Below are 57,671 nucleotides of genomic sequence, written 5' to 3' on the forward strand. Positions count from 1 at the left end.
TCCTGCACACCCCCCTCTCTCCCCACTCGACTGGTCGTCGGCAGCGGCGGATGTGTATAAGGGACAGGCCGAGGGCGTGTCGGTGGCCGCGGGGGCGATCGAGACCGGCCCGCGCAGGCGGGTCGGGTCCGCGTCGCCCCGCGCGCCGGTCGTGGCCGCCGCGGCCCCGGCCGGAGAGGTCGCGGCATCCGTCGGCGCGGCCGTGTCACCGGCACGCCGACGCGTGGGTCCGGCGGCGGGAGCGGTGTGCGGCTCGATGCTCACGATGCCGCGGACGCGCGTCAGCTCGCCGTCCGCACCATCGTCGGGCACGCCCTCGGGGGCGTCGTCCAGGATGTCGATCGGCGTCACCGAGTGCGACAGCTCGATCTGGATCTTCTGCAGGGCGCGCGCGAAGGCGACCGCCGACTCGTACCGGTCGCCGGGGCGTTTGGCCATCGCACGAGCGAGCGCCGTCTCGAGCGAGGCGGGCACATCGGCGCGCGCGAGGGGCGGCACGGGCTGCGTCTCGATGCGCTGAATGAGGTCGGCGCCGCCGTTGCGTCCGCCCGGCTGCTCGAACGGCGAGCGGCCGGCGAGGAGCGTGAAGACGGTGGCGCCCAGGGCGTAGACATCGGTCGGGACGCCGGAACCGGTGCCCTCGCCGAACGCCTCGGGCGGAGACCACGGGATCGACATCCCCGCCGATGAGTCCTCGGCCTCCGCGGTCGTCGCGATGCCGAAGTCGGTCAGTGCGGGACGGTTGTACTCCGTGACGAGGATGTTGGCCGGTTTGATGTCGCGGTGCAGGATGCCGGCGCGGTGCGCGGTCTCCACCGCGGCACCCACCTGGATCCCGACGCGCAGCGCCTCCGCGACCGAGAACGCCTGGGCGCGCGAGCGCACCTGCAGGTTGGGGCGCGAGCAGTACTCCATGACGAGGTAGGGCCGTCCGTCATCGGCGACCCCGGCCTGGTAGATCGTGACGATCGCCGGGTGCGTGGACAGGAGCGCCATCACGTTCGCCTCGGCGGCGAACTGCTCGGCCGCGTCGCCGACCATTCGATCGGCGAGCATCACCTTCACCGCGACGCGGCGGCGAGGCAGGTGCTGCTCGTAGAGGTACACATCGGCGAAGCCGCCCGAGCCGAGGACGTCGACGTATGTGAACCCGGTCAGCGCGGGAGGCGGCGCCGGCGGTCGCTTCGCGCTCACGGAAGGTCCTCGAAGGTCACGGTGACGCCGTCGCCGAGGTCGAGGACATCGCCGGTGACGACCATGGTCGGCTCGCTCGGGTGCAGGCGCACGGGGTCCTGGCCGCCGCGCAGCAGCAGCGTGCCGTTGGTCGTGTCGAGGTCGGTCGCGAGCACGTGCTCGCCCTCGGCGCGGATCTCGACATGGCTGCGGGAGATGTCCTGGTCGGGGCTGTCGACCGCGACGAGGGTCGGCAGATCGGCCCCCGACGTGCGCGTCGACTTGGGCCTGCGCCCGATGACGACGGGCCGCTCGAGCTCGACGACGCGTCCGGTGGACAGGACGATGCGGCCCCGTGTCGGACGGCGCGGCGGGATGCCCTCCGTCGACTCGAACCTCTCCCGGTCCGACGCGCGGAGCGCGCGGGCCTCGGCGACCGAGATCGTCGCGCCGTCGTGATCGCCGAGCCCGGCGCGCTCACCCGTCACCGTCTCCGACACCCGGGTGGCGGGCGCCGCCTCCTCCTCCGGCTCACCCTCCACCGCCGCGGCCTCCTCCGGCCCGCCCTCGGCGCCGTCGCCCTCGGGGGCTGCCGCGGCGTCGGCGGCGGGCGCACTCGCCGCGTCCGCCTCCGGAGCGGCGGCCGACGCGGCGGCGGCGACGGGACGGGCGACCGTCTCCCCCCACAGCAGGTCGTACTCGTCGGCCGCCTCCTCGGCGGCGAGCTCGGGCGCGTAGGTGGCCGCGGGGAGCAGCGTGTCGGCGGACGCGGGCGCGGCATCCGCCGGTTCGTCGGCAGCTCCGGCGTCCTCTGTCGGCTCCTCTTCCGGTTCCGCTTGCGGTGCCGGTGCCGGTGCCGGTGTCGACGACGACGCGACCGGCACCGCATGCGGCGCGGCGGGCGGGGTCAGCTCGCGCGCGGCCGGCGGCGCCACGCGGATCTCCGGGGCGACGCGCGTCTGGGCCGCGACGCGGGCGTCGGACGCGACGGTCAGGACAACGACGTCAGCGAGCGCGACGCCCGAGCGCAGAGGCACCCCCGCCTCTTCGGCGGGGTCACCCGCGGGCGCCGCGGTCGCACGGATCGCCCCGGCGACGAAACGCTCCGACCAGGTGGACACGCCCTCACCGGTCACGGCGACGGGCCCGTCGGGGCCGTCGATGACGAGCTCGAGCGCCCCGCGGACGGCGACGCGGATGCCGCCCTCCTCCGCGATGGCGAGCGCGAACGGGGGGATCGCGGTCAGCGAGGTGCCGAAGGCACCGGTGAGTGCGTCCAGGACCGCGCCGATGCCCCCTTCGCCCACACGGCGCCAGACGGCGTCGGCGGTGCGCGCCGTCACGGCGGGGGCGAGGACGGCCAGCGCCGCCCCCTCGACGGCGACCCACCACGCACCGCTGCCGTGCGCCGGGCGGTACCGCGTCTGCGCGCGCTCGGGTGTCTGTCGCGTCTCCCGCATCGGTTCTGCCGGTCCTGCCATCAGCTGTCTCCCCTGGATCGCGCTCGCGGGCGGGTGTCTCCGTCGGGGTCGCCGCGGCGCGCCCCGGCGGGTGCGGTGTCGAAGACATCGTCGTGGTCGCCGCTCACCGTGAGCGCGTCGACGACGATCGCGGTCACGTTGTCGCGGCCCCCGTGCAGCAGCGCCTCGTGGACGAGACGGGTCGCCGCATCCTGCGGGTCGCCCTCCTCCGCGAGGATGTCGCGCAGCCGCTGGGCTCCGACTTCCCCGGACAGACCGTCGGAGCAGACGAGGATGCGGTCGCCGGGCTCGGCAGGGACCATCCAGTAGTCGGGACGGCCGTCGCTGCCCGCCCCGATCGCGCGGGTGATCTCGTTGCGGCGACTGTCGGCGCGGGCATCGCCCACGGTCAGCTCCCCCGCGTCGATGAGCTCCTGCACCACGGAGTGGTCGACGCTGATCTGCTCGAGGAAGCCGTTCGCGAACCGGTAGGTCCGCGAGTCCCCGACGTTCACCGTGAGCCAGTAGCCGACTCCCGCGACCTCGGCGACGATCACCCCCGTGAGAGTGGTCCCTGCTCCCCTCCCGTCGCTCGCGATCGCGTCGACGCGTGCGCGGGCGGATCGGAGGGCGGCACGCACCTCGTCGACGGTGAGGCTGGGGGCGCCCACCAGGCGGGCGAACTCGGCGACGACCGCGGCGCTCGCGCGCTCGCCCGCGTCGTGGCCCCCCATGCCGTCCGCGACGAGGAAGAGCGGCGCCTCCGCGAGGTAGGCGTCTTCGTTGAGCCGGCGGCGCAGACCCGTGTCGGTCGCCGCGCCCACGCGGGTGACGATGGGCGCGTCGGTCACGGCGCGACCTCGATCCGCAGTGAGCGGTCACCGAATTCGAGCACGTCACCCATCCGCACCCGGGTGCGCTCACCCGGCGTGATCTGCTGCCGCGCCGTGCCGCGCAGGATCACGACGCCGTTCGTCGAATAGCGATCCAGCACCCACAGCGTCCGGTCCTCGCCGGGCGCGAGCTCGAAATGCGTCTTGGAGAGTGACAGCGTCTCGTCGCGCACCGGGAAGACCATCGCACCCGACTCGGGCGCGGGATTGCGTCCGAAGACGGAGCGGCCGTAGAGCGCCTGGCCGGTCCCGTCATCCCACACGAGGCGGGCGAGGGCATGATCGGCATCCGGCCGTCCGCCGTGGCCCGACATCCGCGTATGGTCGGGCACCTCGTCCAGAAGGGTCGGCAGCGGGGCTGCGTCCGGAGCGCCTCCGACCTCCACGACGGGCAGGGATGCCGGCGGGGTCGCCGGCGGCGCGTCGTACAGCTCGGGATCGCTCACGCCCGGGACGAAGGAGATGACGCCCGACGACGCGGCGGGCGTCGGAACCGGGCGCCCCGCACCGGCCGGCGTCCAGCCGGCGAGCGCGGTGTCCTCGTCGACGGGGAGCACGAGCGACGCCGGCAGGGTCGTCGGCACCGACGGGGACGACGGCGCGGGCTGCGCGTCGCCCGCGGAGTCCGCGCCCGCCGCGACCACCTCGACGCCGCGACCGACGACATCGGTCATCACCGTCCCGGCGGCCTTGTCGTGCCACCCGCGCCGCCACGGCGAGGAGTCGAACAGCGGGGAGAAGTACCCCACGACGATCACCGTGCCGAGCGCCCACACCACGTTGCGGCCGAGAGCGCGGCCGAAGCCGATGCGCGCCCCGGCGACCTCTTCCTCACCGGGAGCGAGGGTGGGCAGGAGAGCGAGGCGCAGGCCGAGCGCGCGCATCCCGAGCGATCCGCCGCCTCCCTGCATCAGCGTGTACACGAGGAACCACACGAGCCCGACGGCGTAGGCGAGGAGGCCGGCGAGCCATAGCGGGAATCCGCCGGCCGTCGCGAAGGAGATGCCCGCGAACGCGCCGGCCGCGGCGATGAGGATGACGAGCGCGACGGCCCCGTCGATGAGGTACGCGCCCACGCGACGACCGAGGGTCGCCGCCGACACCGCGACGGCGCTCATGCGGCACCGCCTCGGCCACCACTGCCGCGTCGGCCACCCCGGTCATCCCAGGGCACCCGGATCCCGGCCGCGATCCGCCGCGCCCGGGCGGCGCGCTCGGCGAGGGCGGGCCGCAGCGAGCGCAGGCTCAGCCGGGCACGCAGCCGCTGCCACACCGTCGTGGAACCCTTCATCTCACCGACGATATCGTCCACCTCTCGCCAGAACGCATCGACGTCCTCCGGTGCGGGATCGCCCGGCCCGTAGACCTGGAGATCAGCGGTGTTCGCGAGCTCGCGCACGCGCGGCTGGTCGAAGGTCGACCCGACCACGGCGGCGCTCTCGGCGCGGGTCGCGCCGAGAGCGACGGGGGCACGAAGATCCACCGCGGAGTCGACGAGCTCATCCCAGCCGCCGGAGATCCGGTCGGCGGTGCGCGCGGCGCCGCGGCGCCGCGCGCGACGCATGCCCTTCACGACCCCCATGACGATGAACGGCGCCGCGAGGAGCGCGAGCACGCCCAGGCTGATCCCGCCGTAGAGGAGGACGGGTCCGAGCCAGTCGAGACCGGCCGCCTGCTCGTCGTCCTGCTCGCGGTCCTCCGCGATGGCGGGCGGCAGGTCGGCCGGCTCCTGGGCCGGCGGAGGCGGCTGCAGCACCTGCGGCTTCGGGTTCGCCTGCGGCTTGGTGGTCTGGTCGTTGGGCTTGTTGTCCTCGTCGGGCGTCGGGTCGAACGGCACCCAGCCGACGCCCTGGAACGCGATCTCGACCCAGGCGTGCAGGTTGTCCCCCGTCGCGTCGAACGACGCGGCATCCGTGTCCTCCTCGCCCGGGTACCACCCCATGACGACGCGCGCCGGCATGCCGATCTGCGTCGCCATGAGCGCCATCGCGACCGCGTACTGCTCGTCGTCGCCGATCATCTCGTCGCCCGAGAAGAGCGCGCCGATCCGATTGGCGCCGTGACCGGAGAGCGAGATGACCTCGTCGGCGAGGCCGTGGCTGAAGAAGCCCTCCGTGTGCAGCCAGCTCTCCAGGGCACGCGCACGGGCGATCGGCGTCTCCGCGTCGGCGGTGGCCGTGGAGGCGAGGTCGGCGATCTTCTCCGGGATGCCCGTCTGCTTCGGCATCTTCAGCGACGCGAACGGCACGTCCGCGAGCGCGTTGTCGCTCGGGATCGTCGGGAGGACGGTGCGGATCGAGTAGCCGTCGCCGGGCGCGAGCCCCAGGGGGACGACCGCGGTCCCGGTCGCGTCGTTGAAGTGAGCGGACCGGGCGAGCTCGCCCGACCGCGGTCCGGTGAAGTCGAACTCGCGCACCGCGCCGACATCGGGCAGCCAGACGCCGGGCAGGTCCCGGATGTCGAAGGTCACCGTCTCGGCGGTGCCCTCGGCCGTCGGCGACATGTTGGAGCGCACCGGCGTGAAGGCGCTGGAGGATCCGGCCCCGTCGTCGGCGACGTTGTAGACGATGCCGTTGTAGGCGTCCATCGTGGCCAGGCGCACGCGGGCATCCTTCGGGAGCCCCGAGACGGTGAAGAGCGTCGTGTCCGCATCGTCGCGCACGTAGCCGCGGTAGCTCTGCAACGGGCTCGGATACTGCGACACGTCGAAGGGCGGGATGATGAAGTCGCGCAGGATGTACCGGGGTACGGGCGGCGACGCGACGGCGGCGGTCCCGACGCCGATGCCCGCGGCGACCGCGAGGACCACGCCTGCCGAGACGAGGCGGCGCAGGCGCGAGGAGCGCACCGACCCGGCATCCGACGTGCCCGCCGATTCGACGCGCACGGCCGCACCATCGCCGTCCCAGGTCTGGCGCAGCGAGAGCCAGGCCACGGCGATGGCGGCGAAGACGAGGCCCTCGATGAGGGGGGCCGTCGGCTGGGACACCCCCAGGAGGATGCTCGCGACGAGCGCCGCCAGCGCGGGCAGCAGCGCCCAGGCGGGGTGGCGCACCCGGAGCGCGAGCGACCCCGTGAGCACGGCGCCGATGAGGGTGATGAGGAACGGCACGATGAGGTGCCCGTCGGATGCCGCGACCGGCGGCACCGTCGTCAGCAGCTGCTTCCACGACGTGACGGTCCCCACCGCGAGCTGGCGGAGGGTGTCGAGCGTCGGCACGACTCCGAACAGAGCGGTGTGCGGGAGAGCGAGGGCGCCGCCGAACACCACGTACGCGCCGAGGGTCGCCCCGGTCAGGCTGAGCACGCCCCATCGCCATCGGGCTCCGGCGTAGGAGATCCCGAGGCCGAGGACGATGCCGCCCACGCCGGCGACGAGGTACTGGGGGCCGTCGAAGGTCGTGGCGAACCCGATGACGGTGACGAGGAGCAGGAGCGCCGATGCGCCGAGGTCCGCCGCGAGCCGCCGCACGGGGATGCTCCGCGGCGCCGCAGGGCGGCGCCGCGTGCGCGCGTTCACGAGAGCACCTTCCGCACGGCCCGGGGCAGCTGGTCCAGCGCGCCGAGGGTGATCACATCGGCCTCGGCGATGCGCTTGAGCGCGGGGGCGTCGGCCCGGTCGTCGGCGACGACGGCGAGGGCGCGGACCCCCTCGGGCAGGCGTGAGCACGCGAGGCGCAGGTCACCGGCATCCGACCCCGATCCGGTCACGAGCACCACGACGGCGGCCTGCGGCGCATGCACGGCGAGCGCGCCCGCGAGGGCGACGATGCCGCCCTGCCGGGGGCGCGAGTGGCCGAGCTGCGAGAGCTCGTCGAGGAACCGGCGCGGGGTGGGCGAGCGGAGCGGCCCCTCCTGCGTGCGCGCGTCGAGGATGCGCGAGTCCCGCAGGGCGCGCAGGCCGACCGACCCGGCGACGGAGATCGCGAGCTCGAACTCCTCGTCGCTGCGGTACTCGTGGCGGAGGGTGGACAGGCCGACGACGAAATGCGAGCGGCGGGTCTCCTCGTACTGACGGACCATCACCTTCCCGGCACGGGCGGTCGACTTCCAGTGGACGTGGCGCAGGTCGTCTCCGGGCTGGTACTCGCGCAGCGCGTGGAAGGAGACGTCATCACGGGCGAGATGCTGCGCCGGAAGGCCCTCGAGGTCGCGGAGGTGCCCGAGGGAGAGGCCGTCCAGAGCGGTCGTGCGGGGGTGGACGTAGAGGTCGACGGCCTGGCGGCGGTCGTGGGTGCGTTCGAAGAGGCCGATCGGATCGCCGCGGCGGACGCTCACCGGTCCGACCTCGAGCACGCCGCGGGCGGTCGTCGGGATCGCGAAGACCTCTTCGTGCTCGGCGCCCGGCACGAGCCGCGGCACCTGAAACACCCCGCGCCCGTGCCCCACGGGAAGGACGACCTCCGAGGGGAGGATCGTTCGGGAGGTGCGGTTGACGAGGGCGAGGCCACCGACCGCCCGCTCTCCCACGACGACGCGCGTGCGGGTGAGGTCCAGCTCGATGTCGTAGCTCGTGCGCCCGAAGAGGAAGAACACGCTCACCGCGAGCACCGCGGTGAGCACCGCGGCCGCCACGAGCAGCTCCTTCCAGCCGAAGGCGAGGGCGAGCCACCACAGGAACACGGCGCCGGCAAGGAACACCCATCCGAGAGGCCGGATGATCTCGGCGATCGTGCGCGTCGCACGCGTCGCCGCGCGCGTCGCGGACTCGATCCGCTCGCGCCGCCGCTCAGCGGATGTCGCGGCGCGCGGGGCGACGAGGGAGGATGCGTCCTCGGCAGGGCGCTCCGCATCCGTCTCGACGGCATCCGCAGTCGCGGGCGTCGCCGCCGACGCGGCCGCCGTGCCGTCGGCACCGGCACCGGACGCGCCCGCACCTCGCCGCGCACGGCGCGACGGGGTCTGGGTCGCAGGCTCGGTCGTCATCAGCTCGCGGCGCGGGCCAGGGGGGCCTCGACGCCGGCGACGGCACGCTCGACGATCTGCTCGGCCGTCGTCCCGGCGAACTCGGCCTCCGGGTCCAGGACGAGGCGGTGCGCCCAGACCGGAACCGCGAGGGTCTTGATGTCGTCGGGGACGACGTAGTGGCGCCCCTGCGAAGCGGCGTACACCTTGGCGACGCGGATCATCGAGATCGCACCGCGGACCGAGACGCCCAGACGCGCGGCATCCGAGGCGCGCGTCGCCTCGACCAGCTGCGCCGTGTAGCGCGCGACGGCGGGGTCGATGTGCACGGATGCCGCGAGGTCGGCCATGTCCGCGACGGCGTTCGTCGTGATGATCGCCTGGAGCCCGGCCGAGGGGTTGCGGTCGACGGCGCCCACGAGGATGCGCTCGGTGACGGCGAGGGTCGGGTAGCCGATCGAGATCTTGAGCATGAAGCGGTCCAGCTGCGCCTCGGGCAGCTTGTAGGTGCCGGACTGCTCGATGGGGTTCTGCGTCGCGATGACGAGGAAGGGTCGGCCGACCTCGTGCGGCGTGCCGTCGACGGTCACCCGCGACTCCTCCATGACCTCCAGCAGGGCCGACTGCGTCTTCGGCGACGCGCGGTTGATCTCGTCGGCGAGCACGATCGAGGCGAACACCGGACCGCGGTGGAACTCGAACCGGTGGTTCTGCTGGTCGTAGATCGTGACGCCGGTCACATCGGAGGGCAGGAGGTCCGGCGTGAACTGGATGCGCGTGGACGTGCCCTGCACGGAGGCGGCGAGCGCCTTCGCGAGACTCGTCTTGCCCGTCCCCGGGGCATCCTCCAGCAGCACGTGTCCTTCGGCGAGCATCGCCGACAGGACGAGTCCGACGACTTCGCGCTTGCCGAGGAGCGCCTGATCGACGTTGTCGACGAGCCGCGTGAAGGTGTCGCGGAACCAGGCGGCCTGTTCGGGGGTCATGCTCATGGGTTGTCCGTCCTCTGGGGGGTCATCTGCTGCGGGTCGCGGGTCATTGTCGTCGCGGCCAGTCCCGTTTCTCGGTGTCGACGCTTCCGCCCCAGCCGACGACGTCGATCCAGACGTCGTAGCCGTCCGCACCGAGCCAGCAGCCGAGCTGCTTGGAGCCGGCGCCGTTCATGCTGACCGTGTAGGCCGAGCCGAACTGGATCGATCCGCCACGGTTCATGTCCGAGCGCATACAGCGGACCTGGACGTCTCCGAGGTTCGTGTCCTGCCAGTTCACGACGAACAGATAGCACCCGTTGTTGCAGCCCTGGGGGGTGTAGTCGCCGCGCGTGACCCAGATCCGCGGAGGCGGCGGGTCCGCGGTACGCGCCGAGTTGGACGCCGTCGTCGTGCTGCTGCCCGCCGAGCTCGCACGCACCTCGATGCTGCCGGTCTGGCTGTAGCCGTAGCCCTTGGTCCACGAGCCGCTGCCGTCCCGGCTGATGAGCGCGCCGTCGACGTAGACCTCGGTCGACACCGGGCGGCCGTTGGGCCCGGGCGAGCTCCACGAGTAGGTGATGTTCGTGCCGGATGCCGAGGCACCGGCGCTCGGGCTTCCGATCTGACCGTAGGGGGCGACGCTGTTCGACGTGTTGGATGCGCCGCTCTGGAACTCCGAGCCGTCGACGGTGGACACCGCGCGCACCCGGACGGTGTACGTGCCGTTGTTGTCGACCTGCCCACCGCCGATCGTGCCCGAGCCGCCGGATCCGCCTGCGGCCCACGAGGAGTTCCACCCTCCGCCGTTGACCGAGTACTCGTAGCGGATCTCGCCGGCCGAGGCGCCGCCGGAGGAACCGGCCTGCCACGTGACACCGACGGTGTTGTCACCCTCGCTCGCCGCGACGCCGGTGGGGGCGCCGGGCGGGGTGACCCCGCGGCGCGGCGCCGAGCTGTCGCTGTAGGCGCCCGCGCCGGCCTTGTTCGTCGCGCGGACGTCGAACGTGTAGCTCGTGGTCGACGCATCCACGGTGACGGCCTGACTCGTCTGCCCGGCGGGCACCGGGATGGTGCGCACGACGCTCGAGCCCTGCTTGACGCGGAGCTCGTACCCCGAGATCCGATCGCCGTTGTCCGCCGGCTGGTTCCACGACACCTCGATCTGCGCCTGGTCGCCCACCGGGCTCAGCAGCTTCGTGGACGGGGCGTTCGGGGCGGCCGGCGGCGCTGCCGGCACCATCGCGGCCGACCACGGGCTGAACGCGCTCGGGTCGGGCGCACGGTTGTGGGCGCGCACGCGCACCTGGTAGGACGCGCCGTTCTCGAGCCCCTCCCAGACGAGGCTCGTGCCGCCGACGCCGGTCTTCTGGACGATGCCGGACGGCGGGGCGGGCGAGATCTCGAGCGTGTACGACTCGATGGGCGACCCTTCGGTTCGCGGCGCCGACCACGCGACGCTGAGGCTCCGGTCGCCGAACGTCAGGGTCGGCGGAGCGGGGGTGTCCGGGCGCACGTCGGGACGCGCCGTCTCGGATGGGACGGACGGGTCGGAGGTGCCGACCTTGTTCGTCGCGGTGACGGTGAAGTTGTACTCGACGTTGTTCGTCAGACCGTCCAGGGTGCACGTCGTCGAGGCGCACTGCTTGATGTAGTTGCCGGCGAACGACGAGACCGTGTAGCCCGTGATCCGCGAGCCGTTGTCGCTCGGCGGGGTCCAGGAGAGGACGACCGTCCGGCTCTGCACGCTCGAGACGACGGGCTTCCCCGGAGCGGCGGGGCGGCCCTGCACGGTGATGCGGATACGACCCTCGACCGCGCGGTCGGCGTCCTTGGTGGCATCCATCACGCGGTAGCGGACGACGATGACGCCGACGAAGTCCTTCGCGCTGGACACCTCGACGCGGTCGCCGACGACCGCGACCTGCGCCGCGCCGGACTCGAGCACCGCCCCCGTCACGGTCAGCGGCGTGTTCGGGAACGGGTTCACGTCGTTGGCGAGCACGGGCACCGACTCGGTGGAGCCCTGATCGGATTCGGCGATCACGTCGTCGTTCGCGCTCGCGAGCTGGCGGGTCGAGGCCGTCACGGTGACGACGATGGTCGCCTCGACCGGCGGCGCCTCGCCGTCGTCGGCGGTCACGGTGAGGCGGGCGGTCGTGCCCTTCGCGGTGTCCTGCGCCGCCGCGACCTTCAGCGTCGTGCCGTCGACGGATGCCGTCAGTCCCTGCGGCACGGCACCTGCGGTCCGGAAGGTGAGCGCGCCCTGGTCATCCGGGTCGGGGTCGGTCGCGAGCGCGGCGAGGTCGAGCGTCGCGGCGTCCTCGCCCGCGGCGACGTTGAGGGTGGCCCCGACCATCGTGGGCGGCTGGTTGTCGGGCGGCAGCACGGTGATGGGGATCGTGAGCGTCGCCTTGCGCCCGGCGGGGTCATCGGGGCCGGTGCCGTCGGTGACCTCGAAGGTGAGGGCATCCGCGCCGAAGTACCCCGCGGCGGAGGTGTAGACGAGCGTGTGCTGATCCTTGATGAGCCCCGCACCGTCGGCGTGCGCGGCGCTGACCTTCGCGGCCTCCGTGATGACGACGTCTTTCCCGCCCGCGGCGCGGACGTACTTCTTCAGGGGCAGTTCGACGGACTCACCGCTCTTCACCTCGACGGGTGTCGTGGACACGAGGCTCGGCGGCAGCTCGATGAGCGCCGGAACCCGCAGGAACGCGGACGCCTGCTGGCCATCGGCGTCGGTCACGGTGTAGGTGATGAGCTGCGGGGCCTCGCCGACCGTGACGCGGACGTTCCCGTCACGGGTGACCTGCGCGGTCTCGCCGCCGGCGCCGAGGGCCACCGCGAGCGCGCTCTTGGTGCCGTCGGGGTCGTCGTCGTTCTCACGGACGTCGACCTCGGCCGTGCCGTCGTCCTGGACATCCTCGGCGCGCACGCGATCGTCGCGAGCGATCGGCGCTTGTAGGGGCACGTTCTCATCGACGGTGATCTGCACGCTCGTCGACGCGCGCAGCCCGCGCGAGTCGGTGATCGCGTACTCGAGCGAGGTGTTCATCTCGGTGTCGGGGGCCGTGATGAGCAGGTACCGGCCGCTCGTCCGGGCCTTCAGGCCGGCGACGCCCTCCGGGAGGGTGATGGCGTCGTCGGGCGCGAAGCCGAAGAGGTCGCCGTCGGGGTCGGAGTCGTTCGCCATCACCATGACCGCCACCTCGCGGCCGGGACGCATGACGACCGCGTCGCGCACCGCGTACGGCGCCTGATTGGTGGATGCCGCCGGCGCGATGCCGACCTGGATGGGCGCGGTGCCCTCTTTGCCGAGGCTGTCGCGCACGCGGTAGGAGAAGGTGTCGACGCCGACCGAGTCCTCGAACGCCTCGTAGGTGAACGTGTTCGCCCCGGTCTCGACGATGCGGCCCTTCTTCGGGGCATCCGCGAGTCCGACGAGCTCGACGGAATCGCCGTCCTCGTCGATGCCGTCCAGCGGCACCGGGATCTCGACCTTCGCGCCGCTCAGCGTCCGCGCGGTGAGGTCGCGCGGGCGGGGAGCGGAGTTGGCCTCATCGTTGCGCGGCAGGATCTGGATCGTGATGTAGCCGGCGTCGCGCTGCCCCGTGGAGTCGACCGCCTCGTACGTGGCGTAGACGGTGCCCGGCTCGTTCCCGGCGCGGAAGCGGACGGCATCCTCGGACACGAACGCTTCGCCGTCCTCCGGCGCGATCAGCGGAGGCACGAGGTTGGGGGCGACGTGGATCTTGTCGCCGTTCGGGTGGTAGTCGTTCTCGAGCACCGGGATCGTCACCGTGTCGCCCACGCGCACGACGACCTGATCGTCGTTGGCGACCGGTGGCCGCAGACGCGACGGTGCGGGCACGGGGATGACGACGATCTCACCGCTCGCCGACTGCGATCCATTGGAGATCGTGTAGCCGACCCGCACCTGCTGGTCGATCGAGGAGAGGTCGCTGATGCGGATGGTCTCGTGTCCGAGCACCGCCGCGGCGACGCCCGATCCGGGGTCGACGGACACCGACTGGACGACGAGGATGCCGCCCGAGGGGTCGGTGTCGTTCGAGAGGACGTTCACGAGCACATCGCCGCCGCTCGGCAGCAGCGCGATGTCGCGGACCGCCACCGGCGGCAGGTCCTCGTCCGACTCGGGCAGCACATCGACGCGCACCAGGCCGGGAACCGAGTTCGGGCCGGCGGAGGCCAGGTACTGCGGGTAGTAGGTGCCGGGGGTCTGCGACGTGAAGGTGAAGGTCTTGTCGGCGAAGTCCGGCACGATCGTCGCGCCGTCGACGTCATCCACCCGTGTCAGGCGGAGCGGTTCGCTGCCCGAGCTCGTGTCGTTGGTCAGCGGCGCGACGGTCACGGACCGGCCGACGCGGGTGACGACGTGGTCCGCGTTCGTGATCGGCACGGTCGTCCCGAGCGGGCGGATGTCGTAGCGGGCGACCCCGTTGCCGGTGTCGGTGCCGTCCGAGACCCGCGCGGGCACGTCCTTGCGCCCCTGTGCGCCGCCGATCGCGCGGTAGGTGATCTGGCCGTCGGAGGTGAAGTCGGCCTCGTCGCCGCCGTCGGGGACGACATCCAGCAGGAAGATGTCGTCGCCGTCCGGGTCGATCCAGTCCGGGAGCACGTTGTAGGAGGCGGTGCCGCCGGACTCGACCGTGATCGGGGTCACGCGCTTCTGGAGCGGCGGGGAGTTCACGTCGGCCGGGTGCACCGTGACCGTGACGGTCGCCGTCGCCTCGCCGTCGCGACCGTCGTCGGCCGTGTACCGGAAGGTCGTCGATCCGGTGGCGTCGTCGGGCACCGTGATCTGAAGGGCCGCGCCATTGTGGATCGGCTCGACCTTCCCGAAGCCGGGCACCTCGGAGACGGAGGCGACGAGCACGTCGCCGTCGGCATCCGTGTCGTTGTCGAGGACGGGCAGGACGGTGGTCCGGCCCGGCCGGACGCCGTAGTCGTCGTCTTGCGCGATGGGCGGAGTGTTCACATCGGTGCGCTCGGGAAGGGTCGTCTGCACCGTCTCCTCGGTGGTCTCCTCCTCCTCTTCGCCTTCACCCTCGGGCGGGGTGATGTCCTGCCAGTTGTCGACGCGCTGCATCGAGTCGGACGCCATCCAGGCCGCGCCCCCGAACACGTCGTTGAGCACGACGACGTCGCGGTTCACCCGGAAGCGCAGGTCGCTCGTGGCATCCACCCCGGGGACGTCCTGCACGAGGTCGTCCTTCTCCCCGGGGCAGTCGCGGACGAAACGACCCGAACCCGACCACGCGCCGTACGCGCAGCCGGCGGCGTACACCGGCTCCGCCGGGGAGCCCGCCGCGCCGCCCGCCGAGGTGGTGACGACGTCGCCGCCGCCGATCGGGACGCGCACGAGCGCCGTCGGGGTGGCGAGGGTCACGGCATCCGCGTCGCCGGACGCCTGCTGCAGGACGGCGTCCGGCGGCACCTCGGCGCGGGATCCGTCTCCGCCGTACAGCGTGTTCGTCGTCGCGTCGAGCACGAACGCGGTCGTCCCCACGACCGTGATCGTGAGATCCGCGTCGGCGGTGATGCCCTCGATCGTCCGCGAGGACTTCTCGACCGTCTTGCCCTCGTCGCCGGGGCCGTAGGTGCGCAGCACGCCGTCGACGGCGGACACGGCATAGACGGTGCCGTCGGCTCCGACCGCGACACGTGCGTTCTTGCCCTCGTCGGCGACGGGCTCGGAGCCCTCGGCGCCGATGCCGCTGACCGCCGAGAACGGGCTCGCCCACAGCGTGCCGGAGGGCTCGAGGACGGCGACCGTGCCCGCTCCGAGGGCGACCGAGGAGCCGGGAGCGAGGTCGGCGGAGTCCGAGAGGATGACACGCGCGGGGTCGACCGACGAGATCGTCGAGCCGATCGGATCCACGAGCAGCACTCGTGACCCGCTCTGGAGGATGTCGTAGTCCGACGACCCGGCACGCATGCCGCCGTCGAGGACGCGGGACGAGTGGTTGAAGTGTCCGACCAGGAGGCTCGACTGCTTCGTCAGCCAGACGCCGCCGTCATGCAGATCGACCTCGGTCGTCGGCTTGCCGTCGTAGGTGACCGCGAAGAACCCGACAGCGAGCGCGGCAGCGGTGACGACACCGGTGGAGATCAGCGTTTTCGGGCGCGATCGAAGCCACGCGAACGACCTCATGCTGGCGCGGCTCCCCCCGGCTCATTCTTCGTTGCGTGGGCGTCGGGACCTGTTGCTGAAGCAGGCACACACGTTGGACGGACCCGCACAGCCTACGTCACCGACCTGGCGGATGCCGAACGGGGGCCGACCACCCCGCTGAGAGCCCGTCCGGGCTAGGCGCCCTGGGTGTCGGAGACGTACCGCGCGAGGTGCTCGGCGGTCAGCGTGCCGCCCTGGGTCACGAGGTCGCGAGGTGTGCCCTCGAAGACGACGCGGCCGCCGTCGCGGCCTGCCCCGGGCCCCACGTCGATGATCCAGTCGGCGTGCGCCATGACCGCTTGGTGGTGTTCGATCGCGATGACGGAGTTGCCGGCATCCACGAGCCGGTCGAGGAGCGCGAGGAGACCCGCGACGTCGGCGAGGTGGAGTCCGGTCGTCGGCTCGTCCAGGACGTACACCGCGCCCTTCTTCGCCATCGAGATCGCGAGCTTGAGCCGCTGACGCTCACCGCCGGACAGCGTGCTGAGCGCCTGTCCGAGCGTGATGTAGCCGACGCCCGCCTCGGCCATGCGTGCGAGCACACCCGCCGCGGCGGCCATGTTCCCGACATCCGCGACGAACACGATCGCCTCATCCACCGACATGGCGAGCACCTCCGCGATGGTGCGTCCACCGAGGGTGTAGTCGAGGACGGCGTCGCTGAAGCCCGATCCCCCGCAGAGTTCGCACCGGGTCTCCACACTCTGCGTGAAGCCCAGGTTCGTGATGATGACCCCGAGGCCGCGGCACGCGGGGCACGCGCCCTCGGAGTTGGCGCTGAACAGGCCGGGCTTCACGCCGTTGTGCTTCGCGAACGCCTTGCGGATCTCATCGAGCACCCCGGTGTAGGTCGCGGGACTCGACCGTCGGGAGCCCTTGATCGGCGCCTGGTCGACCGTGACGACGCCCTCCCGGCCGGCGAGACTCCCATGGATGAGCGAGGACTTCCCCGACCCCGCCACCCCCGTGACGACGGTCAGGATGCCGAGGGGCACGTCGACGTCGACGCCGCGGAGGTTGTGGAGAGAGGCACCGCGGATCTCCCGCACGCCGGAGCGCTCGCGCACCGACGGCTTCAGCCGCGCACGATGATCGAGGTGACGCCCCGTGATCGTGTCGGAGGCGCGCAGACCGGCGACGTCGCCCTGGTAGGTGATGTGCCCGCCGCGTCGTCCCGCGCCCGGCCCGAGGTCGATCACGTGGTCGGCGATCTCGATGACCTCCGGCTTGTGCTCGACGACCAGCACGGTATTGCCCTTGTCGCGCAGGAGCAGCAGCAGGTCGTTCATGCGCTGGATGTCGTGCGGGTGAAGCCCCGTCGTCGGCTCGTCGAAGACGTAGGTCATGTCGGTGAGGGCCGAGCCGAGGTGGCGGATCATCTTGGTGCGCTGCGCCTCACCCCCGGAGAGGGTGCCGCTGGCCCGGTCGAGCGAGAGATAGCCCAGCCCGACGTCGACGAACGAGTCGAGCGTCTGCTGCAGTGTCCGCCGCAGCGGGGCGATGGTCTCGTCATCGATCCCGCGCACCCAGGCGGCGAGATCGGTGATCTGCAGCGCCGCGGCATCCGCGATGCTGAGGCCGGCGATCTTCGAGGACCGCGCGCCGTCGTTCAGCCGCGTCCCGCCGCATGCCGCGCACGGCATGAACTTCACGGCGCGCTCCACGAAGGCGCGGATGTGAGGCTGCAGGCTGTCGCGGTCCTTCTGCAGCATGGATTTGGTGATCTTGGGGACGAGTCCCTCGTAGGTCATGTTGATGCCCGCGACCTTCACCTTGGTCTGCTCGCGGTAGAGGAGATCGTGCAGCTGCTGCTCGGTGTAGGCGGAGATCGGCGCGTCGGGATCGACGAACCCGGACTCGGCGTAGCCCTTCACCATCCACCCGTCGGGGGTGTAGCCGGGCACGGTGATGGCGCCCTGTCGGAGGGACAGCGAACGGTCGAGGAGCTCGTCGATGTCGATGTCGCTCACGTGACCGAGGCCCTCGCAGGCGGGACACATGCCGCCGGTGATCTCGAACGTCCTGCGCTCCGCGACCGTCTGACCGCCGCGCTCGACGGTGAGCGACCCGGCGCCGGACACCGAGGGGACGTTGAAGGAGAACGCCTGCGGCGAGCCGACGTGGGGTCTGCCGATGCGGCTGAACAGCAGCCGCAGCATCGCGTGCACGTCGGTCGCCGTGCCGACGGTCGACCGCGCGTTCGATCCCATCCGCTCCTGATCGACGACGATCGCCGGGCTGATGTTCTCGAGCGCATCGACGTCGGGACGGCTCAACTGGCCCATGAACTGCTGGAGGAACGTCGGATAGGTCTCGTTGATGAGGCGCTGCGACTCGTTCGCGATGGTCTCGAAGACGAGGCTGGATTTGCCCGAGCCGCTGACCCCGGTGAAGACGGTGAGCCGCCGCTTGGGGATCTCGACGTCGAACCCCTGCAGATTGTTCTCCCGCGCTCCGACGACTCGGATCAGCTCGTGGGAGTCGGCGATGTGCGCGGCGGCCATGGGCCCAGTCTGCCCCCCCCGCCCCCGACACCGCGCACCGCCCGTATGCGGAACCGCGCCGAGTCCGGCCCGCGCGGCCCGTCAGGCGCCGGAGGCGCCGGCGAAGGAGCAGCCGACGAGATGGTCGTCGACCATCCCGGCGGATTGCATCAAGGCGTACATCGTCGTCGGCCCGACGAACCGGAAGCCCGCTCTGCGGAGCGCCGTGGACAGGGCGTCGGATGCCGGGGTCGTGGCCGGAACAGCCCCGAGATGGGCGGGGCGGTCGGCCTCGGGGCGCGCCGGCGGGGCGAACGACCACATGAGGGTGTCGAGCTCGCCCTCCGCCATCTGCACGACGAGGCGGGCATTCCCGATCGTCGCGAGGATCTTCGCCCGGTTGCGGATGATGCCGGCATCCCCCATCAGACGCTCGAGGTCGGCGTCCCCGAAGGCGGCGATCGTCGTCGGCTCGAAGCCGGCGAACACCTCACGGAAGCGGGGGCGCTTTCGCAGGATCGTGATCCAGGACAGACCCGCCTGGAAGCCCTCGAGCGACATCTTCTCGAACAGGGCCCGGTCACCGCGCAGCGGCCGGCCCCATTCCTCATCGTGGTAGCGACGGTACTCGGGGTCGTCGCCGACCCACCCGCATCGCGCGATCCCGTCCGGTCCGATGCGCAGATCGCTCACCCGTCGAGGCTATCGCGGCGTGACCCCCCGGGGCGGAATACGGGTCGGGGACCGACGGTTGCTCCCCGCATGACGGTGCCCGCGCTCGAACGCGCCCTCGCTTCTCTGGACGTCCGCCCCGGTCAGGCGATGCGCGTCACGCTGAGCGCGGACGGCACCCTGCCGCTCGGCAGAGGTGAGGCCTCTCTCGTGTACGTGCGGGCGGGCGAGATCACGGGAGACGCGGTGGGGCGCACGGGATGCGCGGTGGACGCCGTCTCGGGCGCATCCGAGCCCGCTCTGAGCGGTCGCACCATGCTCGCAGGGGATGCCTTCCTGTCGCTCGGCTGCGCGCCGATCGTCCTCGTGTCGGAGTCCGGCGCCGAGGTGACGGCCGTGCCGCTGGCGCTCACCCCGACCATCGACACGCGAGCGCTCCCGCCGTTCCTGTTCGTCAGCGGGTTCATCCGTGCCGAGCCTGCCGCGGCGGAGCTGGCTGCGCAGTTGGGCGCGCCGCGCCCCGGTGCGGAGCAGTCTCGAGCGGGCGACGAGACCATCTGCCGACTCATGGTGACGACGGTGCTGCTCTCCGCTCTGCGCACATGGGCGTCCCGTGCGCGCACACCGGTCTGGCCTCCGCGGGCCGACGACCCGTTCCTGGAACGTGTCGTCGAGGCCATCACCGACGACCCCGGGAACGAGTGGACGCTCGAACGGCTCGCCGCCCTCGGCGTGATGTCGCGCTCGGCACTGTCCGCACGATTCCGGCGCGCCTTCGGGAGCTCCCCCGCGTCGTTCGTGACCGAGGTGCGCATGCGGCGCGCCAAGGAGATGCTGGATGCCGGGGTTCCGGTGTCCGAGACCTCGCGCACTCTCGGCTACGCCTCGGACGAGGGCTTCAGCCGCGCCTTCCGTCGCCACGCCGGAGTCACCCCGTCCTCGTGGCGCGGGCACGCTCGCCCGACGCTCCCGAGGTAGCGCGTCAGGCCGCCGCCGCGCCCCGGGCGCGCAGAGACATGCCGAACAGCGCGGACCCCGTCACGAGCAACGCGATCCCGATGACGTCCACCGTGACCACGCCGGCCGCATCGACGAGGAATCCGCCCAGCCCCGCCGCGATCATGATGGCGAGCTGGAACCCTGTGACCACGAGGCTGCCGCCCGCTTCGAGCCGGTCGGGCATCCGATGACCGACCCACGTGTTCACGACGATGAGCCACGACGAGAAGAAGAAGCCCCACGCCACGATCGCCGTCGCCACCGCCGGCAGCGTCGATGGCAGGACCACGAAGACGGCGACGGACAGCGCGATCACGAGGGGACCGATGACGGCGAGTCGCCCGAAGGCCCGGTCGACCACGACGCCCACGACGACGTTGCCCACCAGCCCGCCGACCCCGAAGAGCGCGAGCAGGAGCACGATCGTGCCGCCGTCGACATCGGGCAGGCGCTCGAGCGACAGGCGCACGTACGTGTAGGCGAGGAAGTGCCCGAACACGACGAGGACATGCCCGAGCATGCCGCCGGCGACTCCCGGGCGACGCAGGGTGTCGGCCAGGATCCGGAGACTCGACGCCGGCGCCGCGGGAACCGGTGGGAGCACGACGCGCACCGCCACGCTCACGAGCGCCGTGGCGGCGCCGATGACGAGAAAGGCGAGGCGCCAATCGAGCGCCTCACTGAGCGCCACCCCGATCGGCACCCCCGCCACGGTTGCGAGCGAGACGCCGGCCGAACCGAACATCACCGCACGACCGATCCGGTCCGGGCTCGACAGCCGTGCCGCCACCGTGATCGACATCGCCCAGAAGGCGCTGATCGCCGCACCGAGAAGGAAGCGCGCCAGCAGGATCGTCACGAGGCCCGGAGCCAGCGCGACGACGAGGTTCGAGGCCGTCGCCGCGACCGCTGCCCAGAACAGCAGCGCGCGCCGGTCGAGGCGGGGCAGCAGCAGCCCGACGGTCGGCGCGACCAGCAGCCCCGCGAGGGCGGTGGCGGTGACCGTCTGGCCCGCCTGGCCGGGAGTGACGCCGAGCGAGGCGGCCATCTCGGTGAGGACCCCGTTGGGCAGGAACTCGGCGGTGACGAGCAGGAAGCTCAGCAGCATCACGACGATGAGGCCGCCGTACCTCATCGTCGGCGGCGCGGAGACGGGAACGGGCGCGGTGATGCTCATGTGTCCATGCTCGCGGACCGCGCATCACCCGCGCCCGACCGATCGTCCCGCGCTCCCGACCGATCGTCCGCGAGTGCGGAACCTCCCGGACTCGCCGGCCCTTCGGCGCCTACTTCTTCCCGCGCGACTTCTCCGAGACGGGAGCCTCACCCGACGCGCGCAGCGCCGCGTAGTAGGCGCGCGCCTCCTCCTGACGCTCACGCTCCGCACCCGACGCGATCGGTGCCCGCACGTGCTCGGGCTCGAACCCGTAGGCATCCACCAGGTCCTGCGCATGCGGACGGAGCCGCGCGACGAGCCGGTCGATGTAACGCGTGACGGATGCCGCGCGCTGCGTCGAGAGCCGTCCGTTGATGATGTACCAGGCGAGGTGCTTCTCGATCAGGTGCAGGCCGAACAGGTCGCGCAGCCACGTGAGGACCTGCGCGGTGCCGCGGTCGGCGATCCCCGCGACGCCGTCGCTGAAGGCCTCCCACTGCAGGAGCTCGCCGTGCGCCCGCGCGGCCTCGATGAGTTCGGCCTGGTTCGCGTTGAAGATCGCCGCCGCTTCGGCGGGCGACGCCTTCGAGGCGGGGCGCAGGCGTGCCGCGATGTCCGAGATCATCTGCTCCACCCGGCCCGCGAGGAGCTCGTGCTGCTGCTCGGCGCGCAGGCCCAGTTCGACCGAGCGCGCGGTCGAGCCGAAGTCGGCGACCGCCTGACCGAGGCGGCGGAGCCCGGCACCGTGGAAGACCTTCCCCGCCGTCTGCTTCGCAGCGTACGAGGCCAGCTTGGCGGCATCCGCGCCCTTGAACTGCTTCGCGTAGTCGGCGAGCAGGCGCTTGCCGACGAGCTGGAGGAGGATGTTGTTGTCGCCCTCGAACGTGACGTAGACGTCGAGATCCTGGTGGAGACCCACCATCCGGTTCTCGGCGAGGAATCCGGACCCGCCGCAGGCCTCGCGCGCCTCCTGGATCGTCGACAGCGCGTTCCAGGTCGACAGGGGCTTCAGCGCCGCGGCGAGCGTCTCGAGGTCTTCGCGCTCCTCGGGGGTGTCGCTGCGGCCCGAGAAGACGGCGTCGAACTTCCGGAGCAGCTCGTCGTTGGAGAAGAACTGGGCGTAGTTCTGCGCGAGGAGCGGCAGCAGCCGGCGCTGGTGCTTGCCGTAGTCGAGGATGACCACCTCATCGCTGCCCGCACCGGAGTCGAACTGGCGGCGCTGGCCCGCATAGGTCAGGGCGATGTAGAGAGCGAGGGCCGTGCCGGTGGTGGCGGCACCGTCGAGCGAGACGCGCCCCTGTACGAGAGCGCCCAGCATCGTGAAGAACCGACGCCCCGGGCTCGCGATCTCCGAGGAGTACGTCCCGTCGGCGGCGACGTCGCCGTAGCGGTTGAGCAGGTTGAAGCGCGGGATGCGCACGTGGTCGAAGGCGAGGCGGCCGTTGTCGATGCCGTTCAGACCGCCCTTGACGCCGTCATCCTCGCTCTGGATGCCGGGGAGCATCGCACCGGACTCGTCGCGGATCGGGACGAAGAAGCAGTGCACCCCGTAGTTCACGCCTCCCGTGATGAGCTGGGCGAAGACCGTGGCCGCACGCCCGTGGAGGGCGGCGTTGCCGAGGTAGTCCTTCCAGGCGCCGCGGAACGGGGTGTGGATGACGAACTCCTCCGTCTCCGGGTCGTAGGTCGCGGTGGTGCCGACCGACGCGACATCCGATCCGTGCCCCGTCTCGGTCATGGCGAACGCGCCGGGGAGATCGAGCTCGATCACGTCGCGCAGCCACGCGTCGTGGTGCTTCTTCGTGCCGAGCTGGTAGATCGCGGAGCCGAAGAGTCCCCACTGCACCCCGGACTTGATCTGGAGGCTCGGATCGGCCAGGACGAGCTCCATGAAGCCGGCGAGGTTCGCACCGTTGTTCTCGAGACCGCCGTACTCCTTCGGGAAGGCGCGGCGGGATCCGTCGTTCTCGACGAGCAGACGCAGTTGACCGAGAACGCGCTCGCGGTGCTCGGGCATCGGCTGCCCGTCGATGCGCCAGAACGCGGGGTCCTTGATCATCTCGCGGGCCTGGCGGCGGGTGTCGCCCCACGTGCCGAGCAGAAGATCGGTGACCGCGGGGATGTCGATGCGCGCCTCGTGCGCCTCCTCTGCCGTGTGCGCCAGCGTGGGCGCACCGCCGACGGGGGTGCGCTTGTTGGTCGCGGGCTTGCGAGGGTGGATGTTCTCACGGACGGCGGCGTCGGTCATCGGGGTACCTCTCGTGGGGGCGGGCAGAGGAGATCACTGTCGACGGTAGGAGCGCGACAACGCCTGCACAAAGACGTTGCAGGATGCCGACAACCCGCCCACGGGAACGCGCAGACGACCTGTGTGTGATACCCAAAACCATCAAACCTGACACTGAGTGTCAGTCGCGCTGTCGGCTTGTCCTGGGGTCGGGCACGCCACCATACTTGCCCCACCTCGGATCCGCCGCCGCTCCCACTCTCACGGAGGTCGCCATGGCATCGCTCGGACGGCAGCTCGCGCGCCGCAAGCCGATCGTCTTCCAGCGGCGGCATCACGACGGGCAGGAGCTCGCCCGCAACCTCGGCACGTTCCAGCTCATGATGTTCGGCGTCGGCGCGACGATCGGCACGGGCATCTTCTTCGTGCTGAGCGAGGCGATCCCGCTCGCCGGCCCCGCCGTCATCCTGTCCTTCCTCCTGGCGGCGGTCGCGGCAGGCCTCTCCGCGCTCTGCTACGCCGAGCTCGCCTCTTCGATCCCGGTGAGCGGATCGAGCTACTCGTTCAGCTATCACGCGCTCGGCGAGGGCGCCGCGGTGCTCGTCGGCGGATGCGTGCTGCTCGAGTACGGCGTGGCCGTCTCGGCGGTCGCGGTGGGCTGGAGCGGCTACTTCAACGAGCTGCTGGACCACCTGTTCGGCTGGCAGCTGCCGGCCGCGCTGTCGCGCTCCTTCGTCCCCGGCGACGACGGGGTGGCGACGGGCGGCATCCTGAACCTTCCCGCGATCGTGCTCGTCATCCTGTGCATGCTGCTCCTCATCCGCGGCGCCTCCGAGTCCGCCACGGTCAACGCGATCATGGTGATGGTCAAGCTCGGCGTGCTGACCCTCTTCATCGTGATCGGGTTCTCCGCGTTCAACGCCGACCACTTCGACAACTTCTTCGGGCAGGCGGCGGGCATCAGCGGGGCGGCCGGCGTGATCTTCTTCTCCTTCATCGGATTGGATGCCGTCGCGACCGCCAGCGAGGAGGTGCGCAATCCCCAGAAGGCGATCCCCCGGGCGATCCTCGGCGCCCTCCTCATCGTCACGGTCTTCTATGTGCTCGTCTGCATCGCGGGGCTCGCGGCGCAGCCCGTGGAGTGGTTCGGCACGCCCGAGGCCGGCGAGGCGGGGCTCGCCAAGATCATGGAGCTCGTCACGGGGATGCCGATCTGGGCGACGATCCTGTCGGCGGGAGCCGTCATCTCAGTGTTCTCGGTCACGCTCGTGACGCTCTACGGGCAGACCCGGATCCTCTTCTCGATCTCGCGCGACGGGATGGTGTCGAAGCGGTTCCTGCAGGTGAGCCCGAAGTACGGCACCCCGGTCTTCAACACGATCGTCGTGTCGCTGCTCGTGGCGCTGGTCGCCGGGTTCGTCCCGTCGGACTACCTGTGGGACAGCGTCTCGTTCGGCACCCTCGTCGCCTTCAGCGTCGTCGCCATCTCGCTGATGGTGCTGCGGCGGCGCAATCCCGAGCTCGAACGCCCCTTCCGGGTTCCGCTGTACCCGGTCGTCCCGATCCTGACCGTCGTCGTGTGCGTTTACGTCCTCACGAGCCTGCGCCCGATCACATGGATCATCTGCGTGAGCTGGCTCGCTGTGGTGTTCGTGTTCTACCTGTTCTACGGGCGGCGCCACGCGACCCTGGGCGACTACACCTCGGACGAGCAGATCGCCGAGCCCATCCACCCCGAGGACGAGCGATGAGCTACCTCGTCGGCTACGGCCCCCGCAACGACGACCGCAGCGCGATCGAACTGGCCCTGCAGCTCGCTCGCTCCCGGCCCGAGCCGGTCATCGCGGTCTCGGTCGTGCCACGCGGGTGGGGCACCCCGGCGGCGGCGGGCACCGACCGCGAGTACGAGCAGTGGTCGGCCCTGGAGGGGCGCCAGAGCGCCGAACTCGCCCGCGCGGACTTCGCCGCGCATCCCGATATCGCTTCCGACGTGCCGACGGAGGCCGTGTGGGTCGCGGGGCGGTCGGTGCCCGCGACGCTCATGGAGCAGGCGGCGGAACGGGATGCCTGGATCATCGTCGTCGGCTCGGCGGAGGAGGCCGAACCCGGCCGCGTGCGCCTGACCTCGAAGACCGACCGGCTCGTGCACTCCTCGACGCTGCCGATCGCGATCGCGCCCCGTTCGTACCGCACGACCAGCGGGGTCGAGCGAGTGACGGTCGGGTTCCGCGATGACGACGCCGGATGGTCGCTCCTCGAACGGGTGGCCGAGCTCAGCCGCACCGAGGGCGCCCGGCTGCGCGTCGTCACCTTCCTCGTGGCCCCCGCGCGCACGCCCGTGACCAGCGATGTCCCGCACGCCGAGACGCAGGTGATCGACCTCTGGCGGACGCAGGCGGAGGCGGCCCAGGAAGAGGCGCGCGCACACCTCGCATCCCTCGGCCTGGACGATGTCGACGTCGCCCTGGCATCGGGGCCCGACTGGCCGGCGGCGATCGCCTCGGTGGGGTGGGAGGAGGGCGACATCCTCGTCGTCGGCTCGTCCTCGACGCACCGGCTGGCGCAGGTGTTCCTCGGGTCGAGCGCCGCGAAGATCGTGCGCAACTCCCCCGTCCCGGTCGTCGTCGTCCCCGGGGCCGGCACCTAGGCGGCGCGGCGCGACGCGGCGCGCGCGCGAGGAGCTCCGTGACCGCCCTGCGGAGCGTCAGTCGCGCAGGCGCACGGAAAGGCAGGTGACGCAGCCCTCCTGCTTCTCGAACTCGGTGATCGGCGTCGTGAGGACCTCGAGGCCGCGCGCGCGGAACAGGTCGGCCGTCTCGGGGGCATCCGATGACATCAGCACCGTGCGCTCGTCGAGGACGACGACCGCCGTGCCGTGCTCCTCGGGCACCGCGAGGAACGTCGGGAAGGCGGCGGGGTCGTCCACGGCATCCGGGTAGCCGATCACCGTGCCGTCGGGAAGGGCCGTGACGCTGCTCTTGAGATGCAGGCGGCGGGTGACGGGCACAGCCACGACCTCCCATCCGCGCGGCGCGAGGAGGCCCTGCAGCTGCGCGATCGCCGCCGCGTTCGTCCGGAGCGTCTGCCCGACGTACACGGTGCGCCCGATCTTGAGCACGTCCCCGCCATCCAGCGTGCCGGGCTCCTCGATCGCGACGGCGGGGATGCCCGCGGCCTCGATCGCGGCGCGCGCCGTCGCGGTCTCGCCGCGCCGCGACGGCGCGCCGGAGCGGGCGATCACCGCGAGGTCGCCGAAGACGATGGCGGCATCCTCGATGAAGACACCGTCGGCGTGCTCGTCCGCGGGGTCGACCTCGAGGACGTCCCACCCCCGAGCGCGGAAGGCGTCGACGTACTGATCCCACTGCGCGAGCGCGAGGTCGGGGTCGACCTGCGCGCGCTCGAGGTGGGTCAGCTCGCCCTCGGCGAGGCGCGGCGACGGACGACGGACGAGAAGGCGAGGCATGCCCGACAGCCTAGGACCCGGCCCGCGTGCGGGCCCGTGTCGGAGGCCCGCGCGACGATGAGGAGATGAACCCGCCGACCGGCTGTGTGACCCTGCACACGTGGGGCGCTGCCGATCGGCCCCTGCTCGACGCCTTCAACACCGCCGAGATGACGGCGCACCTCGGCGGCCCGGAGACCGCGGCGCAGCTCGAGGATCGTCAGGCGCGCTATCTGCGGCTGCAGGATGCCGGGGACGCACGCATGTTCCGTATCGACGTCGGCGACCAGTCCGCGGGCGGGATCGGCTATTGGGCGGTCGACCACCACGGACGCGCCGCCTTCGAAGCAGGGTGGAGCGTCCTGCCCGCGTTCCAGGGTCGCGGCGTCGCGACGGCCGCGCTTCGCCACGTGATCGCGCGGATACGCGCCGAGGGGCGCCGCGATCTCCTCGTCGCCCATCCCGGGGCGGACAATCCGGCATCCGCTGCCGTCTGCCGGCACACCGGCTTCGTCGAGACCGGCTCCGGATCCGAACCGTGGCGCGGGGGCACACTGCACTTCCGCGTGTGGGAGCTCGACCTCGCCTGATCGCGTCTCCGGCGGTGCGGGGGCGGTCAGTGCGCGGCGATCACCGCGACGACGCCCTCGCCGTAGGCCTCGCGCTTCTTGGCTCCGATGCCGGTGATCCCCTCGAGCCCCGCCGTCGTGGTCGGCCGCTGCTCGGCGAGCGCGCGGAGCGTGGCATCCCCGAACACGATGTACGCGGGCACGCCCTGCTCCTTCGCGACGCCCGCGCGCCAGGTGCGGAGCGCCTCGAACAGGTCGCGGTCGCCGTCGGCGAGCGTGTCGGATGCCGCGGACTTGCGCACGCGCGCCGCTCCGCCGCCCTTGCCGAGCACGTCGCGCCGGAGCGGGACCTGCGCCTCGCCGCGGAGGACATCGCCCGCCCGCTCGCCCGGGACCAGCACGCCGTACTCACCCTGCGCGGCGAGGACCCCGCCGGCCAGCAGCTGGCGGATGACGCTGCGCCAGTCCTGGTCGCTGAGGTCGGCGCCGAGGCCGTACGTGGACAGGGTGTCGTGCTTCTGCTGTCGGATGCGCTCGGTGGAGGCGCCGCGCAGGATGTCGATGAGGTGACCGGCACCGAAGGCCTGATTCCGCTCGCGCTGCAGCCGCACGATGGTCGAGAGGAGCTTCTGCGCGGGCACGAGTCCGTCGAACGTGTCGGCGGGGGTCAGGCATGTGTCGCAGTTGCCGCACGGGCCGGACTCCTGGCCGAAGTAGGCGAGGAGATTCTGCCGGCGGCACGCGACCGTCTCGCACAGCGCGAGCATCGCGTCGAGGTGCTGGCCGAGTCGCTGCTTGTAAGCCCGCTCACCGGGCGACTGGTCGATGAGGCGCCGCTGCTGCACCACGTCGCCGAGGCCGTAGGCCATCCACGCCACCGCGGGCTCGCCGTCGCGACCCGCACGACCGGTCTCCTGGTAGTACCCCTCGACCGACTTCGGCAGATCGATGTGCGCGACGAACCGCACGTCGGGCTTGTCGATGCCCATGCCGAACGCGATCGTCGCCACCATCACGACGCCCTCCTCGCGGAGGAAGCGCGACTGGTTGCGGGCGCGGATTCCGGCATCCAGACCGGCGTGGTACGGCAGCGCATCGATGCCCTGGCCGCGCAGGTACTCGGCGGTCTGCTCGACGGACTTGCGGCTGAGGGCGTAGACGATGCCCGCGGGGGCCTGGCCATCGACGATGGGCTGGCTGCGGATGAACTGCAGGAGCTGCCGGCGCGGATCGACCTTGGGCTCGATGCGGTACTGGATGTTGGGCCGGTCGAAGCTCGCGACGAACTGCGCGGCGCGCTCGAGGTGCAGCCGCTCCGTGATCTCCCGATGCGTCGCGCGCGTCGCCGTCGCGGTGAGCGCCATCCGCGGGACCCCGGGGAAGCGCTGGCCGAGGTCGCCGAGGGCGAGATAGTCGGGGCGGAAGTCGTGACCCCACTGGCTGACGCAGTGGGCCTCGTCGATCGCGATGACGCTGAGTCGCCCGCGCTGGAGCAGGGCGGTCGTCGCGGGCGCGCTCAGGCGCTCGGGCGCGACGTAGAGCACGTCCAGGTCGCCGGCGAGGTAGGCCTGCTCGACCCCGGCGCGCTCGGCGGCCGACTGGGTCGAGTTGAGGTAGGCGGCGTTCACGCCGTTCGCGGTCAAGGCGTCCACCTGGTCGTGCATGAGCGCGATCAGAGGGCTCACGACGAGTCCCGTGCCCTCGCGGACGAGGGCCGGCACCTGGTAGGTGATCGACTTGCCGCCGCCGGTGGGCATGAGGACGATCGCGTCGCTTCCCGCCACGACCTGCGCGACGATCGCGGCCTGGTCGCCGCGGAACTCGTCGTAGCCGAACACGTCCTTCAGGACGGCGCGCGGATCCTCCCCGGAGCGGTTCCGGCCGAGGCGGGGACGCGGGACGGTCGCCGCCGGTCGCGCGGTGCGCTCGGCGGAGGCACCGGCGGCCGGGGCGCCGCCGGTCGAGCCGCCGGATGCCGTGGCGCGGGCGAGCGCTCCGGCGTAGCCGTCGAACTCGGGCGGAGGCGCGAAGCCCTCCTCGTCCGGCGGCGTCAACTCGTCGACATCCCACGGCACGTCCGCGTACGGATCGTCGAAAGTCTGCGAGCTCACCAGACCAGGCTAACCGCGGCCGGGGACACCGGCGCGCCCGATCGGGTCGTCAGTCGCGTCCGAGATCGAGCACGGCGATGCCGACCGGGGGCGCGGCATCCGCGGCGACCAGGAGCGCGGCGGCCTCGGCGAACCCGACGCGCGCACCGACCAACGACTCCGGCGCGAGGGCTCCGGATGCCACGAGGGCGAGCATCCCCGGGTAGTCCGCCGCAGCCATGCCGTGGCTGCCGAGGAGGTCGAGCTCCCACCCGATCACCCGACCCATCGGCACCGGTGACGTGTCCGTGGGCAGAAGGCCGATCTGGACATGCCGGCCGCGCCGGCGCAGGGAATGCACCGCCGCGTCGAGAGTGGCCGGGTGACCGACCGCATCCACGCTCACGTGCGCTCCGCCGTCCGTGACCTCGGCGACCTCGCCGGGTGCATCCGGGCCGGCGAGCACCGCATGCTCGGCGCCGAGCGAGAGGGCAAGGCGCAGGGCGTCCGGGGAGCGGTCGATCGCGATGGGGCGTGCGCCCAACGCCGCAGCGATCATGATCGCGCTCAGGCCGACGCCGCCCGCTCCGTACACGGCCACCCACTCCCCCGGCGCGATCCGCGCGCGGGCGGTGAGCGCACGGTACGACGTCGCGAAGCGGCAGCCCAGGCTCGCCGCGGGGGCGTCGTCGATGCCGTCGGGGACGGCGACGAGATTGAGATCCGCCGCGCGGACGGCGACCCGCTCCGCATGGGAGCCCCAGTGCGTGAAGCCGGGCTGCGTCTGGTCGGGGCAGACCTGCGCCTGCCCACTGCGGCACCACGTGCATCGCCCGCACCCGTTGACGAACGGCGCGGTGACTCGGTCGCCCGGCCGCCAGGACACGACGCCGGCGCCGACCTCCTCGACGATGCCGACGAACTCGTGACCCGGGACGTGCGGCAGATGGACGGAATCGTCGTGGCCGACCCACGCATGCCAGTCGCTGCGGCAGAGTCCGGAGGCCGCCACGCGCACGACGGCGCCCCCGTCGGGGGCGGATGGATCGGCGAGGTCGGCCACCTCGACGGGGCCGCCGAAGCGCTCGTATCGCAGTGCTCTCATGGGGGTGTCCTCCTCGGGGAGTGGGATCCTGTGGCGCGGGGATTCGGATGAAGGGGACTAGAGCCGCACGAAGGCGGTCGCCCGGACGACGGCTTCGCCGGCCTCGACGGAAGCCGCGAGATCGACCTCCGCGCGCAGGCGCCAGTCGTGGTCACCCGCAGGGTCGTCGATCGTCTGCTCGACGAGCCAGATGCCGTCCGGGGCGCGAGACTCGTCGATCGCACACATCCGCGGGGAGCGCGCCGCCGGCCCCGTGAGGATCGCGTCGTGCTCGTCGTAGTAGGCGTCCAGCGCCGTCGGCCAGTCGAGGCCCGGATCGAGGGCCACCAGCGCGTCGTCGTCCTGCCGGGCGGCCAGGTGGACGCGGCGGAAGAGTTCGTTGCGCACCAGGACGGTGAACGCGCGACGGTTCGTCAGGACCGAAGGCGGCGCGGGGGGGACGACGGGAGCGTCGTCCTCGGGGAGGTGCGTGGCGCCGTCGACGAGGGCGGACCATTCGTCGACGAGGCTCGAGTCGACCTGGCGGACGAGCTCCCCCAGCCACTCGATGAGGTCCATCAGCTCGTCGGTGCGCGCCTCGGCCGGGACGGTCTGACGGATCGCGCGGTACGCATCCGACAGGTACCGCAGGACGAGCCCCTCGCTGCGCTGCAGCTTGTAGAACGAGACGTACTCGGCGAAGGACATCGCCCGCTCGAACATGTCGCGGACGACCGACTTCGGACTCAGCTCGAAGTCGCGCACCCACGGCTGGCTCGAGGCGAACACCTCGTAGGACTGGGCCAGCAGCTCGGCGAGGGGCTTCGGGTAGGTGATGCCCTCGAGGAGCGCCATCCGCTCGTCGTACTCGATGCCGTCCCGCTTCATGGCCGCGACGGCCTCACCCCGCGCGGCGAACTCCTGCTGCGACAGGATCGCCCGCGGGTCGTCCAGCGTCGCCTCGATGATGCTCACGACGTCGAGGGCGTAGTGGCCCGTGCCGACGCCGACCGCCGCCGCGCCGGTCTCCCCCTCCCCCGCGCCGGTCTCCGTCGGCGCGAGCAGACCGATCGCGGCCAGCGCGAACGGCGACAGCGGCTGATTGAGGGCGAAGTTCGGCTGGAGGTCGACCGTGAGGCGGATCACCGGCGCGGCGTCGGACCCACCCGGCCCGCCGGCCGCGCCAGGCGCGGCGGCGCGGTCGATCTCGACGATCCCGGCGTCGACGAGGGTTCGGAAGATCGCGATCGCGCGGCGCGCCAGGGCGTACCGCCGGGCGCGCGGCTCCTGGTTGTCGAACACCAGCGAACGGACGTTCCCGAACACGTCGCCGCCGCGGCCGATGACGTTGATCATCATGGCGGCGGTTAGCTTCATCTGCGGAACGAGGGGTTCGGGCGGCGCGGCGATGAGCCGCTCGTACGAGCCTTCGCCCCAGTTGACGACGCCCGTCGGCGCCTTCTTGCGCACGATCTTCTTGCGCTTCGCGGCGTCGTCCCCGGCCTTGGCGAGGGCGACGGCGTTCTCGATCTCCCACTCGGGAGCCATCACGACGACGTTGCCGTACGGGTCGTATCCGGCACGGCCGGCGCGGCCCGCGACCTGATGGAACTCCCGCGCCGAAAGCTGGCGCATCTTCGTGCCGTCGAACTTGGACAGCGCCGTGATGACGACGGTCCGGATCGGCACGTTGATCCCGACGCCGAGCGTGTCGGTGCCGCAGATCACCTTGAGCAGGCCGCGCTGGGCGAGGGTCTCGACGAGACGGCGGTAACGCGGCAGCATCCCCGCGTGGTGCACTCCGATCCCGGCGCGGACGAGGCGGGAGAGGGTCTTGCCGAAGCCGGTCGTGAACCGGAACGCGCCGATGGCCTCCGCGATCTCATCGCGCTGCGCGCGCGTCGTGAGCGCGGCGGATGCCAGGGCCTGCGCCCGTTCGAGCGCGGCGGCCTGGGCGAAGTGGACGATGTAGACCGGCACCTCGCGCTCGTCGACGAGCATCGTCAGCACCTCGTGGACCGGCCTCCGCTCGTAGGAGAAGTGGAGCGGAACAGGGCGCTCCACGCCCGTGACGAGCGCGACGGGGCGGCCCGTGCGACGGGCCAGATCGTCGGCGATCGGGGTGACGTCGCCGAGAGTCGCCGACATCAGGAGGAACTGGGCGCGCGGGAGGAGCAGCAGCGGCACCTGCCACGCCCACCCGCGGTCGGGGTCGCCGTAGTAGTGGAACTCGTCCATCACGACCTGGTCGACGGCCGCATCCGCCCCCTGCCGGAGGGCGACGTTCGCGAGGATCTCCGCGGTGCAGCAGACGATCGGGGCATCCGGGTTCACCGACGAGTCTCCGGTGACCATCCCGACGTTCTCGGCCCCGAAGATCTCCACGAGGGCGAAGAACTTCTCACTCACGAGGGCCTTGATCGGCGCCGTGTAATAGGAGCGCCCGCCGGCGGCGAGGCACGCGGCGTGGGCGGCGATCGCGACGAGCGATTTGCCGGTCCCTGTCGGGGTGGACAAGATGACGTTCGCCCCCGAGACGAGTTCCATGACGGCTTCGTCCTGCGCCGGGTAGAGCTCGAGTCCCCGACCGGCCGCCCAGCGGAGGAAGCCGTCGTAGGCGGCATCCGCCGTCGCTCCGCGCGGCACGGCGTCGATCAGCGCGGAGGAGGTCATCCCCCGAGTCTGCCAGGGCCGGCGCACGCGGGGGCGCGGTCAGGGGCGCGCGGTCTTCGCCGCGACGACGCGGCCGGCGGCGGCATCCACGAGACTCGCGAAGGCGGGATCGGACTGCGCCCTGGCGAGCACGGCGTCGTACATCTCGGGGTAGACGGAGGGGTCGGCCGAGGCGAGCACGACGTCGACCCCGGCGGAGATCGCCAGGATCGCCCGGTCCGCCGGAGTCCATGCCTGCGCGGCGACGGCGGCGGAGAGGTCGTCGGAGAGGATGACGCCGTCGAAGCCGACGGTCCTCCGGACGAGCCCGACGACCGCCGGCGAGAAGACGGCCGGGGCCGACGGATCGATGTTCTGGTAGATCGCGGTGGAGACCATCACGGCCGACGGGCCGGCGGCGGTGAGCGGGCGATACACCCCGACATCCGGGCCGTCCGGGGTCACGGTCGTATCCACGACATCCGCCGTCGTGTCCGTGTTGGCGGTGACGTGTCCGAGCCCCGGGAAGTGCTTGAACACCGGCAGGATGCCCGAGGCGCGCATGCCGTCGGCGAACGCCCCCGCCTTCGCGGCGACCGTGGCGGCGTCGTAGCCGTATTGGCGCCCGAGCCCGCCGATCGGCGGGTTGTCGAAACGGGTGTCCGCGCTCGTGACGATGTCGGCGACGGGCGCGAGGTTCATGTCGACGCCCGCTGCCGACAGCTCGGCGCCCCACTGCGTCGCGGCCGCGCGCAGCTGGGCGGCCGGGAGGTCCGCTTGCCGGATGCCGTACGGGATGTCGCTGAATCCGGGCCCCCGGAGCACCTGCACCTCGCCGCCCTCCTGGTCGGTCGCGACCCAGAGCCGGACGCCGCCCGTCGGAGCGGAGCCGTCCGGCGCACCTCCGACCGGGCCGGGGACGAGGGCGGTGAACTGGCCGACGACGGATGCGACGCCCGCCGCCCCCGCCTCCGTGCGGCCGTGCAGGAAGATGCTGCCCGCGTGGCGGTCGGTGATCGCGTCGAGCGTTCCCGGCGTCGCCGCCGTCACGTCGGTGCCGACCATGAACAGCTGCCCGACCCGCTGCTCGAGGCTGAGCGCCGCCGCCGGATCGGGCGTCGGGGTCGGGGTCGGGGATGCCGTCGGGGTCGGGGATGCCGTCGGGGTCGTCGACCCGGTCGGAGCCGGCGCCGGCGCGGCGCATGCCGCGAGCACGGCCGTGATGGCGAGCGCAGCGGCGAGAGCGACCGTGCGGGGGCCGGGCTGGAGAGCGCGCCGCGGGCCGCCGTGGTCGGTGCGGCGGGTGCGGTGCATGGCAGCCATCCTCCTCGGCCGTCCCCGCGCGCAGAAGGCCCTTGCGCGCGCGGGCGCGGAGGCGCCGTCATCCGCTCGCCGGACCCACGCGCCCGCTCCGATGTCCAGGCGGCTCAGGCCTCCGGGGCGTGCAGCCGGGCGAGGAAGCGCTCCGCGCGGAGCGGTGCGCCGCGCCGGTCGCCGAGCGAGACGACCACGGTGACGGTCGTCGCAAGCGGGATCGTCCACGCGGCGGGCTGCTCGAGAAGCGGGGCGGCGACGCCGACTCCGCCGACCGCGGCGTGGACGAGCAGGGACAGCGCGCACGCGAGTCCGCCCGCGATCATGCCGGCGATCGCCCCGCGGGCGGTGAGGCGGGTCCACCACACGCCGAGCAGGATGACCGGGGACAGGCTCGACGCCGCGAAGACGAAGACGAGCCCGACGCTGGCGACGAGTCCCGCCGGCACCGTCAGCAGGGCGACGGCGAGGGGGACGAGGGCGCAGAGCACCGCCGAGAGCCGGAAGGAGCGCACCGAGCCGCGGAACACGTCCTGGCTCACGACGCCGGCCAGCGAGACCACGAGCCCCGCCGAGGTCGCGAGGAAGGCCGCGAAGGCGCCGGCGACGATGAGCGCCGTCAGGAGCTGGCCGACGGGCCCCGGGAACACGCGCGAGGGGAGGACGAGGACGACCGTGTCGGCGACGCCGGGGACGGCGAGATCGGGGGCGACGATCCGGGACAGGATGCCCATGGCGCTGGAGACCGCGTAGAACGCGCTCACCATGACGATGACGATGACCGTCGTCGTGCGGGCGGAGACGCCGTCCGGGCTCGTGTAGAACCGGACGAGCACGTGGGGCAGCCCCATCGTGCCGAGAAGGAGCGCGAGCAGCAGCGACCCCGTCGCGTAGGCGTCGATCCCCCCGGGTCCGGCGGACGGGGGGAAGACCAGCTGCGGGTCGACGGTCTCGGGCGCTCCGCCGAGGGCGAAGGCCACGAAGACGACCGGCACGAGCAGGGCCGTCAGCTTCAGCCAGTAGTGGAAGCCCTGCACGAACGTGATCGCGCGCATCCCGCCGGCCGCGACGAGCGCGGCCACCAGCACGGCGACGACGATCGCCCCGACCCAGGTCGGCAGCCCCGCCACGACCTCCAGGGTGATCCCCGCGCCATGCAGCTGGGGCACGATGTAGAGCCATCCGATGATCAGCACGGCGGCGCTCGTGACCCGCCGGGCGGAGCGGGACTCGAGCCGCGCCTCCACGAAGTCGGGGATCGTGTACGCGCCGCTCCGGCGCAGGGGGGCTGCGACGAACGCGAGCACGAGGAGGTATCCCGCGGCATAGCCGATCGGGAACCAGAACCCCCGAGCCCCGTCGAGGAGCACCAGCCCGGAGAGGCCGAGGAACGTGCCCGCGGACAGGTACTCGCCGCTGATCGCCGACGCGTTCCACACCGGCCGGACGGTGCGGGATGCCACGAAGAAGTCGCTCGTCGTCCGCGAGAAGCGCAGCCCGTAGACCCCGATCAGCACGGTCGCGAGGATCACGCCGGCCACCGCGACGAGGTCCAGGGCGGCGTTCACTCCCGCTCCCGGAGGGCCCGGTAGCGCCGCTCGTTGCGTGCCGCGCCCCGCGTGTAGAGCACGCCGAACACGATGATCACGGGGTAGAACGCGAACGCGTGCAGCAGCCATGAGAGGGGCACGCCCCACAGCGTCAGGCGATCGAGGTCGGGGATGAGCGCGATCGCGGCCGTCAGCGCCACGACGACCACGACGAATCCGGCCACCGTCCCGAGCGCCAGTCGCAGCTGGCTCCGGCGGAGGGCGCGGTCGTAGACGGCCTCCGCCTCGTCGACGGATGCCCCGGGCAGGGCGATCCCGCGGGTGGCCGCGGGCCGCGGCGCGGGGCGCGGCCGCGATGTCGGGCGCTGTGAGGACCGCTCATCCGCGGTCACCCGCACCCGCCGGGGCGTCTCGGTCACGCCTCCGCCTCCCCCGCCCGGCGGAGCGCCTCGCGCACCGCCGGGAGCATCCGCCGGCTCACCGGGATCGATACCGGCAGAGGGGTCGACGCGGGCAGGCCGCCCGCGTCGAGCTGCACGACCGGTTCGGCGCCCGCGAGCCGTGCCTCGATGACAGCGGACGCGTCGACGAGGTAGGACCGGTGCACGCGGACGAACCCGCGGGCCCGCCACCGCTCCTCGAGCTCGGAGATCGGGGTGCGCACGAGATGCGAGCCCCCGTCCTCGGTGTGCAGCCGCGAATAGTCGCCCTGTGCGTGCACCCAGCGCACGTCGCGGCGGCGGACGAACCGCGTCTGCTGTCCGACCGTGACGGGCAGCACCTCGTCCTCGCCGTCGCCGCTCCGCTCGGGCGCGGCATCCGCCCGCTCCATCGCCCGGTCGACGGCCCGCCGCAGTCGATCGGCACGCACCGGCTTGAGCAGGTAGTCGACGGCGCGGACGTCGAAGGCATCCACGGCCCGCGCGTCATCGGCCGTGACGAAGACCACCGCGGGCGGATGCGCGAGGCGCTGCAGCGCGGCGGCGAGGGCGATGCCGTCGAGGCCGGGCATGTGGATGTCGAGGAACGCGACGGCGACCGCGCGCTGGCTCAGGGTGCGCAGCGCCTCGGCCCCGGAGGCCGCCGTGGTCACGGCGCCGATCCGCGGATCGGCGCCGAGCAGGTGCGCCAGCTCGGCCCGGGCCGGCGCTTCGTCGTCGGCGACGAGGACGTCGATCATGCGCGCGCCTCCCCGCCCGGGGCGACGGCAGCGGCGGCGGCGGGGCCGGGCCCGGCGATGTCGTGCCCGGGCTGGGACTTCGGGATCCGCATCCGCACGAGAGTCCCCGCGCCGGCCGCGGTCTCGACGACGAGCCCGCCCTCCGGGCCGTACAGCTGCCGCAGTCGGGTGTCGACGTTGCGGATGCCGACGTGGGCGCCGTCGGCATCCGTGTTCAGCAGCGTCCGGAGGGCCTCCGGATCCATGCCGACCCCATCGTCCTCGACGGTGATCTCGGTGTGCGTCTGGTCGTCACGCGCCTCGATGCGGATGACGCCGCCCGACTCTCCGGGCTCGAGACCGTGACGGACCGCGTTCTCGACGATCGGCTGCACCGCGAGGAAGGGGATCACGGTCGCGAGCGTCTCGGGGGCGATGCGCAGCGTCACGGCCAGGCGGTCGCCGAAGCGGGCGCGTTCGATCTCGAGGTAGGAGTGGATGCTCCGCAGCTCCTCGGCGACCGTCGTGAACTCGCCCTGCCTGCGGAACGAATACCGGGTGAAGTCGGCGAACTCGAGCACCAGCTCCCGGGCGCGAGCGGGGTCGGTCGTGATGAAGGAGGCGATCGCGGTGAGCGCGTTGTAGATGAAGTGCGGCGAGATCTGCGCGCGGAGGGAGCGCAGCTCCGCTTCGGCGACGCGCGTCCGCGAGGCGTCCACGTCGCCGAGGGCGACCTGTGCGGCGCACCAGTCCGCGACCTCGCCCGTCGCGCGCACGAGCGCGGCACGGACCGGCGCGGCGAATGCGACGATCACGCCGACGACCTCCCCGCCGACGACGAGCGGCGCGCCGACCGCTTCGAGCTCGCGGCCCTCCGCCCCGGTGCTCCGCCCCGGGAACACCTGACGGCGCCCCGTCGCCTCCACCCGCTGCGCGACGCGGACCGCGGATGCCTCCAGCCCGGCCGTCTCCCCATCGGCGGCGACGATCGCGCCGCCGCCGACGAACACCACCGCCGGCGCCCCGAGGAGGGTGCGCACGTGCCGCGCGGCGCGGCCGACATCCGGCGCCTCGAGCCCGCCGCGCAGGTGCACCGCCGCGAGACCGGCCTCGTGGAGGGCCCGGTAGGTCGCGCGCTCCTCGTCGCTGCCGAGGTCGCGACCGCTCCCGGCGAGGCGCCGCGCGAGGAGAAGCAGCGTCGTCAGCACGACGCCGCCGACGACGCCGGCGACGGCGGCGAGGACGACGTCGTGGCTCATGCGGCCAGCCTAGGTCGTCGCCGTCAGCAGCACCGTGCGCCGGGGTTGCGGTCCTGATCGGCCATCCGCTGGCGCCAGAACTCGCGCTCCGTCGGCAGCGGGGCGTCGGGGTGGTGACGCCGCTGATGGGCGACGAACGTCGCGTACGCGCCGTCGCCCATCAGGGTCGTCATGTACCACCGGATGCCGCGCCCCGCCCGACAGGTGGCCCGCCAGGCCACCCGCCAGAGCTCCCCGGCCCCTGTCATCCGCACGTCCGCGGCGTCCATTCCGATCCCCCGCTCAGTGCCCGCGGCGGGCGAGCTGAGCCCGCTCCTCGGCCAGCAGCGGCTCCCACTGCTTCTCGAGCTCGCGTTCGGGCGCCGTCGGCAGGAAGCCCGCCGGGGCGAAGCGCCGCGAGGGCACCGCCGGGTCTTCCGTGTCCTCGCCACCCCCGGCGCGGATCGCCTTCACCGTGACGACGACCGCGGTGGCGATCACGACGACGGCCAGGGTGACGAAGATGATCGACAGCGTCCCCTGCACGGCCGTGTTGCGGATGACGGCGTCCACGACCTCGGGCCGTCCGAGGCTGCCGTCGCCCGCCGCCTGCGCGGCACGGTACTTCGCGTTGTTGGCCCAGTATCCGATCGCCGGCACCGGCGAGAAGATCTTGTACAGGGATGCCGTGATCGTGACGACCGCGGTGAACGCGAGCGGCAGGGCCACGATCCAGAGCCACTTCACGTAGCTCCGCCCGCGCCGCGCGACGATCGCCATGACGACGGCGAGCGCGATCGCGGCCAGCAGCTGGTTCGCGATGCCGAACAGCGGGAAGAACGTGTTGATGCCGCCGAGGGGGTCGGTGACGCCGAGGATCAGGATGTAGCCCCAGCCGGCGACCATGATCGCGGTGCAGATCCACACGCCCGGGCGCCATGAGACATCCCGGAAGCGCGGCACCCACGCGCCGATGGAGTCCTGCAGCATGAAGCGCGCGACGCGCGTGCCGGCATCCACCGCCGTGAGGATGAACAGCGCCTCGAACATGATCGCGAAGTGATACCAGAACGCCATCATCGCCTGACCGCCGAGGGCCTGCTGCATGACGTGCGCGAGGCCGAGGGCGAGGGTGGGGGCGCCACCCGTCCGCGAGACGATCGACTCCTCGCCGACGGCGGCCGCCGTCCCGGTGAGGATGTCGGGGGTCAGCGGCGTGCCCGTGAGGCCGAGCGAGTTCACGAACGCGACCGCCCCCTCGGCCGTCCCGCCGGTGAGGGCCACGGGCGAGTTCATCGCGAAGTAGATGCCCTGGTCGATCGAGAGCGCGGCCACGAGGGCCATGATCGCGACGAAGGACTCCATCAGCATCCCGCCGTAGCCGATGAAGCGGGTCTGCTTCTCCTTCTCGATCAGCTTCGGCGTCGTCCCGGAGGCGATGAGGGCGTGGAATCCGGAGAGCGCGCCGCACGCGATCGTCACGAACAGGAACGGGAAGAGCGGACCCGCGAAGACGGGGCCCATCCCGTTCTGACCGAACACGGTGATCGCGGGGACGGTGATCTCCGGGCGGACGAGGACGATCGCCGCGGCGAGCATGACGATGACGCCGATCTTCATGAACGTCGACAGGTAGTCCCGCGGGGCGAGCAGCAGCCACACGGGCAGGATGGCGGCGACGAAGCCGTAGATGATGATGCCCCACGCGATCGTCGTCTTGTCGAGGTGGAAGAGCGCGTAGCCCCACTCGGTCGAGGCGACCCAGCCCCCGCCGATGATCGCGGCCATGAGCAGGACGAACCCGATGATCGAGACCTCGGTGACCCTTCCGGGGCGCAGGTAGCGCAGGTACACGCCCATGAACAGGGCGATCGGGATCGTCATGGAGACCGAGAACACGCCCCAGGGGCTCTCGCCGAGCGCGTTCACCACGACGAGCGCGAGGATCGCGACGATGATCAGCATGATGAGCAGCGAGGCGATGATCGCGGCGGTGCCGCCGATCTTGCCGAGCTCCTGCCGCGCCATCTGACCGATGGTCCGCCCGCCCCGGCGCATCGAGAAGAAGAGGACCGTGTAGTCCTGCACCGCCCCGGCGAGGACGACGCCGACAATGATCCAGATCGTGCCGGGGAGGTAGCCCATCTGCGCGGCGAGCACGGGGCCGACCAGCGGGCCGGCGCCGGCGATGGCGGCGAAGTGGTGGCCGTAGAGCACCCGGCGGTCGGTCGGGACGTAGTCCTTGCCGTCGGAGCGCACCTCGGCGGGAGTCGCCCGGCGGTCGTCGGGTCGTGTGATGTACCGCTCGATGACCTTCGAGTAGAAGCGGTAGCCGATCAGGTAGGTGCAGACGGCCGCGAAGACGAACCAGATCGCGTTGACGGTCTCGCCGCGCACGATGGCGAGCATGACCCATGCGAGGCCGCCCAGCAGGGCGATCGCGATCCAGAGGACGATCTTCGGCCACGTCCAGCGGGAGGTGGATGCCTCCTGCTCGGGCGTGACGGCGGTGGGGGGCAGAGCGGGGTCGGGCGCGAGCGCCGAGGCGCCGGTCGCGGCCGCTCCGGGGCGGGATGGGGTGGACATCGGTGGACTCCTCACGGGCGCGTCTTTGCGCAGACACAGGTTAGGAAGGCGGCGGCGGATGCCGAGGCATCCTGTCGTTCCCGTGCGACGAGCGGCGCGGATCGTGCGACGAGCGGCGGCGACGCCCGCCGGTCCGCCCGCCCTGACCGAGCCCGGCGCGGGTAACGTGGGAGGCATCCCGACGAAGGAGGCCGCATGAGCGAGGACACCCAGACCACCGGCGACATCGAGGTCGTGCGCAACGACGAGACCGGGCGGTACGAGGTCGTCGTGGACGGCACCGTCGCCGGGTTCACCGAGTTCGAGCAGGACGACGCCGGGCGGCTCGTGTTCCCGCACACGGTCGTCGACCCGGCCTTCAGCGGCCGCGGCCTCGCGACGACGCTCGTCGGCGCGGCGATGGAGGATGTCGCCGCCCGCGGCGAGACGATCGTGCCGGTGTGCTCGTTCGTCGTGAAGTACCTGCAGGGTCACGATGTCCCGGGCCTGAAGATCCACTGGCGCGAGCGCGATGTCGAGGTGGCGGAGCAGGCTCCCGGCCGCGAGCAGACCCCCGCCGACGAGGGCGTCGGGCGCGAGTGAGCCCCCTCCGATGACCCGTCTGGGCGACGGTCCGGCGGACCTCGCGGTGGCGACCGAGTCTCCCACCGACTGCGATGGTCCGCGCGCGCTGCTCCTCGAGGCGCGCGAGGTACCGCTCGGCGGCGTCCGCGGGATGTCGGTGCACCGGAGCCTGCCGCAGCGCGCGCTGCCGATGGTCGGCGCCTGGTGCTTCCTCGACCGCTTCGGCCCCCAGACGGCGCGCATGCGGGTCGAGCCGCACCCCCACATCGGCCTGCAGACGGTGACGTGGCCCTTCGTCGGCGAGGTCCGGCACCGCGACGTCCTCGGCAGCGATGTCGTCGTGCGCCGCGGCATCCTGAACCTGATGACGAGCGGGGAGGGCATCGCGCACTCGGAGTACTCCGTCGGCGACGGTCCCGTTCCGCTGGACGCACTCCAGCTGTGGGTCGCGCTGCCCGACTCCCGCCGGCACGGCGCGCCCGCCTTCGAGCGGCACGAGGACCTGCCCGTCGTGGACCTCGGCGACGGCGCCACCGCCACCGTCGTCGTCGGGGCCTTCGGCGGGGTGTCCTCCCCCGCGACGATGCACACGCCGATCGCGGGCGTCGAGGTGCGCGTGCCCGCCGGCGCGACCGTCTCGCTGCCCCTCGAGCCCGCGTGGGAGTACGCCCTGGTCGGCGTCTCCGGTGCGCCCGAGGTGCGGACGGATGCCGAGGCGTCCACGCCCCTCGCGGATCAGAGCCTGCTGTACCTCGGCATCCACCGCGACGCGATCCAGGTGCGGGCCGCGGAGCCGACGACGCTGTTCCTGCTGGGCGGAGAGCCCTTCGAGGCCGACATCGTCATGTGGTGGAACTTCGTCGGGCGCTCGCACGAGGAGATCGTCGCGGCGCGGGATGCCTGGGAGGCCGGAACGGACCGCTTCGGGCATGTGGTCGGGCACGGCGCCGAGCGCATCCCGGCGCCGCCGCTGCCCGCCGTCCGGCTGACCCGGCGCCGCCGTCGGGTCTAGCGAGAGTCGGGTCTAGCGAGATCGGGGCGGCTCACTCGACGGAGCGGAGCCGCCGGGCGAGGTGCCCGCGCTCGGCCGGACTCGGTGCGAGAGCGAGCGCGCGGCGGAAGGATGCCGCAGCGGCCGCCTCCTCGCCCCCGCGTGCGAGCAGCTCCCCGCGGGCCGCGTGGAACAGGTGGTACTCGTCCAGCCCGACGATGCCGTCGAGGAGCGCCAGCCCTCGCTCGGGGCCGAAGGCCTCGCTCACCGCGACCGCGTGGTTGAGCGCCACCACCGGCGTGGGCGCGGCGGCCAGCAGCACGCCGTACAGATCGGCGATGAGCGGCCAGTCGGTGTCCTCGGCCGAGGCTGAGTTCGCGTGCTGCGACGCGATGAGCGCGTGCAGCAGGAAGGGCCCCGGCGCCTGCCGTGAAGCGGCGGATCGCACGAGGGTGTTCGCACGGCGGATGAGCTCGGCATCCCACCGGGAACGGTCCTGGTCGCGCAGAAGGACGAGCTCGCCGGCGGAGTCGACGCGAGTCGCCGCCCTCGCATGCTGATAGAGCTCGAGCGCCAGAAGTCCCTCGACCTCGGGATCGTCCGGAAGCTGCTCGTGCAGCCGGCCGGTGAGGCGGATCGCCTGCGCGGCGAGGTCCAGCCGGAGATCCGCCTCACCGCCGCGGGACAGGTAGCCCTCGTTGAAGATGAGCAGGAGCACCGTCAGCAGCGCTTCCACGCGGGCACCGAGGTCAGCCGGGATCGTCAGCGGGATGCGGGCGTCGCGGATCTTGCGCTTGGCGCGGACGAGACGCTGCGCCAGCGTCGGTTCCGCCACGAGAAACGCGGCGGCGATCTCGCGGGTCGTCAATCCGCCGACGAGGCGCAGAGTGAGGGCGACCTGGGCATCGCGGTCGAGCGCGGGGTGACAGCAGAGCAGCATGAGGCGCAACTGCTCGTCGCCGATCTCGGTGTGTTCCACGATGGGCGCCTCCTCGCGCTCTTCGGGCGGGGCGGTCAATGCGACGGCGGCGGCTCTCAGGCGCCGGTCGGCTGCCGCCGCCCTCCGGAGCCGATCGATCGCGCAGTTGTGCGCGACCGTGTAGAGCCAGCCGGGCGGGTTGGCGGGGACGCCCTGCGCCGGCCAGGTCTCCACTGCCCGCACGAGGGCATCCTGCACGCTGTCGTCGGCCAGATCGAGGTCTCCGAAGCGCGCGGCGAGGAGGGCGAGGACGTGCCCGCCCTCCTCGCGTGCGAGGTGGGAGATGGCGGCCGAGACCGCCGGCTCAGTGCTCACGGTGCGGGCATCCCCCTCAGGAAACGGGGCGCGGGGCGCCCGTCTCGTCGGGGCGCATCCGCAGCGGTCGCACCTCCACCGCTCCGGCGGGGAGGGGAAGCTCGGTCGCGAGAGCCAGCGCCTCGTCGAGGTCGGCAGCGCGGACGACGTAGAAGCCGGCGAGCTGCTCCTTGGTCTCCGCGAAGGGCCCGTCGATCACCGCGGGCGCCGACCCGTGCTCGTGGCGAACGGTCGTCGCCGTGCTGCTCGGGTGCAGGCTCCCGCCGCTGATGAAGACTCCCCGTTCGAACAGGCCGCGGGTGTACGCCGCCCACGCGCCCATCATCTCGTCGAAGCCGGGCTCGCCCGGACCCGGCGTCGGGACGGACTCGTCGACACCGATGATCAGCATGTACTCCATGACTCACTCTCCCTCTCGATCCTGGACAGTCCGATGATGACAGCCACGGGCATCCCCGCGGCGAGACGTCGTCGTCGGATCGCCTTCGGGCGGGGATCCTCCCCGCCTCTTGACGACATGACGCAGCCCGAGCGCCGGATCGACACCCCGGTCGGAACTTTTCTCCGGCGGATGCGCGGCGGAGCCGGGAACGTCCGCGCGGGTACGCTGGAGGGGTGCCCCGGAACCCGACCCTGTCCACGCGCGTCCTGCTCGTGTGCGCGGCGATCGGCGTCGCGACGGGGATCGTCGGCGGCATCGCCGGCTATCTGACCCCGGTCGTGCTGGCGACCGTGCCCTTCGTCTACGGACTCGTGCTCGGCGCGCACGTCCTCCCGGGCATCATCGCCCAGGAGGTGCTGCGGCTGCCGCTCGTCGCGCTCCTCTCCCACGTGCTGGCCGCGCTGGTCTCCAGTGCGTTCAACCCGGCGTGGGCGCTGCGGTTCCTGGGTACGGCGCTGCTCTTCGGAGCCATCCAGGAGGGCGTTGCGGCGCTCACCCGGTACCGCGCGTGGGGGGCGTGGCGCTTCTTCGTCTCGGCCATCATCATCGGCGCGCTCGTCGCGGTCGTCGTGTTCTTCGCCGCCCACCTCGCGGTCCTGCCGCTGTGGGCACAGATCGCCTACCTCGCACTCTCGGTCGCCGGACCCGTGGCGTGGACGGCCGCGGGTCTCGGTCTGGGTTCGGCCCTGCGCCGCGCGGGTGTCGCCCGCGCGGCCGTGCGCGGCTGATCCGACGGCCGGGACACCGGGTAAGGGTAGGCTAACTTCTGGGGAGCACCCGTTCCCCGACCCCGACCGCTGGGAAGCCTGTGACCTCTGCCGTCTTCGGAGCGGGCACCCCGGTGCCGTCCGATCCCACCGCTCACGCCGCGACGCCGCTCGCGCGCGTCCGCGCGGTCGGCGTGCGGTACGAGGGCGCCGACGCGACGGCACCGGCATCCGCGTCGTTCGACGTCTCGCCCGGAGAGGTCGTCCTGCTCCTCGGGCCCAGCGGCGCCGGGAAGTCGACGCTCGCGCTGGCTCTCAACGGCCTCATCCCGCACGCCGTGCCCGCGACCCTCACCGGATCGGTGACCGTCGGAGGTCTGGACACGCGCGACACGCCTGTCGCGCGCCTGAGCACCCAGGTCGGGATGGTCTTCCAGGATCCCGACGCGCAGCTGGTCACCGGGACCGTGCTCGACGAGGTCGCCTTCGGCCCCGAGAACCTGCGGCTGCCCGTCGCCGATATCCTCGCCCGCGCCGAGAGCGCTCTGCGCCGCGTCGGCCTGTGGGACCGGCGCCGCGACAACCCCGACCTCCTGAGCGGCGGCGGCAGGCAGCGCCTCGCGATCGCCTGCGCGCTCGCGATGGGCTCCCCCCTGCTGGTGCTCGACGAGCCGACCGCCAACCTCGACCCGCAGGGCATCGAGGAGGTCTACGCGGCGCTCGCCGATCTCGTGGCGGCGGGCGACCGCGCGATCGTGCTGATCGAGCACAACCTCGACGCCGCCGTCGCGATCACCGATCGGGTGGTCGTGCTGGACGCCCGCGGCCGGACCCTCGCCGACGGCCCCGTCGACGAGGTGCTGCGCGGCCGCGCCGAAGAGCTGCACGCACTCGGGGTGTGGCTGCCGACCGCGACCCTCGCGGCCCTCCGGCTGCGCGCCGCAGGCTGGGCCGTCGACCCTCTGCCGCTCGATCCGGCCGAACTGCACGCCGCCCTCGATGCCGCCGCGGCTCCCGGCCCGGCGCCGGCCGCAGACGGGGCGGATGACCGGAGTTCTGCCGACCCGCCCGTCGCCATCTCACCCGCCGCCGCGGCTCCCTCGCCCGCCACCGAGGCTCCGCCAGCCTCCGCCGACGCTCCGCCAGCCTCCGCCGACGCTCCGAAAGCAGGGGGAACCGCCCCGGCGACCCCGACGGCCGACGCGGATCAGCGATCCGGCCTGCCCTGCGCACCCCTCATCGCCGTGCGCGGGCTGCGCACCCGGCGCGGGCGGACCGAGATCCTCCATGGCGTCGATCTCGACATCGCCGCCGGAGAGTTCGTCGCGATCGTGGGCGCGAACGGTGCCGGCAAGACGACCCTGCTGCAGTCGATCGCGGGCGTCGTCCCGATCCCGCGTGAGCAGGTCCGCATCGAGGGCACGGATGTCGCGCGCGCCGACCTGCGCACACTCTCGCGGCGCATCGGGTTCGTCTTCCAGAACCCCGAGCACCAGTTCATCGCCGCGACCGTGTACGAGGAGCTCGCGCACGGCTTGCGACTGCAACGGCTCGCCGAGGCCGACGTCCGCGAGCGTGCGACCGAGGTGCTGCGGCGCTTCGGCCTCGAGGACAAGGCCGACGTGCATCCGTTCCTCCTCTCGGGAGGGCAGAAGCGCCGACTCTCCGTCGGCACGGCGCTCGTGGCGGGGGCGCCTGTGCTCGCCCTCGATGAGCCGACCTTCGGGCAGGACCGCGCCCGCGCCGATGAGCTCATGCACCTGCTGCGGCAGCTCGGCTCCGCCGGCACCACGATCCTGGTGGTGACCCATGACATGCAGCTGGTCGCCGAGTACGCGGATCGCACGATCGTGATGGGCGTCGGTCGCATCGTCGCCGATGCGCCGACCCCTCGGATCCTCGCCGACGAGGCGCTGCTGCGCGCCGCGGGGCTCCGCCCGCCACCGCTGCGGCGAGCCTTCGCCGGCCTCCGCCATCCGGCTCTCGCCGGCATCACCCGCCTCGCCGACCTGCCCGGCGGCTCCATCGCAGGCGCGATCACCACCGAGGATGCCCCGTGAGCGCCGTCACCACCGACCCGTGGGAGGCGGCGGCGGTACCGCGCGGGCGGTTCCTGCTCGCCCTCACCCCGCTCGCCAAGTTCGCCGCGCCGTTGCCGGCGATGGTCGCGCTCGTCTTCGTGCGCGACCTCGCGACGCCGCTCGTCTTCCTGCTCGTGGCGTACGGGGTGCTGCTGGCCGGGGCGCGGCTGACGGCGCGGCTCATCCTGCTGCTGCTCCTCGTCCTCCCCCTGGCCGCGGTCACCCTCGGTCTCGGCATGGCCGTCTGGGTCGATCCCGCGCGCGTCGCCGACTCGGCCCCGGTCCTCCACGTCGGGGGGTGGACCCTGCACGAGGGTGCTCTCTCCGTCGGTCTCGCGACCGGCATCCGCCTCGCCGCGATCGTCGCGCTGGCACTGATCCCCGGGCTCACGACCACCGGCCCCGAACTCGTCCGCGCGGCCGTGCAGCAGCTGCGCGTGCCCTACCGGATCGGCTACACGGCTCTCGCGGCCTTCCGCTTCGTGCCGCGGTTCGGGCACGAGCTCGAGATCATCCGCCAGGCGCACCGGGTGCGCGGATCGCACGGCGGCCGCGGTCCGTTCGCCGCGCTCGCCCGCTGGTGGGGCTACATCGTGCCGCTGCTGGCCGGAGCGATCCGGCACGCCGAGCGCGTCGCGCTGGCGATGGATGCCCGCGCCTTCGGCGCCTACCCCGACCGCACCGAGCGATATCTGACGCGGTGGCGCGCCCGCGACACCATCTTCGTCGCCCTGTTCTGGGCGGTGAGTGCCGGCATCCTCGTCGCGCTCTTCCCCTGGAGCCCGTAGTCACTGCCCCGGAGGCGCACCGGCCTCCGGGCGCGCCCGCGCTACTTCTTGCCGACGATCTGACGCGAGACGATGTCGCGCATGATCTCGTTCGTTCCGCCGTAGATGCGGTGCACACGGGCATCCAGGTAGGCGCGGGCGATCGGGTACTCGGTGATGTACCCGTAGCCGCCGTGGAGCTGCACGCCGGTGTCCAGGAGCTCGGCCTCACGGTCGGTCGACCAGAACTTGACCTTCGCCGCCTCCTCGGCGGTGAGCTTCGCATCCTTGTAGAGCATCATCGCGCGGTCGTTGTAGGTCCACATGACGTCCACCGTCGTGGCCATGTCGGCCAGACGGAAGCGGGTGTTCTGGAAGTCGGCGATCCGCTCGCCGAACGCCTCGCGGCTGATGACGTAGTCGCGCGTCCAGCGGTAGGCGGCCTCGCCGGCGGCGGCCGCGGCGACGCCGATCGACAGGCGCTCGAGGGGCAGATTCATCATGAGCTGGATGAAGCCGAGGCCCTCCTTGCCGCCGATGAGGTTCTCTTCGGGAACGAAGACGTCGACGAAGCTGAGCTCGGCGGTGTCCCACCCGTGGAAGCCCATCTTCTCGAGCTTCTTGCCGTGATCGAAGCCCTCCATGCCGTCCTCGAGGATGAGCAGGCTGAAGGCGTCGGGGCGGTTGCCCTCCCCGGTCTTGACGAAGGTGACCACCATGTCGGCGGTCTTGCCGGAGGAGATGAACGTCTTCGCGCCGTTGACGATGTAACCGCCGTCGACCTTCTTCGCGGTGGTCTTGATGCCGCGGAGGTCGCTGCCCGCGCCGGGTTCGGTCATCGCCAGGGCTCCCAGGATCTCGCCGGTCGCCATGCCGGGGAGCCACTTCTCCTTCTGCTCCTGCGTGCCCATGTGGACGATGTAGGGAACGGCCAGGTCGTCCTGGATGCCGAGGGCTCCGGCGAGTGAGCCCTGCCCCGCGCCGATGACCTCCTCGAGCACGATGGCGCGGAATCGGTAGTCCTGCAGCATGCCGGCGCCGCCGAACTCCTCGGGGACGCTGAGGCCGATGATGCCCGCCTCGCCCGCGGCGCGCATGGTGGCGCGGTCGACTTCGCCGTCCGCCTCCCACTGCTTGCGCTTCTCTTCCGTGGCGTAGCGCTTCACGAACTCCTTGACGACGTCGCGGAACGCCTCGTGGTCCTCGTCGTAGATGTTGCGCTCCATGCTGCGCCTGCCTCTCGTGTCTCGTCGTCGAGCCTGACGTGATGGGACGCTGTCCCGGCATCCATGGTACTGGGTTTCACACCCGGGGTGGGATCAATCGGCGTAGTCGGGGGCGGCGGGCAGGCCGAAGAACTCCTCGAGCGTGTGATACCCGCCGTCGTGGTAGACCTGTGCGAGCTCGGGGCCGATATAGCGCAGATGCCAGGGTTCGGCCTGATAGCCCGTCACCGGCGTGTACCCGTCCTCGTATCGCACGACGAACCCGAAGCGCCAGGCGTTCGCCGCGACCCACGCCCCCTGCGGCGTGCCGCCCAGGTCTTCGATGGCTCCGCATCCGCCGTCGCAGGCCGCGACGTCCGTGGCGAGGCCGGTCTGGTGCTCGCTGAAACCCGGCCGCGCGCTCTGCAGGTCGGCGGCGTCGCGTCCGAGGGAGTCCACGTAGCCGTTGTAGGTGCGCGTCTGCGAGGAGAAGGATCGGAAGGCGCTGTTGAGACCGATCGCGCCCGCACCCTCCGCCTGCGCCGTGGCCACGAGTGCGGTCAGTGCGTCGGCGGCCGCCGGTCGCAGTCGCCCGTCGACGGTGCGCTGCATGTCGGCGGGGGCGATGACGGGGTCGGGCTCCCAGTCGATCGGGACGAGAGGGCGCTGCTTGTTCACGACCACCCACTCGCGGGCGGGGTCTGCGAGGCTCACGCACGGTGCGCCGCCGCCGGCCACGGTGGAGCGGAAGGTCGCCGCCCCGCCGAACGCGGAGAGGACCTCGGCATCCGAGCCCTGCGCGAGCGCCGTCGTCACCGTCGGGTCATCGCACACCGCGGCGGTCGCGGCTGACGTCTGCGCGGGGACGGGGAGCGAGGTCGCCCCCGGGACGACCTCGGCGACAGCCGCGGCATCCACCGCGCGCCCGTCGGCGGGTGCCGCGGCGTTCAGTGACCCGATCATCCCCCCGACTCCCACGCCGACCGCGATCACCGCCACCGCGACGACCGCCACGATGATCCCGCGACGTCCGCGCACGCCCGCGAGAATCGGCGTTCCCGCGCGTGCGCGCTCGCGGTCCCGGGTGCGGTCCCGGCGACCATCGCCCGCCTCGCGGGTGTCGCCGCCCGGACCCTGCGCCGGGCGCGCCCCGTCGCCCTCGCGCCCGGCGCGGAGCGCGCGCCGAGACGGCAGCGGTTCGGGTGGCAGCATCCCTCCATTGTGGCGCCCCTCCCTGTGCCCGGAGCGAGAGCGCTCACGTCCGGGCCGTCGACACCGTCCTCCCTTGCAGATCACTCGAAGATATGTTCCACTGAGCGTATGCGGTGGCTCGGACAGACTCTCGAACACGAGGATGCCGCGACCCTGCCCGGAATGGAGCGCCTCGGTGGCCTCGTCCGCACCGTGACGACCCCCGAGTTCGCGGGAATGACCTTCCACGAGGTGGCGGCCAAGTCCGCGCTCAACCACGTGCCCTCCGCCTCGGCGATGCCGTTCGACTGGACGGTGAACCCCTACCGCGGCTGCAGTCACGCCTGCTCGTACTGCTTCGCGCGCCAGACGCACACCTACCTCGACCTCGACGCCGGTCGAGACTTCGATGAGCAGATCGTCGTGAAGGTCAACGTCGCCGACGTCCTTCGCCGCGAGCTCGCGGCACCCGGCTGGCATCGAGAGCCCGTGGCGCTGGGCACCAATACCGATCCTTACCAGCGCGCCGAGGGACGCTACCGATTGATGCCCGCGATCATCGACGCGCTCGCGTCGAGCGGCACCCCGTTCTCGGTGCTGACGAAGGGCACGCTGATCCGTCGCGACCTTCCCCTTCTCGCGGCGGCGAAGGAGACGGTGCCGGTCCATCTCGCGATGTCGATCGCGATGCCCGACGAGGAGATCCGCAGAACTCTGGAAGCCGGCGCTCCCACGTTCACCGCGCGCCTGGAGACCGTCCGTGCCGCGCGGGAGGCGGGGTTCGCCGTCACGGTCTTCCTCATGCCGATCGTCCCGCACCTGACCGACTCGGTGGAGATCCTCGACGATGCGCTCGCGCGGATCGCGGCAGCGGGTGCTACGCGGGTCGTCTACGGCGCGCTGCACCTGCGCCCCGGCGCTCGGGAATGGTTCTGGGAGTGGCTCGAGCGCGAGCATCCGGAGCTCGTACCGGCCTACCGCGGGCTGTACCCCGGCGTGTCCACGTACGCGCCCTCGGGCTACCGGAAGCTCCTGTCCGAGCGGGTGCGCCCGCTGCTGCGGAGGCACCGCCTCGCCGGCGGTGCGGAGGAGGAGGTGGAGGCGAAGCCGAAGGGCTCGGGTCGCCCCGGGCCGATCCGCTCCACCCGGCGCGGTGCAGCCGCCCCGGAGAACGCGCTCTTCTGACGCCGCGCGCGCTTCACCGCCCGAGCCTCACCCCCACGCCGGACGCACGGATGGCCCCGGGCGAGGGGCCATCCGGACGATCAGCGGTCGACGTCCGCGGACTGACGCCCGCTCGGTTCCTGAGCCCGTCGAAGAACCTCGAGGATGTCGTCGCCGGTGCGCGCGTCATCGAACGGCGCGTCGATCTCGGCGCGCTCGAGCATCTCCGTCATCTTGCGGCGACGCTGACGCGTGATCAGGGTCACCACGGTGCCGGTGCGACCCGCGCGACCGGTGCGACCCGATCGGTGCAGGTACGTCTTGTACTCGTCGGGCATGTCGGCCTGGATCACCAGGTCGATGTCGTCGACGTGGATTCCACGCGCAGCGACGTCCGTCGCGACCAGCACGTTCACCCGGCCCGACGTCAGACGCTCGAGGTTGCGGGTGCGCTTGCCCTGGTTGAGGTCCCCGTGCAGCGCCACCGCGTTGATGCCGGCGTCGTCGAACTGCTCGGCGAGCATCTCGGCGTACGCCCGCGTGCGGGCGAAGACGAGGGTCTTGCCGGCGCGGTCGACGAGCGAGGTCAGGATCTCGGCCTTGTCGCGGTGGTCGATGACGAGGACGCGGTGGTCGATCGTTCCGGAGTCCTGGTCCTCACCGGCGACCTCGTAGACGGCCGGCTCGACGAGGAACTCGTCGACGAGCGCGGCGACCTCGCGGTCCAGCGTCGCGGAGAACAGCAGCTTCTGCGCGCCGTCCTCGACGAGGCGGAGGATGCGCTGCATCGGCTCCAGGAAGCCGAGCTCGCTCATGTGGTCGGCCTCGTCGAGGACGACGATGCGGATCTCGGAGAGGTCGAGCTTGCCCTGGCTCTGGAGGTCCTCGATGCGCCCAGGGGTGCCGATGATGATGTCGACGCCCTTCTTGAGCGCGCCGACCTGGCGCGCCTGGGGCACACCGCCGTAGATCTGGGTCGTGAACAGGCCCACGCTGCGGGCGATCGGCTGAATGGTGCGATCGATCTGCAGCGCGAGCTCGCGCGTCGGCGCGAGGATCAGCGCCTTCGGGCTCCGTCCGAACTCGCGGCGCTTGCCCGCCTGGCTGCGCAGGATCGACTCGACCAGCGGCGCCCCGAAGGCGATCGTCTTGCCCGAGCCGGTGCGGCCGCGTGCGAGCACATCCTTGCCCTCGAGGATCGGGACGATCGTCGCAGCCTGGATCGGGAACGGGGACGCCGCGCCGAGGTCGGCTAGGACGCGAACGATGTTCTCGCCGAGCCCCAGGCTGCCGAAGGTCACGTCGGCGACCTCCTCAGCCTGGACGGCCTGCGCCTGCAGCTTCTCGTGCACGGTGTCGGCGTGCGCCTCGTAGGCCTTGCGCTTCGCGTCATCCTTGACATCGGCGTTCCAGTCGGAGCGGTTCCCGCCGGAGGATGCGCGGTCATCGCGACGCGGCCGGTCGTCACGGGCCGGGCGCGCGTCGCGACGCGGGCGGTCGTCGAACGAACGGGCCGGACGCTCATCGCGGGAAGGGCGCGTGTCGCGGCGAGCGCCGTCGTCGCGCCGGGGGCGGTCGTCGCGGGCCGGACGGTCGTCACGGGCCGGACGGTCGTCACGGGCCGGACGCGTGTCGCGACGCGGGCCGCCAGAACTCCACTGATTCGACCGGGAATCCGACGAATCAGCCCGGTTCGGGCGATCCTGACCCCAGGAGGCGGAGCTTCGTCCACCCCTGTCGTCGCGGCGGGGCCGATCGTCGCGGAACGACGGGCGGGCATCGCCGAAGGTGCGACGATCGTCGCGCGGCTGACGCTCGCCGCGGGGGCGATCGTCGAAGGACCGGGAGGGACGGTCATCGCGACGCGGACGGTCATCGTACGACCGCGCGGGACGGTCACCATACGAACGCGCGGGACGGTCATCGTACGAACGGGCGGGGCGGTCATCGCGACGCGGACGGTCATCGAACGACCGGGAGGGACGGTCATCGCGACGCGCGCGGTCATCGTACGACCGGGCGGGACGGTCATCGCGACGCGGGCGGTCATCGTACGACCGCGCCGGACGGTCATCGCGACGCGGACGGTCATCGTACGACCGGGCGGGACGGTCATCGCGACGCGGACGGTCGCCCTGCGCCTGCGTGCGGATGCCGCGGGCCTCATCGCGACCCGCGCGCTCCTGCGCGTTCCAGCGCTGCTTCTTCGCGGGAGCGTCGGCCGCCTCGGGGCGATAGCCGCGGTGGCCCGCGCTCTTGCTGCCGGGAGTGCCGGCGGATGACTGGCCGGGGCGGCGCTTGGCGTCCTGGTACGACGTCTTCTTCGCACCGTAGCGGGGTTCGAAGCTCTGCGCGCGGCCGCCGGCCGGCTTCTTGTTCTTGGGCATGGGAAGTCCTTTTGGGTTGTCTCGCACGAGAACAGCGCCCGTCCGCGCTCAGCGCGGCGGGCTACCCGGACATCGGTCGGCCGGGGCCATTCAGTGATGGTTCATGCGCGCCGATCGGCGCTCACCATCGGCCCCCTTGGACTCACAAACCCACCCGCGCACGCGCGGTGTCCAGAAGCCGACCGATCCATTCTACCGGCCGAGGCTGGGAGGCCCCCGCGCGGTCCTACACTGACGGCATGAACGCCCCGGATGCCGCGCATCGCACCGCCCCGGCCCCCACCCCGAGCGCGGCCGTCGGCTACTGGCGGGCGCGGACGACGTCGGGGCAGGAGTGGCGCCGCGAGATCGCGAACTGGCGGTACGTGATCTCCACGGTGTCCGTCGTGATCGCCCACGTGGCCCTCACCGCGATCGCGACGCTGTCGCTGTTCGCCGTCCTCGCCCGCTCGTTCATCGGCGCGGAGCTGAACGCCTTCTGGACCACCGTGCTGCTGGGGGTCACCGCGGGTCTCGCCGCGTGGCTCACCTACCTGTCCGCGTCACGGATCACGACGCAGCGCCTGACCAGCCTGCTCGTCAGCTTCATCGCGATCGGCACGGTCGCGGCGATGCTCACGACGAGCGATCCGACTCGCGGTCCCCGTCGCCTCGATCGTCCTGTTCGCGGTCGGCTACTTCGGGCAGCCGGACCACGCGGCGCGAGCGGCGGCACCCCTCAGATGACCGGCAGCGTTCCGGTGTACCCCTCGCGCTCCTTCGCCGCCTGCAGGATGCGCGGACGGTAGGCGAACCAGCCGCCGATCAGGAGGGGGACGAGGATGATGCTCGATGCCAGCACCCACCGCCCCGTCTCCGAAAAGCCCATCGTCACGAGCACGAAGGCGAGGAACGCGAGCGTCAGGTACGACGTGAACGGAGCTCCGAACAGGCGGAAGGCGGGCCGTGTCGCGAGCCCCTGCTTCGCCCAGCGCTGGAGCTTGATCTGGCAGAGGATGATCGTCGCCCAGCCGCCGATGATCCCGAGCGCGGACACCTCGAGCACGATCTCGAACGCCTGCGACGGGAAGGCGGCGTTCAGGCCCACGCCGCAGAGCGTGATGACGGCGGTGAGCAGGATGCCGCCGTACGGCACCCCGTTGCGGCTCATCACCTCGGTGAAGCGGGGAGCCGAGCCGTTGACGGCCATCGACCGCAGGATGCGTCCGGTGGAGTAGAGGCCGGCGTTCAGGGACGACAGTGCCGCGGTGAGGACCACGAAGTTCATGATCGACGCCGAGATCGCGCCCGCTTCGGGTGAGCCGATGTGCGAGAAGAACGTCACGAACGGCGACTCTCCGGCCTTGTAGACCGTGTAGGGCAGCAGCAGGGAGAGCAGCAGCACCGACCCGACGTAGAAGACGGCGATGCGGATGACGACGGTGTTGACGGCGCGCGGCATGACCTCGCGCGGGTTCTCCGTCTCACCGGCGGCCGTGCCGACGAGCTCGATCGCGGCGTAGGCGAAGACGACGCCGGAGATCGCGAGGATGGGGGCGATCGCGCCGGTGGGGAACCACCCGCCGTTGTCGGCGATGACGCTGAGGCCGGTGACCCCGACATCCGTCTTGCCGTTCATGACGAGGAAGACGATGCCGATGATGAGGAAGGCGACCAGGGCGAACACCTTGATGAGCGCGAACCAGAACTCCATCTCGCCGAACACCTTCACCGAGACGAGGTTCAGGGACAGGACGACGGCGAGTGCGACGAGCGCGATCACCCACTGCGGCACCGACTGCAGCGGCTCCCAGTACTGCGACCAGAACTTCACGTACAGGGCGACGGCCGTCACGTCGACGATCGAGGTGAACGCCCAGTTCAGGAAGTACAGCCAACCGGCGGTGTACGCCATCTTCTCGCCGTAGAACTCGCGCGCATAGGAGACGAACGAGCCCGACGACGGGCGGTGCAGCACGAGCTCGCCGAGGGCGCGGAGGATGAGGAACGCGAAGAACCCGCACACCAGGTACACCAGCACGAGCGCCGGACCGGAGGTGTTCAGACGCGACCCGGCGCCCATGAACAGGCCCGTCCCGATGGCGCCGCCGATCGCGATCATCTGGATCTGCCGCGGTTTGAGGGTCTTGTGGTACCCCGCCTCTTCGCTGGAGAAGTCCTCCACCGCGAGCATCACATCGCCGGTGACCTCGCGCTCGTTCTCCAGCGCCTGCTCCGGATCGTGCGCCGAGTGGCGGATCTCCCGCTCACGCGCCGTCTGGTTCTCGTCCATCGTCCGCCCCCTTCGCCCCGCGGGGCGGGGTCGAGGAGTTCACCGTACTGCGGACGGTGTTACGGGGGTACTACGAATCCGTATCGGTGCGCGCCTCGTCGTGCGCGCGGAGCGCGCGACGGGGGTGCAGATCGCTCGTGTCCACGGCCGTGAGGTCGGGATCCTGGGCGCGGTCCCGCCGCGCGGTCCGTCGCTCGCGGGCACCCTCCACGAGGTTGTACAGGGTCGGGAGCACGACGAGGGTCAGCACGGTGGACGAGATGAGCCCGCCGATCACGACGATCGCGAGGGGCTGCGAGATGAACCCTCCGTGGCCGGTGATGCCGAGGGCCATCGGGGTGAGCGCGAAGATCGTCGCGAGCGCCGTCATGAGGATCGGTCGCAGTCGCCGGGAGCCGCCCGCGATGACGGCGTCGTGCGCCGACAGCCCCTTGGTGCGGTACTGGTTCACGAGGTCGACGAGGACGATCGCGTTCGTCACGACGATGCCGATGAGCATCAGCACGCCGATGAGGGATGCCACGCCCAGCGGGACACCCGTCGCGATCTGCAGGAGGATCGCCCCGGTCGCCGCGAACGGCACCGAGACGAGCAGGAGGAGCGGCTGACGCAGCGACTTGAAGGTCGCGACCATGACGATGTAGACGATGAGGATCGCCGCGAGCATCGCGAGACCGAGCTGGCCGAAGGCATCCTGCTGCTGCGTGACGACGCCGCCGACCTTCGCGTCGGCGCCCGTGGGGAGGTCGATGTCCGCGAGCGCGGTGGTCACGGTGGCCGATGCCGCCTGGAGGTTGTCGCTCGCAGGGGTGACCGTGACGGTCGCCGTCCGCTGACCGCGCTGGGTGGTGATGGAGGTCGGGCCCTGGCTCTCCGCGACGGTGGCGACCTCATCGAGGCGCAGCGTGCCGGCGGCGGTGGGGATCTGCAGAGCCTTCAGCTCGTCGATCGTCGCGGGCACCGAGGCGGCCTGGAGATACACGGTCACCGCGGTGCCGTCGAGCTCGACCGTGCCGACCTGACGCGGCTGCATCGTATTCGCGACCAGTCCGCCCACGGCGACCTCGGAGAGTCCGAGCGAGGCCGCCTTGGCACGGTCGACCGTGACGGCGACGTACGGCAGGGAGGCGGCGAGGTTGGACGTGACCTGGCTGATCCCGTCCTTGCCCTGCAGGGAGCTGACGACCGCGTCGGTCGCGGTCGTCAGCGCATCCGCCGACGGCGCGGTGACGTCGACTTCGACATCGGTCGACCCGAATCCGCCCTGACCCGCCGAGACGGTGACCTCGCCCGCGCCGTCGATGCCGTCGACGGCGCTCGTCACGTCGCCGCGCACCTTCTCCTGATCGGCGGAGGGCTCGGTCGTGATCGAGTAGGTGATGCCGGACGAGCCTCCGGAGAACGCGTCGCGCAGCGCGGAGCCGCTCGACCCGATCGAGGTCTGGACCGTCTTGACGCCGGAGACACCGAGGATCGCCTCCTCGACCTTCTGCGCCGCGGCGTCCTGGGCGTCGAGCGAGGCGGCCGGGCCGAGGTCCTGCCGGACGGTGAAGGTGTTCTGGCCGCTGTCGCCGAGGAAGTTGGTCTTCATGAACGGCGCCGCGGCGATCGTCCCGCCGAGGACGAGCACGGCGATCAGCAGCGTCACCCACGAGTGCTTCAGCGTCCAGGACAGGATCGGCAGGTAGGACTTCTGCAGGCGCGAGGGCGGGGCGGCAGGGTTCTCCGGATCGATCGGTGCGCCGTCCGAATCCCGGAGCTCCTTGCCCGGCTTCAGGAACCAGGAG

At 72.1% G+C, this 57,671-nt stretch carries 41 protein-coding genes (1 of these 41 running past the window's edge); 11 read left to right on the forward strand and 30 right to left on the reverse strand.

Going from position 1 to position 57,671, the window contains the following annotated elements; genetic code table 11:
• The 10 genes from J0P97_RS13610 to J0P97_RS13655 form a co-directional block, all read right to left on the reverse strand.
• Window positions 1–1,194 (reverse strand): serine/threonine-protein kinase (locus tag J0P97_RS13610; protein WP_215488336.1); only part of this gene is annotated, 1,194 nt, incomplete at its 3' end.
• On the reverse strand, window positions 1,191–2,654 hold the full coding sequence (locus J0P97_RS13615) for an FHA domain-containing protein (protein WP_246540526.1): 1,464 nt from the start codon (window positions 2,652–2,654) through the stop codon (window positions 1,191–1,193). The genes J0P97_RS13610 and J0P97_RS13615, both read right to left, overlap by 4 nt.
• Window positions 2,654–3,484: a PP2C family protein-serine/threonine phosphatase gene (locus J0P97_RS13620; RefSeq protein WP_215488337.1), complete on the reverse strand. Its 831-nt coding sequence runs from the start codon at window positions 3,482–3,484 to the stop codon at window positions 2,654–2,656. The genes J0P97_RS13615 and J0P97_RS13620 overlap by 1 nt, the downstream gene beginning before the upstream one ends.
• Window positions 3,481–4,644, reverse strand: coding sequence for an RDD family protein (locus J0P97_RS13625; RefSeq protein WP_215488338.1), 1,164 nt, complete (start codon window positions 4,642–4,644; stop codon window positions 3,481–3,483). Before J0P97_RS13625 ends, J0P97_RS13620 begins: the two co-directional genes overlap by 4 nt.
• Window positions 4,641–7,046: a transglutaminase-like domain-containing protein gene (locus tag J0P97_RS13630; RefSeq protein WP_215488339.1), complete on the reverse strand. Its 2,406-nt coding sequence runs from the start codon at window positions 7,044–7,046 to the stop codon at window positions 4,641–4,643. Before J0P97_RS13630 ends, J0P97_RS13625 begins: the two co-directional genes overlap by 4 nt.
• Window positions 7,043–8,452, reverse strand: a complete 1,410-nt coding sequence (locus J0P97_RS13635; RefSeq protein ID WP_215488340.1) for a DUF58 domain-containing protein — start codon at window positions 8,450–8,452, stop codon at window positions 7,043–7,045. Before J0P97_RS13635 ends, J0P97_RS13630 begins: the two co-directional genes overlap by 4 nt.
• Entirely contained in the window at window positions 8,452–9,423 is a 972-nt protein-coding gene (locus J0P97_RS13640) for an AAA family ATPase (protein ID WP_215488341.1), read from the reverse strand. Before J0P97_RS13640 ends, J0P97_RS13635 begins: the two co-directional genes overlap by 1 nt.
• Window positions 9,424–9,466: 43 nt before the next feature.
• Window positions 9,467–15,574, reverse strand: coding sequence for an Ig-like domain-containing protein (locus J0P97_RS13645; protein WP_215488342.1), 6,108 nt, complete (start codon window positions 15,572–15,574; stop codon window positions 9,467–9,469).
• 155 nt (window positions 15,575–15,729) lie between these two features.
• Complete coding sequence (locus tag J0P97_RS13650) at window positions 15,730–18,099, reverse strand: ATP-binding cassette domain-containing protein (RefSeq protein ID WP_215488343.1); 2,370 nt, start codon at window positions 18,097–18,099, stop codon at window positions 15,730–15,732.
• Window positions 18,100–18,180: 81 nt separating this feature from the next.
• Window positions 18,181–18,771: a DNA-3-methyladenine glycosylase I gene (locus J0P97_RS13655; RefSeq protein ID WP_215488344.1), complete on the reverse strand. Its 591-nt coding sequence runs from the start codon at window positions 18,769–18,771 to the stop codon at window positions 18,181–18,183.
• A 69-nt stretch (window positions 18,772–18,840) separates the two neighbouring features.
• Here J0P97_RS13655 and J0P97_RS13660 point away from each other — a divergent pair, with 69 nt between their 5' ends.
• Window positions 18,841–19,728, forward strand: coding sequence for a helix-turn-helix transcriptional regulator (locus J0P97_RS13660; protein ID WP_215488345.1), 888 nt, complete (start codon window positions 18,841–18,843; stop codon window positions 19,726–19,728).
• Between the two features lie 4 nt (window positions 19,729–19,732).
• Here J0P97_RS13660 and J0P97_RS13665 read toward each other — a convergent pair whose 3' ends face one another.
• A complete protein-coding gene (locus J0P97_RS13665; protein ID WP_215488346.1) occupies window positions 19,733–20,926 on the reverse strand; it encodes an MFS transporter in 1,194 nt (397 codons plus the stop codon).
• A 109-nt stretch (window positions 20,927–21,035) separates the two neighbouring features.
• Entirely contained in the window at window positions 21,036–23,153 is a 2,118-nt protein-coding gene (locus tag J0P97_RS13670) for an acyl-CoA dehydrogenase family protein (protein WP_215488347.1), read from the reverse strand.
• A gap of 254 nt (window positions 23,154–23,407) precedes the next feature.
• On the opposite strand from J0P97_RS13670, the gene J0P97_RS13675 reads away from it, so the two are divergent.
• On the forward strand, window positions 23,408–24,883 hold the full coding sequence (locus J0P97_RS13675; RefSeq protein ID WP_215488348.1) for an APC family permease: 1,476 nt from the start codon (window positions 23,408–23,410) through the stop codon (window positions 24,881–24,883).
• A complete protein-coding gene (locus J0P97_RS13680; protein ID WP_215488349.1) occupies window positions 24,880–25,779 on the forward strand; it encodes a universal stress protein in 900 nt (299 codons plus the stop codon). The genes J0P97_RS13675 and J0P97_RS13680 overlap by 4 nt, the downstream gene beginning before the upstream one ends.
• A 57-nt stretch (window positions 25,780–25,836) precedes the next feature.
• Here the strand turns inward: J0P97_RS13680 and ddaH are convergent, their stop codons facing one another.
• Complete coding sequence (gene ddaH, locus J0P97_RS13685) at window positions 25,837–26,598, reverse strand: dimethylargininase (protein WP_215488350.1); 762 nt, start codon at window positions 26,596–26,598, stop codon at window positions 25,837–25,839.
• A gap of 65 nt (window positions 26,599–26,663) precedes the next feature.
• On the opposite strand from ddaH, the gene J0P97_RS13690 reads away from it, so the two are divergent.
• Window positions 26,664–27,167, forward strand: coding sequence for a GNAT family N-acetyltransferase (locus J0P97_RS13690; protein ID WP_215488351.1), 504 nt, complete (start codon window positions 26,664–26,666; stop codon window positions 27,165–27,167).
• 26 nt (window positions 27,168–27,193) lie between these two features.
• On the opposite strand, the gene recQ is transcribed toward J0P97_RS13690, so the two are convergent.
• From recQ to J0P97_RS13740, 10 genes are all read right to left on the reverse strand, one after another.
• The gene (gene recQ, locus J0P97_RS13695) at window positions 27,194–29,257 is read right to left on the reverse strand and encodes a DNA helicase RecQ (RefSeq protein WP_215488352.1); all 2,064 of its coding nucleotides are present in this window, start codon (window positions 29,255–29,257) and stop codon (window positions 27,194–27,196) included.
• Between the two features lie 49 nt (window positions 29,258–29,306).
• A complete protein-coding gene (locus J0P97_RS13700; RefSeq protein WP_215488353.1) occupies window positions 29,307–30,341 on the reverse strand; it encodes a zinc-binding dehydrogenase in 1,035 nt (344 codons plus the stop codon).
• Between the two features lie 57 nt (window positions 30,342–30,398).
• Window positions 30,399–32,993, reverse strand: coding sequence for a DEAD/DEAH box helicase (locus tag J0P97_RS13705; RefSeq protein ID WP_215488354.1), 2,595 nt, complete (start codon window positions 32,991–32,993; stop codon window positions 30,399–30,401).
• A 39-nt stretch (window positions 32,994–33,032) separates the two neighbouring features.
• Window positions 33,033–34,286: a glycoside hydrolase family 3 N-terminal domain-containing protein gene (locus J0P97_RS13710; RefSeq protein WP_215488355.1), complete on the reverse strand. Its 1,254-nt coding sequence runs from the start codon at window positions 34,284–34,286 to the stop codon at window positions 33,033–33,035.
• Between the two features lie 113 nt (window positions 34,287–34,399).
• Complete coding sequence (locus tag J0P97_RS13715; protein WP_215488356.1) at window positions 34,400–35,854, reverse strand: sodium/solute symporter; 1,455 nt, start codon at window positions 35,852–35,854, stop codon at window positions 34,400–34,402.
• Window positions 35,851–36,255 carry a heavy metal transporter gene (locus J0P97_RS13720; protein ID WP_246540529.1) on the reverse strand — a complete coding sequence of 135 codons (405 nt, stop codon included), beginning with the start codon at window positions 36,253–36,255 and terminating at the stop codon, window positions 35,851–35,853. Before J0P97_RS13720 ends, J0P97_RS13715 begins: the two co-directional genes overlap by 4 nt.
• Window positions 36,252–37,016, reverse strand: coding sequence for a LytR/AlgR family response regulator transcription factor (locus J0P97_RS13725; RefSeq protein WP_215488357.1), 765 nt, complete (start codon window positions 37,014–37,016; stop codon window positions 36,252–36,254). Before J0P97_RS13725 ends, J0P97_RS13720 begins: the two co-directional genes overlap by 4 nt.
• Window positions 37,013–38,254, reverse strand: coding sequence for a sensor histidine kinase (locus tag J0P97_RS13730; protein WP_215488358.1), 1,242 nt, complete (start codon window positions 38,252–38,254; stop codon window positions 37,013–37,015). The genes J0P97_RS13725 and J0P97_RS13730 overlap by 4 nt, the downstream gene beginning before the upstream one ends.
• 23 nt (window positions 38,255–38,277) lie before the next feature.
• Window positions 38,278–38,502, reverse strand: coding sequence for a YbdD/YjiX family protein (locus J0P97_RS13735; RefSeq protein ID WP_215488396.1), 225 nt, complete (start codon window positions 38,500–38,502; stop codon window positions 38,278–38,280).
• A 34-nt stretch (window positions 38,503–38,536) separates the two neighbouring features.
• Window positions 38,537–40,819, reverse strand: a complete 2,283-nt coding sequence (locus J0P97_RS13740; RefSeq protein ID WP_215488359.1) for a carbon starvation CstA family protein — start codon at window positions 40,817–40,819, stop codon at window positions 38,537–38,539.
• A 195-nt stretch (window positions 40,820–41,014) separates the two neighbouring features.
• Between J0P97_RS13740 and J0P97_RS13745 the strand changes: the two genes are divergently transcribed.
• Both J0P97_RS13745 and J0P97_RS13750 read left to right on the forward strand, forming a co-directional pair.
• Window positions 41,015–41,401, forward strand: a complete 387-nt coding sequence (locus J0P97_RS13745; protein ID WP_215488360.1) for a GNAT family N-acetyltransferase — start codon at window positions 41,015–41,017, stop codon at window positions 41,399–41,401.
• A 10-nt stretch (window positions 41,402–41,411) separates the two neighbouring features.
• Window positions 41,412–42,395 carry a pirin family protein gene (locus J0P97_RS13750; protein WP_215488361.1) on the forward strand — a complete coding sequence of 328 codons (984 nt, stop codon included), beginning with the start codon at window positions 41,412–41,414 and terminating at the stop codon, window positions 42,393–42,395.
• A gap of 31 nt (window positions 42,396–42,426) precedes the next feature.
• Here J0P97_RS13750 and J0P97_RS13755 read toward each other — a convergent pair whose 3' ends face one another.
• Together J0P97_RS13755 and J0P97_RS13760 are read right to left on the reverse strand one after the other, a co-directional pair.
• Window positions 42,427–43,668, reverse strand: a complete 1,242-nt coding sequence (locus J0P97_RS13755; protein WP_215488362.1) for an RNA polymerase sigma factor — start codon at window positions 43,666–43,668, stop codon at window positions 42,427–42,429.
• 16 nt (window positions 43,669–43,684) lie between these two features.
• The gene (locus J0P97_RS13760) at window positions 43,685–44,068 is read right to left on the reverse strand and encodes a YciI family protein (RefSeq protein ID WP_215488363.1); all 384 of its coding nucleotides are present in this window, start codon (window positions 44,066–44,068) and stop codon (window positions 43,685–43,687) included.
• Between the two features lie 215 nt (window positions 44,069–44,283).
• On the opposite strand from J0P97_RS13760, the gene J0P97_RS13765 reads away from it, so the two are divergent.
• From J0P97_RS13765 to J0P97_RS13775, 3 genes are all read left to right on the forward strand, one after another.
• On the forward strand, window positions 44,284–44,838 hold the full coding sequence (locus J0P97_RS13765; RefSeq protein WP_215488364.1) for an ECF transporter S component: 555 nt from the start codon (window positions 44,284–44,286) through the stop codon (window positions 44,836–44,838).
• 80 nt (window positions 44,839–44,918) lie between these two features.
• Window positions 44,919–46,877 carry an ABC transporter ATP-binding protein gene (locus J0P97_RS13770; RefSeq protein ID WP_372449721.1) on the forward strand — a complete coding sequence of 653 codons (1,959 nt, stop codon included), beginning with the start codon at window positions 44,919–44,921 and terminating at the stop codon, window positions 46,875–46,877.
• Window positions 46,874–47,686 carry an energy-coupling factor transporter transmembrane component T family protein gene (locus J0P97_RS13775; protein WP_308163576.1) on the forward strand — a complete coding sequence of 271 codons (813 nt, stop codon included), beginning with the start codon at window positions 46,874–46,876 and terminating at the stop codon, window positions 47,684–47,686. The genes J0P97_RS13770 and J0P97_RS13775 overlap by 4 nt, the downstream gene beginning before the upstream one ends.
• 41 nt (window positions 47,687–47,727) lie before the next feature.
• Here the strand turns inward: J0P97_RS13775 and J0P97_RS13780 are convergent, their stop codons facing one another.
• Window positions 47,728–48,891: an acyl-CoA dehydrogenase family protein gene (locus J0P97_RS13780; RefSeq protein ID WP_215488365.1), complete on the reverse strand. Its 1,164-nt coding sequence runs from the start codon at window positions 48,889–48,891 to the stop codon at window positions 47,728–47,730.
• A gap of 93 nt (window positions 48,892–48,984) precedes the next feature.
• Entirely contained in the window at window positions 48,985–50,082 is a 1,098-nt protein-coding gene (locus tag J0P97_RS13785) for a M15 family metallopeptidase (protein WP_246540531.1), read from the reverse strand.
• A gap of 108 nt (window positions 50,083–50,190) precedes the next feature.
• Between J0P97_RS13785 and J0P97_RS13790 the strand changes: the two genes are divergently transcribed.
• Window positions 50,191–51,246: an Rv2578c family radical SAM protein gene (locus tag J0P97_RS13790; RefSeq protein WP_215488366.1), complete on the forward strand. Its 1,056-nt coding sequence runs from the start codon at window positions 50,191–50,193 to the stop codon at window positions 51,244–51,246.
• 80 nt (window positions 51,247–51,326) lie between these two features.
• Here the strand turns inward: J0P97_RS13790 and J0P97_RS13795 are convergent, their stop codons facing one another.
• Entirely contained in the window at window positions 51,327–53,612 is a 2,286-nt protein-coding gene (locus J0P97_RS13795; protein ID WP_215488367.1) for a DEAD/DEAH box helicase, read from the reverse strand.
• Between the two features lie 239 nt (window positions 53,613–53,851).
• On the opposite strand from J0P97_RS13795, the gene J0P97_RS13800 reads away from it, so the two are divergent.
• Window positions 53,852–54,400, forward strand: coding sequence for a hypothetical protein (locus J0P97_RS13800; RefSeq protein ID WP_215488368.1), 549 nt, complete (start codon window positions 53,852–53,854; stop codon window positions 54,398–54,400).
• On the opposite strand, the gene J0P97_RS13805 is transcribed toward J0P97_RS13800, so the two are convergent.
• Entirely contained in the window at window positions 54,331–55,884 is a 1,554-nt protein-coding gene (locus tag J0P97_RS13805; protein WP_215488369.1) for an amino acid permease, read from the reverse strand. The genes J0P97_RS13800 and J0P97_RS13805 overlap by 70 nt on opposite strands.
• Window positions 55,885–55,954: 70 nt before the next feature.
• Window positions 55,955–57,671 carry the 3' portion of an efflux RND transporter permease subunit gene (locus J0P97_RS13810; protein WP_215488370.1) on the reverse strand. It continues 1,466 nt past the right edge of the window, so the window shows 1,717 of its 3,183 coding nt (coding positions 1,467–3,183); the start codon falls outside the window, past its right edge; its stop codon occupies window positions 55,955–55,957.

This window comes from Microbacterium flavum (assembly GCF_018717645.1).
In the GTDB taxonomy this organism is placed as follows: domain Bacteria; phylum Actinomycetota; class Actinomycetes; order Actinomycetales; family Microbacteriaceae; genus Microbacterium; species Microbacterium flavum.

Excerpts from the sequence above, each read along its gene's own strand:
- J0P97_RS13615 (WP_246540526.1), bottom strand. The coding sequence starts at position 2,654 with ATGGCAGGACCGGCAGAACCGATGCGGGAGACGCGACAGACACCCGAG.
- J0P97_RS13625 (WP_215488338.1), bottom strand. The coding sequence starts at position 4,644 with ATGAGCGCCGTCGCGGTGTCGGCGGCGACCCTCGGTCGTCGCGTGGGC.
- J0P97_RS13635 (WP_215488340.1), bottom strand. The coding sequence starts at position 8,452 with ATGACGACCGAGCCTGCGACCCAGACCCCGTCGCGCCGTGCGCGGCGA.
- J0P97_RS13640 (WP_215488341.1), bottom strand. The coding sequence starts at position 9,423 with ATGAGCATGACCCCCGAACAGGCCGCCTGGTTCCGCGACACCTTCACG.
- J0P97_RS13645 (WP_215488342.1), bottom strand. The coding sequence starts at position 15,574 with ATGAGGTCGTTCGCGTGGCTTCGATCGCGCCCGAAAACGCTGATCTCC.
- J0P97_RS13650 (WP_215488343.1), bottom strand. The coding sequence starts at position 18,099 with ATGGCCGCCGCGCACATCGCCGACTCCCACGAGCTGATCCGAGTCGTC.
- J0P97_RS13660 (WP_215488345.1), top strand. The coding sequence starts at position 18,841 with ATGACGGTGCCCGCGCTCGAACGCGCCCTCGCTTCTCTGGACGTCCGC.
- J0P97_RS13665 (WP_215488346.1), bottom strand. The coding sequence starts at position 20,926 with ATGAGCATCACCGCGCCCGTTCCCGTCTCCGCGCCGCCGACGATGAGG.
- J0P97_RS13670 (WP_215488347.1), bottom strand. The coding sequence starts at position 23,153 with ATGACCGACGCCGCCGTCCGTGAGAACATCCACCCTCGCAAGCCCGCG.
- J0P97_RS13675 (WP_215488348.1), top strand. The coding sequence starts at position 23,408 with ATGGCATCGCTCGGACGGCAGCTCGCGCGCCGCAAGCCGATCGTCTTC.
- J0P97_RS13680 (WP_215488349.1), top strand. The coding sequence starts at position 24,880 with ATGAGCTACCTCGTCGGCTACGGCCCCCGCAACGACGACCGCAGCGCG.
- ddaH (WP_215488350.1), bottom strand. The coding sequence starts at position 26,598 with ATGCCTCGCCTTCTCGTCCGTCGTCCGTCGCCGCGCCTCGCCGAGGGC.
- J0P97_RS13690 (WP_215488351.1), top strand. The coding sequence starts at position 26,664 with ATGAACCCGCCGACCGGCTGTGTGACCCTGCACACGTGGGGCGCTGCC.
- J0P97_RS13700 (WP_215488353.1), bottom strand. The coding sequence starts at position 30,341 with ATGAGAGCACTGCGATACGAGCGCTTCGGCGGCCCCGTCGAGGTGGCC.
- J0P97_RS13705 (WP_215488354.1), bottom strand. The coding sequence starts at position 32,993 with ATGACCTCCTCCGCGCTGATCGACGCCGTGCCGCGCGGAGCGACGGCG.
- J0P97_RS13710 (WP_215488355.1), bottom strand. The coding sequence starts at position 34,286 with ATGCACCGCACCCGCCGCACCGACCACGGCGGCCCGCGGCGCGCTCTC.
- J0P97_RS13725 (WP_215488357.1), bottom strand. The coding sequence starts at position 37,016 with ATGATCGACGTCCTCGTCGCCGACGACGAAGCGCCGGCCCGGGCCGAG.
- J0P97_RS13730 (WP_215488358.1), bottom strand. The coding sequence starts at position 38,254 with ATGAGCCACGACGTCGTCCTCGCCGCCGTCGCCGGCGTCGTCGGCGGC.
- J0P97_RS13735 (WP_215488396.1), bottom strand. The coding sequence starts at position 38,502 with ATGACAGGGGCCGGGGAGCTCTGGCGGGTGGCCTGGCGGGCCACCTGT.
- J0P97_RS13740 (WP_215488359.1), bottom strand. The coding sequence starts at position 40,819 with ATGTCCACCCCATCCCGCCCCGGAGCGGCCGCGACCGGCGCCTCGGCG.
- J0P97_RS13745 (WP_215488360.1), top strand. The coding sequence starts at position 41,015 with ATGAGCGAGGACACCCAGACCACCGGCGACATCGAGGTCGTGCGCAAC.
- J0P97_RS13750 (WP_215488361.1), top strand. The coding sequence starts at position 41,412 with ATGACCCGTCTGGGCGACGGTCCGGCGGACCTCGCGGTGGCGACCGAG.
- J0P97_RS13760 (WP_215488363.1), bottom strand. The coding sequence starts at position 44,068 with ATGGAGTACATGCTGATCATCGGTGTCGACGAGTCCGTCCCGACGCCG.
- J0P97_RS13780 (WP_215488365.1), bottom strand. The coding sequence starts at position 48,891 with ATGGAGCGCAACATCTACGACGAGGACCACGAGGCGTTCCGCGACGTC.
- J0P97_RS13785 (WP_246540531.1), bottom strand. The coding sequence starts at position 50,082 with ATGCTGCCACCCGAACCGCTGCCGTCTCGGCGCGCGCTCCGCGCCGGG.
- J0P97_RS13790 (WP_215488366.1), top strand. The coding sequence starts at position 50,191 with ATGCGGTGGCTCGGACAGACTCTCGAACACGAGGATGCCGCGACCCTG.
- J0P97_RS13795 (WP_215488367.1), bottom strand. The coding sequence starts at position 53,612 with ATGCCCAAGAACAAGAAGCCGGCCGGCGGCCGCGCGCAGAGCTTCGAA.
- J0P97_RS13800 (WP_215488368.1), top strand. The coding sequence starts at position 53,852 with ATGAACGCCCCGGATGCCGCGCATCGCACCGCCCCGGCCCCCACCCCG.
- J0P97_RS13805 (WP_215488369.1), bottom strand. The coding sequence starts at position 55,884 with ATGGACGAGAACCAGACGGCGCGTGAGCGGGAGATCCGCCACTCGGCG.